The following is a 57671-nucleotide window of genomic DNA, read 5'->3' on the forward strand; positions in this document are numbered from 1 at the left end:
GCTTTTGGAAGTATGCCGGTTGCGCCATACGCCGATCATGACCTTTATCAACAAGCTGGACCGTGAGGGACGCGAACCCTTGACCTTCTCGACGACATCGAGAGCACCCTCAACATACAATGTGCGCCCATGACCTGGCCGGTTGGGATGGGCAAAAGATTTCGCGGCACCTACCACCTCTATAGCAAAGAGCTGACCTTTTTCGATCCCGAGGCTGACCGGGGTACCGGCCAGACCATTACCGTGAAGGGGCTGGACGACCCTCTTCTGGATGAGCTGCTTGGTTCTCAGGTGGAAGAGCTGCGCAACGATGTGGAACTTTTGGAAGGTGCAGCCCATCCCTTTGAGCAGGAGGCATATCTGGCCGGGCTGCAGACGCCGGTCTTTTTCGGCAGTGCCATCAACACGTTTGGTGTTCAACAGCTCCTGGATACTTTTATCGAGCACGCGCCACCACCGCAGCCGCGGGAAACTGAAACGAGAGAGGTCTTCCCCTACGAGGAGGCATTTTCCGGCTTTACTTTCAAGATCCAGGCAAACATGGACCGGCCCACCGGGACCGCATCGCATTTTTCCGCATCTGTTCCGGGAAATTCACCCGGGGCATGAAGGTCAGGCATATCCGCCTCGGCCGCGAGGTGCAGATTGCCAATGCCACGATCTTCATGGCCCAGGATCGCACCAATGTGGATGAGGCATATCCGGGCGATATCATCGGCATTCATAACCATGGTACCATCAAGATCGGGGATACCTTTACCCAAGGGGAGGACCTTAAATATACCGGTATTCCCAATTTCGCCCCAGAACACTTCCGCAAGGTGCGCCTGCTTGACCCGATGAAATCGAAGGCTCTGGAAAAAGGGCTGGTGCAGCTGGCGGAAGAAGGGACTACCCAGGTGTTTCGTCCTTTGATGGGAAGCGACTGGATTGTCGGCGCTGTGGGTTTGCTGCAGTTCGACGTGGTTATGCACCGGCTGGAGCATGAATACAAGGTCAAGGCCACCTATGAGCCGGTTTCCTATGTAACTGCCCGCTGGGTGACAGGTGATAAGAAGAAAATGGACGAATTTGAAAAGAAGGAAGCCATGAGTCTGTACCGGGACGGGGAGGGGAATCTGGCCTACCTGGCGGGGAGCCAGTGGCGGCTGGACAACACCATGGAAAACTGGAAAGATATCCAATTCCATGCAACCCGTGAGCATAGCTGACAAAAAAGCCCTCGACTGAGGCTTATATACCATGCAGCTTCGTAAAAGAAAGGTTATAGCGACATTCCCTTGTTTTCCCTTTCGATTTTATTCACGACACAATAAATCTGCCCTTCTTTCAAGCCGGGCTTGAAGCAGCCGTTACATGAAATACAGGTTGCCCTGGCTTCGTCACCCTTCTCCCATCGCCTTACCAGCTCTGGTTCACGGATAAACGGGCGCGACATGGAGATGTAGTCAGCTTCACCGCGGCGGACAATTCCCTCAATGACCTCGAAGGATCGGAGCCCACCTACGACCATGACCGGACAGGAGACTGCTTCCTTAATCCGGTAAGCCATTGGCAGGTTGTAGGCCTCCTGCTCGCGGGTGGAAATGCCCTGTCGAACAGGGGCCAAATCTCCCGAAGCGGGAGTGCCGCCGCTCACCTCGATGGCGTCAATTCCCTCCTGATCAAGAGCGCGGGCAGCAAAGAGCGCATCTTCAAGAGTCAACCCCCCGGCAAGGTTATCGTCGCCATTGAGCTTGACCAACACCGGAAATTCATTACCCACCCTTTACGCACACTGGCATAACATTCAAGGAGGAAGCGGCAGCGGTTCTCGATGGATCCCCCATAGGCATCAGTTCTCCGGTTGGTAAGGGGGGAGAGGAACTGGTTGATCAGATACCCATGGGCCGCATGCAGCTGAACTGCGTCGAAATCACACTCCTTGGCTCTTGCGGCGGCATCGCCAAAAAGCCGGACCATATTTCCTATCTCCTGCAGGGAAAGCTCTGCCGGCTCTTCCGGGAACTGGGGGGTCTGGAGCGTCGATGGGGCCACAGGTCTGGTGCCGATGACCTTGGCAGAGGTCTGCCCTCCGGCATGGACCATCTGCAGACAGATTTTCCCGCCGGCGCCATGGACCGCTGCAGTCAGATCACGCATGGGCGGGGCGAAAGAGTCGTCATGAATACCCATCTGACCGGGAAGTTGCTTGCCGTCAGGGCGTATGAAAGCATAGCCGGTGATGATAAGCCCTGCTCCTCCTCTGGCAAGATTGGCATAATAGGCAGCTAACCTTGCCGTAGGGCGCCCGTCCTCCTCACACATTCCTTCCCAGGTGGCGGAGCGGACGAAACGATTGTTCAGCGCCAGGCGGTTTATCCGCGTCTCGTCAAAAAGCTTTCTCATGCTGCCTCCGTTCAGAAAATCTCATAGTAGCCTTCAGTGCCCAACCGGTGGACTTTCATCAGATTGGTAGAGCCTTTTGCTTCTAAGGGCACTCCCATGGAGACAACGACCAGGTCACCTTTCCTGAAGCCTGTGGTCATCAGTGTTTCCTCGCCGACCTTTATCTGTTGCCTGGTGCCTCCCACAGAGCCTACAGGATAGCTTTTAACCCCCCAATAGAGGGCAAGCCGGCGCTGGATCTCCGGAAATGGTGTAAAGGCGATAATGGGCAGTTGCGGACGGAACTTTGAGATGAGGGCGGCAGTGTTTCCCGATTGGGTGAAAACAACCAAAGCCTTGGCCTTCAGTGTCGATGCGGCGTGACAGGAGGCCTCGGCGACGGCCTCAGGAACGTTGTCGCTATGTACCTGTTTTATGGCCGGAATACGCCATAGTTCAGCGTGTTCGATATCCAGGGCGATTTTGGCCATAGTCCGCACCGCCTCGATGGGATAAGCGCCGGAAGCAGTCTCTCCGGATAGCATGACGGCATCGGTCCCGTCAAGAATGGCATTGGCCACATCGGATGTTTCAGCGCGGGTGGGGCGGGCATGCACAATCATTGACTCCAGCATCTGTGTTGCTGTAATTACCGGCTTGCCCACCTCATTACAGGCGCGGATTATGCTTTTCTGCACCAGGGAACCCGCTCTGCACTCAGTTCGACACCAAGGTCCCCCCGTGCAACCATTACAGCATCCGTCACGGCAAGGATGCTGTTGAAGTTGCGCAGGGCTTCAGGCTTTTCTATCTTGGCAACCACCGGCGTATTGAGCCCCTTGCCACGGATTATCTCCTTGATACCCTCCACATCCGAGGCCTGTCGGACAAAGGAAAGGGCGACAAAATCAACCCCCATCTCAAGGCAGAATTCCAGGTCCGCCCGGTCCTTATCGGAAAGTGAAGGCGCAGAAACTGCCACCCCGGGAAGGTTGATACCCTTGAGATCTTTCAGCATCCCTCCTTCGATAATATTACAGTGAACGACGTTACCGGAGATTGAAACAACCTTCAGTTCAATCATGCCGTCATCAAGCAGTATTTTCGATCCCGGTTTCACATCATGGGGTAAGGCCTTGTAGATGGTGGATATCAGTCCGGGACGGCCGAGCACTTCATCGGTGGTAATGTCCAGTTTTTCACCCTTCACCAGGCGAATGGCACCATCGGCCATGCGGCCGGTCCTGATCTTCGGCCCCTGGAGATCGGCAAGAATGGCAATTGCCACCTTTTTCCTGTCCGAAAGAGCCCGGATGGTGGTGATGAGAGCTGTTTTTTCTTGCTGGGAGCCATGGGAAAAGTTGAGACGGAAAACATCGACACCAGCATCCATGAGGCGGGCTATGATCTTTTCAGAAGAACTGCTTGGCCCCAGAGTGGCAATTATCTTGGTCTTGCGGAAGGTTCTTTTCAATGGTGGAAACGCCCCTTTCTTCCCTTATGGGCAGCATTTGGCGATTTATGGCACTCGAAACAACGAAGCTCTTCCACTTTGCTCAATTCCAGCACCGAGGTGGGTTTTGAGGTGTCGGGCATGTTGTAGGCTTCGGTCTGGAAGTAGTCACGGTCTCGCTCGTCGGTGAGGGTGGGTGCGTGGTAAGCTACTTTCCAGTTGTTGGTAATGGAGACGGTGTGGCACTGGTCGCATCCTCCCGGTGGAGGTATGGTTCGCCAGGCGCCGAACATGGTGCAGCCGCAGCTGAAAAAGAAGGAAAGAAAGAGTAATCGACTAAAGATTTTACACATGAAGTGCTCCTTGACAGCGGGCCTGAAGCAGGGGCGGGCATTTTGCAGACATAATAACATAACGGGCCGTTAATACAACATCTGTAGAGTATATACGAGATGCTGATATTGGAAAGGCATGAGGGTTATGGCAACCATCGGGAATAAAAAAAACCCCGCCAGAGGCGGGGTTCTTGTATGGCTTATATGTATGTATGGGCACCAGACAAGTCAGATTTAATGTGAGAAAATCACATTTGGGAGATCGTTACTTCTTTTTGGAAGCAACTGCATCCTTAAGAGCTTTGCCAGGACGGAATTTGGGAACCTTGGCAGCAGCAATCTTGATCTCCTTGCCAGTCTGTGGGTTTCTACCGGTGCGGGCTTTTCTGCTTGCAACTTCGAAGCTGCCGAAGCCTACCAGAGTAACCCTGTCGCCTTTTTTCAGCGCGCCGCTAACAGTCGAGATGAAAGCGCCGACTGCTTTTTCAGCTGCACCCTTGGTCAGGCTTGCGGATTTTGCTACTGCCTCAACGAGTTCTGCTTTAGTCATGATAAACCCTCCTTTAGAGTAAGAATTGGAAATACTATAGTCATATATTTGCCGTTTGCAAGGGTTTATTTAAAAAAAAACATTTTTTTTTAAGAGGGTAGCAGTTTTAGGCAGCTCTATTTCCCCCTTTCAAGGTCCAGCAAAGGATGGCAAAGATCACTTTTTGCGAATGCCCGCCAAAAGAGCATTCGTGAAATATAGTTAAAAATCAATAACTTATGCAATGGAAAAAAATCTGTTGCCGCACGAGATAAAGAAAAAATTAATTAATTTCATCGCCTGCGTTGGTGGCATCCCCATCATATGATGTTGGCTCTGTTCCGGGGATAAAGCACTCGGTTACACTGCCTTCGCTTCCTTCCCTGGCCAATCGTCCGGTGCGCGGATTGATCAGGCAAAGGTAACGTTGCCGGGAACAGGAAAATTAGTAACCGATACTCCGGCCAGACCACGCTGCATGAACTCTGTCCAGATGGGGGCCGCTGCCTGGCCGCCTGAGCCGCCGGCGCCCAGGGACCGTTCCTGGTCATAGCCAACCCACACACCGGCTACCAACTGTGGCACATAGCCGATAAACCAGGCGTCCTTCATGTCATTGGTAGTCCCGGTTTTGCCTGCCACCGGCCGGCCAAGTGCCCTTGCCCTTTGACCGGTACCGCTGGTTACGACACTTTGCATGAGGTTGGTCATAATGTAGGCGGTTTCGGGAGAAATAACCGGGACTGCCGTCATGCTGCTGGCGGCAGAAATTGGTTTTTTACCATCTTCCGTGGTCAAATTGACTGCAGAGGTAGTTGAAGCGAAGACGGGCAGCGGGAGAGGTGTAGTTTCTTCCAGGATGTTTCCTTCACGGTCGACCACCTTGGTCACAAAATAAGGGGTGACCCTGAAGCCTCCGGAGGCAAATACGGCATAGGCGCTGGTGAGCTCCATTGGTGTAAGACTTGATGAACCAAGGGCGAGAGTCAGGTTGGCGGCGAGGGGGGAGCTGATTCCCAGTTTCTTGCCGTATTCTATGGCCGTGTTGACGCCGATGGATTCAAGTATCTTGACGCTGACGACATTGATGGAATTGGTCAGCGCCTCGCGCATGGTAACCGGACCGCGATAGATATTGTCGTAGTTCTTAGGCTTCCATGCCTGCTCCTTTCCGCTCTCATATTCTGCAGGCGAGTCGTCGATGAGGGTTGCCGGGCTCATCCCCTTGTCGATGGCTGCCGCATAGATGATCGGCTTGAAGGCGGAACCGGGATTGCGCTTTGCCTGCATGGCCCGGTTAAACTGGCTTTTCTTGAAATCGTATCCTCCTATCATGGCCCGCACTCCGCCGGTCTGGGGATCCATGGCGACAAGTGCCGCCTGGGCTTCCGGCTCCTGATCAAGGGCAAAGATGGCGCCGTTTTTATTCACGTCAGGCGTGACAACTGATACCTCGATGACACTTCCGGGATTAAGAGTCTTTCCCTTGCGCTCGGGTTTGCCGTAAGTCGCCAGCAGATTGAGCTTGCCTGCCCAGGCCATGTTTTTACGGTTAAGAATGCCGGTGCGGTCACCAACTCTGACGGTTACCTCACTTTTCCCTGGATTGACGGCCGTAACTACCCCCTGATAGGTAGCCCCCTCTTTTAAGGAGGGTAAATCAATACCTTCTTCCACATGTTTGCAGAAATTACCAATTTCAGCTTCAGAAAGGTATTTGATGGGACCGCGAAACCCTTGCCTTTTGTCAACTGCCTTGAGTCCGTTGACTACACCTTCATAGGCAGCCTTCTGCATCTCCGCATTCATGGTCGTATAGATTTTCAGACCTTCCTTATACAACCGGTCCTCTCCATATTTTTCTTCCAGCTGGATACGCACCTGCTCCAGGAAATAGGCCGATTGCTCGCTGTTCACCTTTTTCAGGGAGCGGATGAGGACCGGTGTGTTCTTGGCGTGATCGGCCTCCGCCTGGGTTATATAGCCCTCCTTGACCATTCGCTCAAGTACGTAGCTCTGCCGCTCCTTGGCTTTTTCCAGGTGCTTGATGGGTGAATAGGTGTTGGGGGCTTTGGGCAGCCCAGCCAGCATGGCCATTTCAGCCAGGTTCAGGTTTTCGACGTTCTTGGCGAAATAGGTTTCAGCTGCCAGCTGAACCCCGTAAGAGCCGGCGCCGAGATAGATCTGATTTAAATAGATATAGAGGATCTCGTCTTTGGACAGCCGCTCTTCCATGCGCTTGGCCAGGATTGCTTCCTTGAGCTTGCGGGAATATTTTTTCTCCGGCGTCAAAAGCATCGATTTGGCTACCTGCTGGGTGATGGTGGAAGCACCTTCCTTTTTGCGCATGGAAATCAAATTCTTGAAGGCGGCACGTACTATACCCAGATAATCTATTCCTTTGTGCTGGTAAAAGTTGGCATCTTCTGCGGCAACAAAGGCCTGAATGAGCTTTTTCGGCACCTTGTCCACCGGCACCACCGTCCTGCGCTCCAGGTAGAATTCGCCGACAAGGCTGCCATCGGCGCCGAAGACCTGGGAAACAATGGGGGGACGATAATCGGCCAATCGATCCACCTTGGGAAGGGTGCCTAAAAGAAAGAAGAAGTAGCCCATGAAAGAGAGGAAGGCCAAAAAGGCAATGACGCCGCTGGAAACGAGGGCGATTCTGAAAATGTTATTGCCGCCGCTTTTTTTGATTCTGCGGCCAGGATTCGCCTGGCCCTTGTAAAGCTCCATACAATTAGACTCCGCTGCCTTTGTTGTTAATCTGCTTCATGCTGCAGAATACTGCAGTTCAAAGAGCCAATTCAAGTTTATTATCCGGCGCCGATGAATAGCTAACATGAGATAAAATTAAATATTTTTCTGTAGCTGGCCACCTCACTCATTAGTTAAAATGCCATGGTGTATTGATTATCATGAGCATATTGAAAAAGGGGAAACTATGAAAAAAACATTGTTTGGCGTGTGCGCCTTGGGCGCGCTCATGTCAGGGGGGGCGATGGCGGCGGAGTTCCAGCCCATGGGCGCGCTCGGCATCGGCGGTGCAGGGGTTGCCAGGACGTTCGATTCCCATGCGCCCTACTGGAATCCGGCCGGGCTCGCTTTCAACGACAAGTCCTTTTCCAGCCGGATCGACGCCAGTGTCGGCCTGAAGGTCAACGATGGCTTGGCGGACAACGTGGATCGCTTGAGCGATCTCAACTTCGATACCTTCAGCAAGTACAATGCCGGTGCTACCAGCGCCCAGACGGTTACCGACACGATCGAGGCCCTTACCATCCTGGGAGACATCAAGGAGAAAAAGGGTACCCTGGCGGTTGACGGCAATGCGGTTGTCGGCTTCCAGATCAAGCATTTTGCCTTCGGTGCCTTCGGCACCATCGAAGGATTTGCCCAACCTTTGCCGGATACGACCAACATCGTACCGAACCAGGATAACACGAGCACGGCAATCACCGCCAACCAACTCTGGTCACCGGTTGCGGGAACTGCCGCTACCAACCCGTCGCATGTTTATTTCTCCGACACCCAGGTCCAGCAGATCCAGGCGGCACTCATAACGAACAATCAGCTGACCGCGGTGCAGGCCCAGGACATCATCAATGCTGCTGATGCACGTTTGGCAGGGTCGGGCATTTCTGCCGATGCGGCAACGACCAGCCTGGTCACCTTGGGACAGACCCTTGCCAGTCCGGGGACCAATACACTGGACAACAACGTGTCGTCCGTTCGGACCAAGAGCCTTGCCTATATCGAGTTTCCCCTGTCATACGGCCATGCCATACCGCTCGGCAGTTTCGGCACGCTGGGCATCGGCGCCACGGCCAAGGTTATCTCCGGCCGGGTTTACCAGTCGCAAACCTACCTGCTGAAAAGCGGCACCAAGGTAGAATCGAGCGACATCACCCGGGAGCTGACCAAGAACTTTAAAGATACAACCCAGTTCGGCATTGACCTGGGCGCGCTCTGGCGTCCAAAGGAATGGATCAACGTCGGCATTGTCGCCAAGAACCTGAATACTCCGGAATTCGATGCACCCGATGTCAAGGACAAGGATGGCAATGTCCTGGTGGGAAGTGGTGGCAAGGTCAAGCTGAAGCCCCAGGTGAGGATGGGGGTATCCTTCGATCCGTTGACCTGGCTCACGTTGGCTGCGGATGTGGATTTGACGAACAACGAAACGGTGCTTGAGTCGAACAATTACCGGAGCCGCAACATCGGCGGCGGCTTCGAGTGGCACTATTTTTCATGGTTCAAGCTGCGCGGCGGTATGTATAGCAATATTGCCGAAAAAGGCATCGGACCGACCGCCACGGCAGGCATCACCTTCGGTACCAAATGGATCAATCTGGACATCGACGGCGCCTATGGTTTGGACACGGCCAAATACAAGGATAAATCCTACCCGCAGGAAGCACGGGTTCAGGCCCAGATCAATTTCCTCTTTTAAGGGAGAACGGCATGAAAAAAATATGCATACTTGTAGTGATGGTCACTATGGCATGTCTCCTGGGAGGGTGCGGCTCGACCAGCAAGGTTGTCAAGGATATGGTGATCACTTCGGAGCCGTCGGGGGCGACGGTCTTTCTGGACGGGGATAAGGTTGGCGAGACTCCCTTGAAGGTGCAGACCTTCTTTACATGGAACAAGGAGGAGTTATATAATTCGTTGCTGCGGCGGGTCATTCAGGTCAAAAAAGAAGGTTTCGAATCCCAGATACGGGACATGTACCCCATCGACATGCCGAACCTCCATTTTCTTCTCAACAGGGAAAACGTGACAGGAGAGAAAAAGTAATGAAAATGCATGGCATCTGGTCCTTGATTTGTCTGCTGTTACTGGCCGGGTGCGGCACGTCCGGGCAGTTCGTCGTCAAGTCCGAGCCGGCCGGCGCGGAGATCTTCATCGACGGGCGACCGTTTGGCCGGACCCCGGCAACCTTGCAGGTCCCATTTGTGGAGAACAAGCAAATGGTAACGGAAAAGAAAATCATCTCCCTGAAAATGTCCGGCTATAAAGAGATGAAGGACGTGCTGACCTATCAGGGCAATACGAGCAAGACCCTGGATTTTAAACTGGAGCCGGGTTCCGGCGGTTGAAAGAAAGAGAACGACATGCACAAAAAGCTTGGTCTCGTTGCCAAGGCTTTTTTGTAACCTAAGGGGTATCGACTATGGGCAGATCCTGGTCCGTGATCATTTTCAGCAGTGCCATCATCCTTTTTCACAGTAGTGCTTTTGCTCTGGATATCAACCCTTTTTATACCCAGAACCAAAGTCCGCTGGTGCAGATTTTCGGCCTTCCTGCTGCCGGGAATGGGGCAGTCACCCCGGTCGGGCATCTGGATGCCACCGTCGCCCAGGACATGGCTTCAAATTACGCCAAGTCCGAAAACATTCCCAGCGGTGAAAGAATACTCCTTGACGGCGAGAGCGAACGGACAACCGTCGCCTTACGCTACGGAGCGGTAAAGGGGGTGGAGGTGGGACTGGATGTGCCGTTGATTGGCCATGGAGGCGGTATTTTCGACGGCTTCATCGAGGGGTGGCACGATTTTTTCGGTCTTCCCCAAGGGGGACGCAAGGAGGCGTCGCGCGGCCGCTTCTCTACAGCTACGAGAAGGACGGGGTGGAGCGGCTCAGGGTGGATGACTCGAATTTTGGCATCGGCGATGTGCGGCTGTCGGCGGCATATCAGATCTATGGGGAAGGCCCCGGTGCGGCGACGCTCCGCGCCAGCCTGAAAATCCCCACCGGCAGCAGTGGTAAACTCCATGGCAGCGGCAGCACCGATCTTGCCATCTGGCTAACCGGCAGCCGCGATAAAGCCCTGGAAAAATGGGGACACTGGACCATCTTCGGCGCTGCAGGGGGGATGGCCATGACCGACGGCAAGGTGCTGAAGGAACAGCAGAATAACCTGGTCGGTTTCGGTACGATCGGCATCGGCTGGAGTCCTGCCCCGGTCATCGCTTTCAAGACCCAGCTCTCCACCCATACTCCCTTCTATGGCGACAGCAGCCTTCCCGAGCTGGGGGACAGTGCCGTGCAGCTGATCATGGGGGGAACCATCGCCTTTTCCCCCACAACCTCCCTCGACATCGGCGTCTCCGAAGACCTGGCGGTCTATACCTCGCCTGATGTGGCTCTCCATTTGGCCCTTACCAGGAGATTTTAACTGCCGGACGCTTCCGCCTCTTCCGGCCGCCGCTCCTGGTTCAGATAGAGCCGCAGCGCCCGCCGTTCCGCCACCAGCTTGACCGTCAGGGGCATCACCACTGAGCTGAAAATAAGGACACAGCCCAGCGCTTCCCACACCCCCAACCGCTCCCCGAGCAGCGCAAACCCTCCCAGCATGCTCCAGACCGGGTCCAGCGTATAAATAAGACTGGCCCTGGTGGGTGTGGTGAAGCGCTGAAAGGTATTCTGAACGGTAAAACAGATGACGGTGGGAAACAGCGCACAGTAAAACAATGCACCGGCGGACACGGGCCCAATGTGAAACTCAGGCTGGGGGAGGATCAGAACCAGCAAGCCGCCGAGTATGGTGACGGTGATAAATTGGAACAGGGTGACGAGGTAGACGTCGTCATTGCTGCGGAGGACCTTGGACACGGAAATGATGTGAAGGGCGATGAAAAGGGCGCAGACAGTGGAGAAGATGTCTCCCCTGCTGAAGCCGCCGCCGGCAGCAAGGGCGATTATGCCGGATATGGCCAGGCAGAGGCCGGCAAAGGTCAGCCGGTCAATCTTGTCACGCCAGATGAGGTAACATAAAAGCGGCACGACCAGTACGAACAGATTGTTGAGAAAACCGGCTCTGGTGGCGCTGGTGCCGCTGACTCCGATGACAAAGGAGAGATTTGCGGCAGTAAGGGCTATCCCCACCATGACTCCCCGTTTGACAATGTCGCGGTTGATCTCCTTGAGCCTGGGAAGGCAGACCATGGCCATCATAACCGCAGCCAACAGAAAACGAAGGAAAAGAAAAGTGACGGGGGGATTTCCCTGAAACCGATCTTGTTGAAGACAAAGCTGCCACCCCAGAGGAAGGTGGTGAGAATCAGCCATGGCGTTGCCCGGCGGGTTTCACTATCCAATTTTGCGCTGAGTTCATTCATTTACAGCAATTTCCTTAAAAACATCCCAGTATAGGAGCCGGTCACCTTTGCCACTTCCTCTGGGGTGCCGGTGGCGACGATGTTGCCTCCCCGGTCCCCCCCTTCCGGGCCGATATCGATAATGTGGTCTGCTGTCTTGATCACATCCAGGTTATGCTCGATGATGACGATGGTGTTACCTCCTTCCACCAGCTTGTGGAGCACCTCCAGCAGCTTGTGGATGTCGGCGAAATGGAGGCCGGTGGTTGGTTCGTCCAGGATATAGATGGTCCTGCCGGTGGCACGCTTTGACAGCTCCTTGGCCAGTTTGACCCGCTGCGCTTCGCCCCCGGAAAGGGTGGTGGCGGCTTGGCCCAGCCTGATATAGCCAAGCCCCACTTCCTCCAGGGTCTTCAGCTTGTTCTTGATCCTGGGAATGTGCTCCATGAACTGCAGCGCCTGGGAGACGGTCATGTCCAGCACATCGGCAATGGATTTTCCCTTGTAGAGCACCTCCAGTGTCTCGCGGTTGTAGCGGGCACCCTTGCAGACCTCGCACTGTACGTAGACATCGGGAAGGAAGTGCATCTCGATCTTGATGATGCCGTCCCCGGAGCAGGCCTCACAGCGCCCCCCCTTGACGTTGAAGGAATAGCGCCCCGGCTTGTAACCCCTGACCTTTGATTCAGGCAGTTGGGCGAAGATGTCGCGGATATCGGCGAAAACCCCCGTGTAGGTGGCGGGATTGGAACGTGGCGTCCGGCCGATGGGGGACTGGTCAATGTTGATCACCTTGTCCAGGGCCTCAAGTCCCCGGATTTCCTTAACGGCCCCCGCCTTTTCGCGGCTCCGGTAGAGCCGTTGGCAGAGGACCTTGTACAGGGTGTCGATCACCAGGGTCGATTTGCCCGAGCCTGAGACACCGGTAACGCAGGTGAGAACACCCAGCGGTATGTCCACCTCCACCTCGTTCAGGTTATTCTCGCTGGCTCCGGTAATACTGAGGAATTTGGACGCCTTGCGCCGCTGTTTCGGCACCTCTATGACAAGTTTCCCGGACAGGTATTTGCCGGTCAAAGACTGCGGATTCTCCATGATCTCGGCCGGCGTTCCCTGGGCGACCACCCGTCCGCCGTGGATGCCCGCTCCAGGTCCCATATCGATCACATGATCGGCTTCCAGGATCGTCTCCTCATCATGCTCCACCACCAGCACCGTGTTGCCCAGGTCGCGCATGTGCTTCAAGGTTTGAAGCAGCCGGGCGTTGTCCCGCTGATGCAGGCCAATGGATGGTTCGTCCAGGATATAGAGAACCCCCACCAGACTGGAGCCGATCTGGGTGGCGAGCCTGATGCGCTGCCCTTCACCTCCGGAAAGCGTGCCGGAAGAGCGGTCCAGGGAGAGGTAATCTAGGCCGACGTTGACGAGGAAATGGAGTCGCTCCCGGATCTCCTTGAAGATACGACGGGCGATCTCCTCTTCCTTGGGACTCAGGTGCAGGTTGGCGAAGAATTCCAGGGCGTCCTTGATGGAAAGGGCGGTGACGTCGCAGATGTTGTGGCCGTCAATCCTGACGAACAGCGCTTCCTTCTTCAGCCGTGCTCCCTGGCAGGTGGGGCAGGGCATGACATTCATGTATTTTTCCAGTTCTTCCCGCACCAGGTCCGATTCGCTTTCCCGGTAGCGCCGCTCCAGGTTGTTCAGCACCCCCTCGAACTCCTTGTGGTAGGTATGCTTTCTCCCACCATCCTCCTCCCACCAGAATTCAACCTTTTCGCCCTTCGATCCATTAAGGATTATGTCCTGGGCCTTGGCGGACAACTTTCTGAAGGGGGTGCGGATGTCAAACTTGTAGCTTTGGCCAGGGCTTCCAGGGTCAGGTGGTACCAGCCGGAGAGCCTCTTTTCCCATGGTGCGATAGCCCCTTCCCGGATGGAAAGATCCGGATTTGGGATGACCAGTTCGGCATCGAAATACATGCGGGTACCGAGACCGGTACAGTCAGGGCAGGCGCCATACGGGTTGTTGAAGGAGAACATGCGCGGAGTCATCTCCGGATAGGAGATGCCACAGTCGATGCAGGCGAAGCTTTCTGAAAAAAGCATAACGTCTTGCCAGAAGGATTTTTCCTTCTTCGGCTTTTTCCCGGCAGGCTCTTCCGATTCAACGGGGGGGTACTCCTGAACGGCGACCTTGACTATTCCCTCCGCGTGATTGAGGGCCGTAGCAAGTGAATCGGCCAGCCGGCGCTGGATACCGTCCTTTATCACCAGCCGGTCGACGACGATGTCGATGTCATGCTTCTTGTTCTTGTCCAGGACGATCTCATCGGCAAGGTCATAGGGAACATTATCGATGATCACCCGGGCAAAACCGTCTTTGCTCAACTGGGACAGTTCTTTGCGGTACTCCCCTTTGCGGCCGCGGATCATGGGGGAGAGCAGATTGATCTTGGTGCCGGCAGGAAGCGTCATGATCTGGTCGACCATCTGGCTCACCGTCTGGGCAGCTATCTCCTTGCCGCAGTTGTAACAGTGGGGCTTGCCAACACGGGCAAAAAGCAGGCGCAGGTAGTCGTAGATTTCCGTGACCGTGCCGACGGTGGAGCGGGGATTCTTGCTGGTGGTTTTCTGTTCGATGGAGATGGCCGGGCTCAAGCCTTCGATGGATTCGACATCCGGTTTTTCCATCTGCTCCAGGAACTGCCGGGCATAGGCTGAAAGGGATTCAACATAGCGCCGCTGACCTTCTGCATAAATGGTGTCAAATGCCAGGGTCGACTTGCCGGAACCGGAGATGCCGGTAATGACAACGAGCTGGTCACGGGGGATTTCCACATCAATGCACTTGAGGTTATGCTCGCAAGCGCCTTGATAACGATCTTGTCAGTAGCCATTGTTTATGCTCCACAATCTATCACATCTTATTAATAATACCGCAGCAGTAATGAGTAACCACCAGTGCAGTACAAACGAAGGTGAAAAAAAAAAGCCCCGGATCGCTCCGGGGCTTTTGGTCGTTTGAAGATTGTTGTTTAACCTCTGACGACGTTCGCTGCCTGCAGACCTTTCGGGCCTTTCTGTACTTCGAATGTAACTGCTTCGCCTTCTGTCAGAGATTTGAAACCATCGCCCATGATCGCGGAGAAATGCACGAATACATCCTCACCATTATCCTGCTCGATAAAACCAAAACCCTTGCTGTCGTTGAACCATTTTACTGTACCATTTGCCATTCGTACTTTCTCCTACTGCTTTGTTAATTTTTATTCAGAGGGGTAAGACCTCTGAACGTCCGATGACATTACGGGTTTAGCAAGACCATGTCAAGCTTTTTTTATTCATGATCAAATGCCGGCAATCTCCCGGCCTGCTGCCAGCAATTCTCTGACGGTGCCGGGATCGTTGGACTCACTATAAAGCCGCAGAACAGGTTCTGTGCCGGATGGGCGGATCAGAAGCCAAGAGCCGTCGGCAAAAAGATATTTGAAGCCGTCCTTGAAATTTTCGGCGGCAACCGGTCTGGAGGCAATGGCTTTTATTCCGCCGGCCTTCAACTTGTCGATGAGGCGTTCCTTGGCAGCGTTGTCGATAGGTGCATCGATACGCTGGTAGTAGAAGTGGCCGATCTCATCCATGGTCTCATCCAGCAGCTGCCGCAGTCCCTTGCCGCTCATGGCCATTGCCTCCAGCAGCAGCAGCCCCATGAGAATGCCGTCACGTTCGGGTATATGTCCCTTGACACCGAGTCCGCCGGACTCTTCGCCCCCCATGAGGATGTCGTTTTCCAGCATCAGTTCGCAGATGTGCTTGAAACCGATGGGTGTCTCCTGGAGGGGCAGGCCGTACTTCTCTGCCAGCAGATCGATCATCCGGGTCGTGGAAACAGTCTTCACCACGCCGCCCCGGAGACCTTTCCGTTCATAGAGGTGGCGCAGGAGAACGGTAAATATCCGGTGGGATGAGAAAAACTCGCCGTTCTCATCAACGGCGCCGATGCGGTCCGCATCGCCGTCTAGGGCCAGGCCGACCCTGTAGAGACCGCTCTTCACCAAAAGCGAAAGTTCCTGCAGGTGTTCCTCGATGGGTTCCGGTGGCTGCCCGCCGAAAGAGGGATTATCCAGGGTGTGTATCTCGGCGATTCCCGGCAGGAGCTCGGGGATGAAGCCGGTTCCGGCTCCGTACATGGGATCGACAACCGCCTTTATTTCCGCCTTGCGGATGGCCTCCAGGTCGACATAGCGCGAAAGCTGCCGGAAATACGGTTCCCTGGCATTGACAAGGGTTACCTTGCCGCTGATGATTGCCTCTGCCAATGGTTGTGAAACAACAGCCCGGTTGTCGGCCCTATTGGCAGCTACCATCTCTTCCAGCACCTTGGTTGTGGAAGGGCGGGCCGAACCGCCGAAAGATTCCTTGATCTTGAAGCCATTATATATGGCGGGATTATGGCTGGCAGTGATCATGATCCCGGCACCGGCCTGCCGTTCATGCACAGCCCAGGACACTGCCGGGGTCGGGGCATAGCCGTCGGTCAACCACGTCGTAATGCCGTTGCCAGCCGCAATCTCTGCCACCCGCTCGGCAAACTCCCGTGATAGAAAACGCCTGTCATAGCCTATGACCAGCCCCTTGGCGGCCAGGTTTTCCCGGTGCAGGTAATCCATGGTGGTCTGAGCCACAAGTGAAAGATTGTCGAAGGTAAACTCCCTGGCAATTACTCCGCGCCAGCCGTCGGTTCCGAATTTTATCTGCAAATCTTCCTCCTCAATATCCACGATCATTACAGCTGCTTAACAGCCGGTTATTCTCGCCATCTGCATAGGATATGTCAATCTTTAACTTATCTTTTACAGATTAACAACTGTTGACCCGGCGGCAAGATTGGCTTATATAAAACCATGACCAAATTCCAAGGAGGTAAGATAAACATGCTGAGGAAACTTGCAGTCGCACTTCTCCTGGGGCTCTGCCTGTCGGCAACGGCTGGGGCGGCAGATACCAAAGGGAAAAATCCGGTGGTGGTAATGGAGACGAATCTGGGAACGGTAAAAATGGAGCTTTTCCAGAAGGAGGCTCCCATCAGTGTCAAGAACTTCCTGGATTACACCAACGAAGGATATTACAACGGCACGATCTTCCACCGGGTCATCCCCAATTTCATGGTCCAGGGGGGAGGGTTTACCGAGGGCTTAAAGCTGAAATCCGGCAAGGCGCCGATCAAGAATGAGGCCGGCAACGGCTTGAAAAATGACCGGGGCACCCTGGCCATGGCCCGCACCATGATGGTCGACTCAGCCACCTCCCAGTTTTTCATCAACGTGGTGAACAACGGCTTCCTCAATCACACGGACAATACTTCCCGTGGTTTTGGCTATGCCGTCTTCGGCAAGGTAATTGAGGGGATGGACGTGGTGGATAAGATAGCGGCAGCGAAAACCGGCACGCAGAAGGGTTTCGCCGACGTACCGGAAACAACGGTCGTCATAAAATCCATGAAGCTGGTCAAATAAAGAGATATAACAGCACCACAACTAAAAAGGGGCAGCCATTATCTGGCGGCCCCTTTTTTCTTTAGACCTGAACTGCAGTTTCATCCAGCAGCCACCTGATTTTCTCGCACAGTATTTTCATGGGTACAGGTTTTTGCAGATATTCCCTGATTCCGGCGTCCTTTGCCGATTCCCCGTTGATCAGCTCGCTGTAACCGGTGCAGAGAATTATGGGCAGGTCCGGCCGGAGGAGGAGTACCTCATGTGCCAGATCCTTGCCGCTCATGCCGGGCATCGCCATGTCTGTAACGAGCAGGCTGCAGGATGACGGGTTGTCCCTGATTCCTGCCAGTGCATGGACTCCATCACTGTAAAGCTCGACCATGTATCCTTGTTCGGTCAGGAACTCCCCTGCCATCTCCCTGATCTGCTGTTCATCATCGACAAAAACAATGAGTTCCCCATTGCCTGCACCGACCATCTTTTCATTGCCAGTCGGTTCAATCTTCACAGGACCGGCAACCAGCGGCAGGTAAACGCGAAAGGTTGAACCGGCCCCCGGTTCGCTGTAAACGGTTATCTTGCCCCCATGGGACTTGACAATGCCGTGAACGACGGCGAGACCCAGGCCGGAGCCCTTTCCTTTCCCCTTAGTGGAAAAATAGGGCTCGAAGATCTTTTGCCTGGTCTCTTCGTCCATGCCGCAACCGGTATCGCTTACCTCGATGACAGCATAATCCCCTTGGGGTATGCCCTGGCCAAGGGTCTGCAACGCATCCCTGAATTGGGATTTTTTCAAGGAAACAGCGAGGATGCCGCCATGTTCCGCCATGGCATGATAGGCATTGGCGCAGAGATTCATCACTACCTGGTGGATCTGGGTAGGATCTGCAAGGGCAACGGCGTCTACATCCAGTTGCTGCCTGATTTCAATGGTTGCGGGTATGGAGGAGCGGATAAGCTTGAGGGTCTCTTTGATGAGGGGACTCAATTGAAGCGGCTGCTGGCAGATTTCACTCTTACGGCTGAAGGTAAGGATCTGTTTCACCAGCTCCCTGGCACGGTCCGAAGCGATCATGATCTGCTGTAAATTGTCAGCCAGTTTTACATTGTCACCGCACCGCTTCCTGGCTATTTCCGTATAGCCGCAGATAACGGCCAGGATATTGTTGAAATCATGGGCAATGCCTCCGGCAAGCGTACCCATTGCGTCCAGTTTCTGGCTTTGCAGGAGCATGTGCTGAAGCTTTTTATTCTCTTCCTCAGCCTGCTTGCGCTGGGAAATGTCCACAAAGGTGACGACCGTTCCGATGATCTTACCATCCTTGATCTGTGGGTAGGACCAGTATTCAACGGGAAAGGATGTCCGGTCCGCTTTCCAGAACAGCTCATCGTCGGCATGGACCCTTTCACCATCAAGAAAGGTCTTATAGATGCGGCAGTCTTTGTCCGGGTAAGAGGAGCCGGATTGAGACGAGTGGTGAACATGCTTGTGCACATCTTTGCCGATGAGCTGCTGGGCGTTATCATAGCCGAGAAGCCTCAGGCTCGCCAGGTTGCAGAAGGTGCAGCAGCCTTGGGCATCTATACCGAAAATCCCCTCCCCGCTGAATCGAGGATCAGGCGAAGCTTTTCCTCGCTTTCTGCCAGACGTGCTTCAGCCTGCTCCCTTTCGCTGATCATCTGCACAAGTGCCTGATTTGATTCGTTCAGCTCGGCAATCACATTGGTCCGCTGCAGGTCCACAACACTCAGGTGTTCCGCCATTTGATTGAAAGAATGGCCCAGCTGGCCGATCTCATCATCGGAAGTTACAGTGACCGCTTCATCCAGGCCGGTTTCCTGTGCCTTATGGAAAGTATGTTCCAGGTTTTTGATGGGACGAATGATGATCCTTTCCAGGGAAAGCCACAATAGCCATGCAGCCGTAAGGAAAAAGACGATTATGACGGTTGCTGCTATGTAAAACAGCTTCTTCAATTCACTGTTGATGCGGTCTTCAGACATACCCACGTGGATTGTGCCGAGGGTACCGCTCAAAATAGGGGAAGTAATGTCGGAGATGTCATGCCCATCCATATTTATGCGGTGCAGCGATTTCTTGTCAGAGTGAGTGGCCTTTTTCAGGTCCGTGGGGAAGGCATCACCGAAGGTGTGGGCAATAACATGGCCTGTCCGGTCGGTTATGAAAAGATATGCCAGGTCCTTGTTGACTCCCTTTGCATCGGCAAGCATCAACCCCAGGGCGAGGAATTTTTGCGTCAGGATTGGCGTAGCGCTCTGGTCGCCGATGGTATGGGCAAGAAACCTTCCACGGTTGATCAGGTCGGAATGAAAGGAGTGTGACACATAGCGGTGCATGATAACGAGCAAGACTGACATGGAGCAGAGGCTCATGATGGCCAGGCGGTAGATAATCTTGGTGCGGAGGCTTAATGTTCTCATGGCGTGTTTATCTCGGTTTGCCGGGTTTTGGTTTATCTACCCAGAGCTTGATTTGGCGAACGGAATCATATGCCGAATCGTTGAGAGGGACAAAACGGTCTATCATCATTTTGCTAAGGATAACCTTGCCTTCCGGCGACTTGTGAGCATTGAGCATTACCTGGCGAAGCTTTTCCTTGATGGCCGGATCGAGCCCGGGCCGGACGACGAACGGAGGAGGTGCATAGGGTTTCGACTTGAAGATGATGCGGGTGTTTGCCGTTTGCTCTGGAAATTTCTGATTTTTGTATTCCCAGATGAGACTGTCTACCGCCGCACCGTCAACCAGACCTTCGGAAACAGCCTTGATTGATTTATCATGGGAACCGGAGTAGGAGATCTTACTGAAGAAACGCTCCGGCGTTGTCCCCATCCTGGCCAGGGTATATTCCGGTACGAGCTTTCCACTGTTGGAAAGGGGGTCGGTAAAGGCAAAGGATTTTCCCTTTAGGCCGTCAAGGCTTGTCACCTGACTCTTTGAGGGAACGATGAAATAGGAATAGTAAACCTTCTCCCCATAGGCCTGCGGCGCGGCGATGAATTCAAGACCGAATTTTTCCTTGCCGTCGACATAGGGACCGCTGCAGACAAAGGCCGCTTCAAGTTCGCCGGTTTCCAGTTTTCTGTTGATCTCCGCATAGTCCTCGGCATCCACATATTCAACCGGCTGATCGATTTGTCTGCCCAGGTATTCGAGAAATTCACGATAATAGGCCAGACCTTCCTTTGGGGTAATCATCCCCCGAGGGCGATGCGGATCCTGTTTCCCTGGGTTGGGTCCCGTTGCTGGACGACTTCGGTCTTGGAGGTGTTAATCGGAGTAGGGGAGTCTTGAGAGGTGCAGGCCGTGGTAAGAGAGACCAACAGAGACATTGCCAGTAATGGCAGTTGAAAACGTGACATGAGGTACCTCCAACTCCAACGGCAAGTGTTTTACAACAGGCGGTGCAGCTTTTAACTAACATATTGCATGCCGCTAATAGCGGGTTCATTAGTTACGGTCAAACAAGCTATGGAAAAACCTGGACCACCTTGCTTGCTACCGGCCACGTCGCGTGGCCAGCAGAACCAGATTCCCAACCGTAAAAAGGAGAGCCCCTGCCAGGGCAAAGCCGGCTCCCGGCTCCCGGTGTATCTCGATCAGGGCGATCCGCTGGGGAAAGAGCTGCACATCCTTGATATACAAGCCGAATTCCTTATAAAAGAAAGGGTGGTTTGGGCTGATGCCGCCGATGGCGTTGCCGCTGTTATCGCGGATTTCAGCCCGATAATCGGTAAGCATGCCCATGGCGCCCTGTTCACCACGTATGTTTGTGACAGCAACTCCTGTGCCATCGGGAAAGCCGATAATCTGACCGTCATTCACCTGTATAATACCTTTCAATCCACCGTAAGCACTAAAGAGGTGGGCGAGGACGATGAAAAGAAAGCCTGCATGCATTACCTGCGGTGCAATAAGTGAAAGAAAGTTGGTCCGTCCAAACTTGCCGCGCAACGACTCGATGCTGCACAGGAGAGTGTTTACGACAAGAACTGCAAGGAACGCCATGGTTAACCAGAGCCACCAGGACCAGGCAAGTGGAGCTCCTTTGAGCCAGGCAAAAAGGGCCATGTCATTGATGGAGCTGGATTCGGCGCCGCCACCGCTGAAGGAGCCGATGGCAAGCAGAACGATAACCCCGGCCATCAGCCAGATGCCAAGACTGAGCGAAGCCAGCTTTGCGTAAATTTTGGCGAACAATAGATGCCCCCGTTAGTATTAAATATCGGTAATAAGTTAAATTTATTGAGAAGAATTTTGGATGTTGCCCCAACGCCACATCCTGCGCCTGCTAGAAGCTATGGGAACTTTTCATCAGCATGCTGACCCCGAGGTAGGTAAAGATAGTAACGCCGAAGCCGATAATGGCAGCCCAGGCGACTGTTCGTTCCCATTTGGCGCCCTGCAGACGCAGATGCAGATAGAGGCTGTAGAAAAGCCAGAGTATGGAGGTCCACAACTCCTTTGGCGTCCACAGCCAGTATGTTCCCCAGGCGTAATAACCCCAGATGCCTCCTGAGACCATGGAGGCGGAGAAGAAACTGTAGCGACAAGCGCCGTTTTATATTGGAGGTCCAGCAGGGATTTTTCCCTGTAGCGCAGAAACATTCCAGCCAGCAGCGCCCCGATGCCGAACAGGGCATAGGCAAAGAAAGCCAGCGCCACATGCAATTCAAACCAGTAGGTGTTCAGAATCGGGGGCAGCGGCATGTTGAGGGTGGGGAATGGAAGCGCCATCAGGGCGAACAGCCCGGCCAGGCAGCCGGTGCCCCAGGAAAAAGTCGAGGAGGAGCGCAGATCCCTGGCATAGAGAAAGGGGATGGCCATGAGGCCGATGGAAGCAGAGAAAAAGGTCAAGGTATCCTGCGGGCCTATGAGCGGCAGCCTGCCAAGAGCGGCGCCCCTGAGACCGAGATAGATCAGCTGCAGGGTCAGCGCGGCAATGAAGACAGGCCTGCGGAAGGAGCCGAACAGGTAAAGGACGATAGCGGCAATGAGAAGCAATTTCATGGAGGTGCTCCAGTTGGTGCTGTTTTCATTCCCTCGTGCAATGGGAGCGCCATACCCCCTGCTCGCTTACTCGCTTCCCCCCTATGGAATAGGGGGGACTGAGGGGGGTCCTATTTGTAGTTCTTCCGCCGGAAGAGTCCGGTTTTCAGGGATGCGATCCGGTCGAGAAAGAGCATGCCGTCAAGGTGGTCCATCTCGTGCTGAATGGCTACCGCCTCGAAGCCGCTGGCCTCCACCTCCTGCTCGATGCCATTCCCATCGGTAAAGCGGACCGTAATTTCGGTGGCCCGTTCCACATCGCCGGTGTAGTCGGGGACGCTCATGCACCCTTCGCGCATGATGGCTGCGCCGCTGCGTTCGGTTATCACCGGATTGATCATCTGCAAAAGGCCGTGATTGTTGCCTTTGCCGTTTCTGCTGTTGGAGACATCCACGACGCAGACCCTGAGCGTTACGCCGATCTGCGGGGCGGCGACACCCACCGAGCCGGGACCGGCATGCATGCAATCGAGAAGATCCTGCAGAAGTCCCTTTATTTCCCCGTCTATGGCGCCAACAGGATGGCAGAGCTTCTTCAGAACCGGATGGGGGTAGATGAGAATTTTCTGAGCCGGCATAGTATTAAAGGGAAACCGGGGTGATGACCCGCACCTTGATTTCCACGTTCAGCTCCTTTTTCAGTTTTTCCAGCAACAGCTCCACGTTTTCCACCGACATGCCGGGTGGCAGGATGGCCTCCAGCATCAGCACGTAGACCGGTTCCTCTTTTGTGCCGATGAGGCGGGTGTTGAGATCGGTGATGTTGACCTGCCGGTCGGCCAGCTCCCGTGTCACCCGGTAGACGATGCCCGGCTGGTCCGAGCCATAGACCGAGACCAGGCAAAGCTCTCCTTCCTCCTTGACCGGGCAGACCTCATCCTCATGGAGGGTGCGTACATGGACATGGAGGCCGGTGCGGTCGAAGTGAGAGCGGAATTCGTCGCTCAGGCGCGCCCTGGTGAAGGGCTTCTCGTGGGAGACGATGAGGATGATGGCGAAATCCCCCCCAGCATGGTGCAGCTGGAGTCCTCCAGGTTGCAGCCCAGGCGGTAGAGAACTTCGGAGATGTCGGCGACGATACCGGGACGGTCCTTGCTGATGACGGTAACGGCGAAATGGGTCAGGTTGTCTTTGCGGCAATCGTTCATGGAAGCTCCTTTTATGAGCATCATTGTTTTATTTTTTAGATGAAGCCGCCGAATAAGGCATGGTCACCCTTGCTTCTGATGCGGCCGAAGCCCTGGTTGTCTACACCGCGCTCTCAAAAGTCGCCTTGAATCCTCTATCACATAACAGTCACGCTAAGCAAGTGTCTGCTTAACTGTTCACAAGACGTTATGCTTGTCGTCCCGTAGGGACAGATTGACGGTAGCCGGGGAATTCATTCCCCGGTTCACGGGAGCCCAATTCATTCCCCGACCATCATTCGGTTTATGAAATCGCACCTTTCCCACCGTCGCGAACGCGACGGATGAATGGGGGCGACGATCAACGATCCGTGGGATGAATCCCACGGCTACCGTCGCATGCCCCTGATGGGGCTTTAATCGCATGCGTCCCATAGGGACCGATTGACGGTAGCCGGGGAATTCATTCCCCGGTTCATGTGGGCGCAATCTATCCCCGGTTCATGGAGCGCAAATCCATTCCCCGGCCATCATTCGTGTTTATGAAATCGCACATTTCCCACCGTCGCGAACGCGACGGATGAATGGGGACGACGATCAAAGATCCGTGGGATGAATCCCGCGGCTACCGTCACACGCCCCTGATGGGGCTTTGAATATCATTATCCCCATACATACCGCGCATCATACTCAACGCCGTGTTTCTGGAGAAAATGCACATACTCCTCCTGAAACGATTTCGTACGGTGATGTTCACGTTGTCCTTCGATATAGCGTACGGTATCGGTAATCTGCGAAACACCGACGGTGAATGCACCATAACCATCCTGCCAGGCAAAAGCTGACATATCGTTGTCTGTCTCATGAATCCAGCGCGAAGATGCCCCCTTAAGCAACTGCACCGCCTTACTAACAGGCATGCTCGGCGGAACTGCCAGGAGCATGTGGATATGGTCATCATACCCGCCTACCTGTAAGGCTTTCATGCCGTTCGTTCGAGCTATGCCGCCAAGGTATTCCCAGATACGAGCTTCCTTTTGTCGGGCAATCCACGGTTCGCGGTTTTTTGTACTGAATACGATATGGTAATGCAAGGCTGTGTATGTATTGGCCATTTTGGTTGCCTTGTTCCCGCGTCGCAACGTGCCGATTATAGAAAAAACCGCCTGTCGCGTTGATGCGAGCAGGCGGTTGTCAAATCCTCGCTCTAAATCTTGTTGATAAACACTTCCCGTGGCCTGCTGGTGCCATCTGAGGGGCCGATGATACCTTCCTGCTCCATCTTTTCGATAATGCGGGCGGCCCGATTGTAGCCGATGCGCAACCGTCGCTGGACCATGGAGATCGATGCCTGCTTTGCCTCTGCCACCAGGGCGACGGCGGCATCGTACTGGGGATCGAGTTCTTCTTCGTCGCCACCGCTTTTCTCGTCACCGGACTTCATTTCCAGGATCGATTTTTCGTAGACCGGCTTGCCCTGCTTCTTGAGGAACTCCACCACCCGCTGCACCTCGGCATCCGAGACGAAGGCTCCGTGGCTGCGCTGCATCTTGGAGGTGCCGGGGGGGAGGAACAGCATATCGCCGGCGCCAAGGAGCGACTCGGCGCCGTTGCCGTCGAGGATGGTGCGGGAGTCGATCTTGCTTGACACCTGGAAGGAGATACGGGCGGGGAAGTTGGCCTTGATCAGACCGGTGATGACATCCACCGACGGGCGTTGGGTGGCGAGTATCAAATGGATGCCTGCGGCGCGGGCCATCTGGGCCAGGCGGGCGATGGATTCTTCGATTTCGCGACCGGCCACCATCATCAGGTCGGCCAGCTCGTCGACAATGACGACAATATACGGCAGGTGACCGTGGTCCAGCTCCTCGTCCTTGTCGAGGAAGGCCTGGATGGCCTCCTCTTCGTCAGCACCAAGCTCCTCCGCCTCTTCCACAACCACTGTCTCTTTGGCCAGGTTTTCCGCAAGCTCCTTTTCTTCCCGTTCCAGCTGCTTATTGTAGGAGTCGATATTGCGCACGCCCTTGTCGGACATGAGCCGGTAGCGACGTCCCATCTCCTCCACCGCCCATTTCAAGGCCAGGGACGCCTTCTTCGGGTTTGTTACCACCGGCAACAGCAGGTGGGGTATTCCCTCATAGACGGATAGCTCCAGCATCTTGGGATCGACCATGATGATGCGCACATCGTTGGGGGTCGAAGTATAAAGGAGGGAGAGAATCATGGTGTTGATGGCGACGGACTTGCCGGAGCCGGTAGCGCCGGCAACCAGCAGGTGGGGCATCTTGGCCAGATCGGTGACCAGTGGCGCGCCGGCGACATCCTTGCCCAGGGCAAGCGGCAGTTTCATCTTGCGCTGGTGGAACTCTTCGCTGTTGAAGATTTCCCTGAGGGAAACCATCTCCCGGTCCCGGTTGGGAAGTTCGATGCCAACGACTCCTTTGCCGGGGATCGGGGCGACGATGCGGATGGAGAGGGCCTGCAGCGCCATGGACAGGTCATCGGCCAGTCCGGCAATGCGACTCACCTTGATGCCGGGGCCCGGAGCGAATTCGTACATGGTGATGACCGGCCCGGGGCAGATTTCCACCACTTCCCCCTCGACGCCGAAATCCTTGAGCTTTTTCTCCAGCAGCCTGGCATTCATGGCCAGGGCCTCTTTATCCAGGCGCTTTTCCGTCACCTGGGGCATGTCCAGCAGGGATAGGGGCGGGGTCTGGTAGTTGCCGTCGCTCTTGACGAATTCAAAGGCTTCCTGCACGGCGGCGGCCTTTTTATCATCCTGTTTCTTTTCCTTTTTCGCCACCGGCGCCGGCACGCATAGGAGCAGGGGCCGTTTTTATCACGGGGGAGCCTGCCGGGGCGAGCTTGTTTTCCTTGTCCAGGATTTCCCTGTTCAGTGCTTTGCGCTGCCGATGACGTTCCCACTTGATTTTCATCGATTTCAGCCACCAATCGGCAAAGAGCATGAAGGAAAAGCGGGACAGGACCATGATCGATCCGGCCAACATCGGCAGGAGGATCAGGATTGCTCCCAGCTTGCCGAAGGCGCGTTTGAGGAAGTCGGCAGTCTTGAAGCCGATCCAGCCGCCGGTCTGCACCCTCTGGCCGAGAAATTCGGTGAATTCGAGATTGAAGGCGAAGAGGGCACTTAAGGCGATGAGGAGGATGAAAAAGGCGGCAAACTTGTAGGAGCGCCAGCGCACTTCCTTATAGCGCAGGATGCGGTAGGTGATGTAGAAGAGGGCAATGGGCATACCGTAAGCGGCAAGGCCGAAAAGCTGCAGACAGGCATCGGCCAGCTGGGCGCCGAAACGGCCCCCAAGGTTGTGGGTCTCGCCGACGGCAGAATAGCTGTTGAAGGAAAGATCGCTGCCATTGAAAGAGACGAGGGCAATGAACAGGAACAGCCCCATGGCCCCAAGGCCGATCCCTTTCATTTCGATGATCAGCTTTTCCTTTTTATCGATCTGTTGGTCCATAAACCTTCTACATTTTTGTTTACTGGTAGGGGCAACCCCGTGTGGTTGCCCGGTTTTAGTGCGGCGCCCCTACATCTCCAGAACAAGCGGCAATATTACGGGACGCCGCTCGATGGTCTTGTTGAAGAAGCGACGCAGGACCGGCGCACCTCCAGCTTGACCTCGCTCCAGTCGGCCCGTACCTCGGTGTTCACCAGCGCCAGGGTATCGACGACAACCTTTTTGGCTTCGTCCAGGTATTCCTGGCTTTCGTCCTCGAAAACGAAACCCCGGGAAACGATGTCGGGGCCATAGATGATCTCGCCGCTCCCCTGATTGATACCGATGATGACCACCACCATGCCGTCCTCGGAGAGATGCTTGCGGTCTTTCAGCACCACGTTCCCCACATCCCCGACCCCTTTGCCGTCGACAAAGACCCGGCCGGTTTCGATCCGATCGATAATGCAGCCTTCACCGTTACTGAAGGCGATAACGTCGCCGTTGACGGCGAGGATGCAGCGCTCCTTGGGCAGGCCGAGCCTCTGGGCCAGCTGGCCGTGCTTGACCAGGTGGCGGTATTCCCCATGGACGGGGATAAAGTAGCGGGGACGGACCAGGTTCTGCAGAAGCTTCAGCTCTTCCTGGCTGGCATGGCCGGAAACGTGCACTTCGGAAACTTTCTCGTGGTAAACCTCGCGCCGCGCCGGTAGAGGTGGTTGATCAGGTCGGAGATGGTTTTTTCGTTGCCCGGGATAAAACGGGAGGAGAGTATGACGGTGTCCCCTTCTTCAAGCTTGATCTGCTTGTGATCATCCATGGCAATCCTGGTCAGGGCGCTCATGGGTTCTCCCTGGCTGCCGGTGGTGATCATGCAGATCTGTTCCTTGGGCAGGCGGTTCATCTCCTTCAGGTCGATGAGCAGGTCGTCGGGGATGCGCAGATAACCCAGCTCCCGGGCAATTTGGACGTTGGCGATCATGGAGCGGCCGTTAAGGAGTATCTTGCGGCCACAGCGAGCTGCGGCTTCAACAACTTGCTGCACCCGATGAATATTGCTGGAAAAGGCGGCGACGATGACCCGCTGGGGGCAACGGGGAAAGATCTCGTCAAAGGCGTCGCCCACAAGCTTCTCCGACAGGGTGTAGCCTTCCCGCTCCACGTTGGTGGAATCGGCCATCAGGCCAGGACTCCAGCTTCTCCATAGCGGGAAAAGGTGGCCAAGTCGGTGAGCTCGCCATCCACCGGGGTCTGGTCCAGCTTGAAATCACCGGTATGAATGACAACCCCTTCCGGGGTAGCGATGGCCAGACCGCAGCCGTCGACTATGGAATGGGCGACGCGGATAAATTCGACGCTGAACACGCCCAGGTCGACCACATCCCGCGGGCGGACCACGCGCAGATCGACCTTGTTGTCCAGCTCGTATTCCTTGAGTTTTTCCTTGACGAAGCCCAGAGTCAGGGCGGTGCCGTAGATTGGGGGATTTATCTGGCGCAGGACGAAGGGAAGTGCGCCGATATGGTCTTCATGACCGTGGGTGAGAAGGATCGCCCGCACCTTTTCCGGACGGTCGGTAAGATAGGTGATGTCTGGAATGACGATGTCGATGCCGAGCATATCCGGCTCGGGAAACATCAGGCCACAGTCGACGATGACGATGTCATCACCGTATTCGAAAACGGCCATGTTGAGGCCGATCTCGCCGAGACCGCCGAGGGGAATGATTTTAAGGCCGATGCTGTCGCTAATGGGTGTTTCCATGTGGTTTCAGGCTTTCTACCAGCAGGCGGCAGATACCCTGTGAAGGCATGCTCCCTTACTGCTTTGAAGGTTGTTTTAGTAGTTGGTCTATTTTTATTTCGCAGCGGTTGATCCACTCACTGCCGGGAGCGGTCAATCCTCTTACTGCATAAAAGGAACTGCGCAGGGAACGATAGGCGATCAGCGCCCTGGGGATATTACCCCTTCCTTCGGCTTCCTGGCCGATGCTCCAGAGCTTTTCGGCGGCCTTGTCTACCAGGCTGCTTGCCGGCGTGTACATGTGAATGGCCGACTCGAAGCCGGCAATGGCGGCAACGGCATCGCCGGCGGCCAGTGCCTTCTCTCCCTTGGCGAATTGCACGTGCTGACGATAGAGGGTGTTGCCCCAGAGGAGGATGACAGCGATGACGGCGATGACGGCGATGTTGACCGCTATGGTTTTAGCTTTTTCCATTACACACCTTATCCCTGAAAAAATCCGGGTACTGCAACGAGCAGTGCCCCCAGGAGAGCGGATATCAGGCCGATAAGGGCCACCAGGGCCGCGAGGATGTCAAAGGGGAATCTCAGACGGTGGGCTGCCTGCAGGCCCCAGCCAATTGCGAGCAGCCCGGCGACAATTATTATCCAGTGAACAATCGGTGTCATATCACTCCAGCCCCGCGGCAATGGCCAGCCTTACCTGCTCCATCAACTGCGCCTGATCCTTGTCCTGACCCGTGGCAGTGGCCACCGGCCTGGCAAAACTGATCCGCAGGGTGCCGGGATAGAGCTCGATGCGGTTGCGGGGGTTGATCTTCATGCTGCCGTTGATGGTGAAGGGGAGGATCGGCACCCCTGCCTTGGCTGCCAGGAGAAATCCTCCACGCTTGAAGGGGAGCAGGTTACCGTCTTTGGTGCGCGTGCCTTCGGGAAAAACAACTACGCTGCTGCCGCTTCTGATGCGCTCAGCGGCGGCATTCATGCTTTTAAGGGCGCGCCGGCCGTCGCTCCTGTCCAGGGGAATGTAACCAGCCCGCCGCATGGCTTCGCCGAACAACGGTATGGCAAAAAGCTCCTTTTTGGCTATCCAGGAAAACCGCCTGGGAATGGCCAGAGAGAGGGCAAGGATATCGAAGTTGCCCTGGTGGTTGCCCATGAAAATCAGCGGTCCGTCGCCGGGGACATTTTCCAGCCCTTCAACTTCAATCTTTATCCCGGCAAGGCTTAAACCCCATCGACTCCAGAAGCGGGAGCATTTGTGAGCAAAGGCGCCGGTTGCGTCGAACAAGGTGCCGGCAATGGCGGTAATGCTGCACGATAAGGTGAACGGTACAAAGAACAGTAGGTATAGATAGGCGCGCAGCATAGACGAAAGACTCCGTGAATATCCGGGGTAAAGTACTGTTTTTTATCCGCAGAGTCAAATCAAATATCTTTTGCTGCAAGATACGTTTCCCTCAAGTTGCTGCTGTTTTTGTGAGGCCAGGGGAGGCATTGGGGCATCAGTTAAACAGGCCCAATCTCCGTAACCTGATTCAAGGGCTTGCCACTTTCCTGCCGCTCAGTGCGTCAACCGTAAAGCTGCTGATCCGGTTAAAGGAGCTGGAAGCATGCCATCTCCATCACCTTGTTTTCTATTGTGGCAGGCAAAAATGCATTGCCTAGCCAGGCATTATGGGTTAACATCATGGACGCTCATTCTGATCATAAATCAGTGAAATCAGTAACTTAAGTTCGGCAGGTCGCTGACTTGTCATTATCTGATAATTTTATTCGAAGGAGTTGCATATGGCCAGTTTGAACAAAGTGATGCTCATTGGAAATCTGGGCAAAGATCCCGAGGTGCGCTACACCGCTGCCGGTACTGCCGTGGCCAGTTTCTCCCTCGCTACCACCGATCGGTTCAAGAGCAAGAGTGGAGAATGGGAAGAAAAGACCGAATGGCACAACATCACCCTATGGACCGGTTGGCTGAAATTGCCGGTGAATACCTCTCCAAGGGAAAAACCGTTTACATCGAGGGCAGGCTGCAGACGAGAAAATGGCAGGACCGGGACGGCAAGGATCGCTACACCACGGAGATCGTCGGCGAGAAAATGCAGATGCTCTCCGGCAAGGGTGAAGGTGGCGGGAGCCGCCAGGGAGGCGGCGGCAGGCAGGCTCCTGCCGATGACTTCGGTGGGCCTGCTTATGAAGAGCCGGTTTTCAACCCCGATGACGATATTCCCTTTTAATCGTCAGGATTCCATAAAATGTAAAAAAGCTGCAGATCTTTCCGTCTGCGGCTTTTTTTGCCTGTTTATCTGCTTTTATAGGCGCAGTCAATCCTCAACCGCCGCAACACAGGCTGAACCAGCACCGAGAACTTGGGCTGGTTCAATTTGGTTCTTCCGGTCTGGGTGGGCAGCCATAGGTGCAGTATAACAAAGGCAGCAGGTGACTTCCCTGGGCATTCTCGATTAAATTTGTCTTAAATGGCGCTATTCCTCCCTTTATATCCATTCAAAATCACAAGTGTTTGCAGCCAACTGTAAAGAATATTTACACCCATGCCAGTATAAGCCGCTGATATTTTTATTGATTTATCCATAAATCTGCCGTAGAGGTGGTGAACCTTAATTAGAATCGAAAAGGCAAAAATCAGTGTCTCGTGCGGTTAGTTCTCTGCAGGAATTTCGAGGGATTTTGGTCCCGGCAAGGCGCGGCGACGCAGGCCTACAACGACAAGGTGCTGTCGGTAAAGGCTTGAAGGGGGGATAACGGGTTACATGTCAACGCAGAGCAAACCTAAAGAGATTATTTCCACCCTGTTACGGCACCCTCTGTTACGTTCCATTTGGATTGTCTGTTTAACCGTGGCAACACTGCTGCCGACTTACAGTACCGCATTCATTATGCCGCAGTTTGTTGACCAGTTGACGAGCAACATCGAAAGCGATGCCCGGCGGACGGCTCGAAATATTGCATCCCTATTGCCACTGACGACGGAACCCCTTGGGAGGCAGCATATCACGAGCAGTTTTCATGCTGATCTGCATCAGGCAATGTTGGACTTCGAGATAGCGGACATCAGGATTTTCAGCGCCAATGGGGAAGTAATCTTTTCGACCAGATCGAAGGACATGGGCAAGATGAACACCCTTGGCTATTTCCGGAACAGGGTGGCCAAGGGCGAAGTTTATTCAAAAATAAGGTCGAAGGAGGGGAGGTCGTCAGAAGGAGATTTTCTCACACGGGATGTGGCTGAAGTATACGTCCCTCTTATGTCCGGCAACGTATTCAGGGGTGCCTTCGAGATTTATTACGATGTTACCGATCGACATAAAGCCATGAAACAACTGTTGTTCAGGTCCTCTTTCATGCTCTATTTCATCGCCTTTCTGGTCCTGATCCTGTCGGGATCTGCCCTGTACAAGGCAAGCAGTGCCATAGTGCAGCGCGACAGAGCGGAAAGGCTACTCCAGGAAGCGAATCAGTGCCTAGAAGCGCGGGTGAGCGAACAGACACATGAGATCCTTGTCACACAACGGATTTCCATTGAAGCCCTGGCCAGCCTTGCCGAATTTTACGATCCGGAAACGGGAGAGCATCTGGCTCGTATCCAGGAGTACACGGCGCTTCTGGTTTCGTACCTGGAAGAAAGCTCGGCCTATTCCTTCTACATAAGGGAAAGGCCCGGTTATGTCGCAGATTTGGAGCTTGCCTCGCTGCTCCATGATGTGGGCAAAACGGCCATATCGAAGGATATTCTCCTGAAGGCTGCAAAGCTTGACCCACTTGAGTTCGAGCAGATAAAACAGCACACGGTAGTTGCGGGCGAAGTGCTGTTGAAGGCGAATAGCGTGTTTGTTGAAACTTTCAAAAAGGACAGCTACCTGGCTCTGGCCCGCGACATCGCAGTCCATCACCATGAGCGATGGGATGGCAAAGGTTACCCCCTTGGACTTGAAGGGGAAGCAATCCCCCTTTCGGCGCGAATCATCGCCCTGGTCGATGTCTACGACGCTCTAAGAACCAGAAGGCCTTATAAGAATGCCTGGTCTCACGAGGACACGGTCAAGGAGATCGCAAGACAAAAGGGCAGACAATTCGATCCCCACCTGGTCGATGCATTCCTGGCCATTGAGAAAGAATTCAACCTTGTTTCATCCCGTCACACGGTCGATGAGCCGCAGTATTTTGCAGAGTGTGCCATATCCTCTGCGCCGGGCGTGGCTGCACTCTGAAGGGTGAAAATAAAGAGGCGCGGCTGCAGCTTACCGAGATCCAATTGCAGAATCCCTTGCCGTGTTCTCAAATTTCCGGAAATCCGGCCTCGATTTCTCATCCTCTCCCTACAGTCCCTAGTGTCACGTGCGCTAATTCTTTCCTGATAATTTCGGGGTCTTTTGGCCCCCGGCTGTGTTGTGGCTCCTTGGCTTAAGCTCCTGCTAGGCCTGCGTCGCCGCGCCTTGCCGGGAACCAAAATCCCTCGAAATTCTTGCAGAGAACTAACCGCACGGGACACTAGCTGCATAAGTTGACCCCCCATGAATCGGCTCTATACTTTTTACAAGTGATGTTGTGCAAGGCTCAAGGCGGGTGAAGGAGGACCGATTGTTCAGCCGGCGTCCAGGTCCGACAAAAGGAGGCTGCATGGAAGAAAAAACTTCTTCAGCGCTCGTACCGACCGGCGTCCCCGGCCTTGACGACATCCTACGGAGGGGCCTGACTGAGGGGAAGATGTACCTCCTCTCCGGCAGCCCCGGGACAGGAAAAACAACCTTTTCGCTACAATTCATCACGGAAGGGATCTCCAGGGGGGAACGCTGCCTTTATATCACCGTCGGGAGCGCCGGAGAGGATTTTGTTGCCCTGGCAAAAGCCTGCAGCGTATTCCTCGATCCAGACCTTTTCAGCCTCCATTCTGTCCAGATCAGCGGGGATATCCTGGGTGGGCCGGAGCAGAGGATCTTTCACTCGGCGGAAGCGGAGCCGGCCGGCGCCATTAACGACCTACTGACTGAGATCAGACGGGTGCGACCGAAGCGTCTGGTTATCGATTCAATGTCGGACCTGCGGCTCCTTTCGGACGACCTGGTAGCTTACCGCCGCCTGGTGCTGGCCATGCGACGGGAGTTGGGCGCCGGAGACTGTACTGTCATCCTTACCAATAATATCGGTCAAAGCGAATTAGATGCGCACCTGGAGACCATCTGCCACGGGGTCATTCGTCTGGAGCAGGTGGTGCTCGGTTATGGCCCGGTAAGGAGGAGGCTTCTCGTCCTAAAAGAGAGAGGGAGAGCCTATCGAAGCGGCTGGCATGACTTCAAGATCGAAACGGCAGGTATTCGTGTCTTCCCAGCCTTGATCGCCGGGGAACATCGACAAAAAGCGCGAGGGGAACAGGTTGACAGTGGCAACAAAAATCTGGATCTCCTTTTTGACGGCGGATTGGACAGGGGAAGCACTACGGTGATCATAGGGGCTTCAGGGACCGGGAAAACGACGATTGCCAACCTGTATGCTGTAGCTGCAGCCAGAAGAGGCGAGCACGTGGCGGTGTATCTCTTCGACGAGACAGATGAGTCATACCGGGAACGCGCCGAGGGGCTCGGCTTGGGGGTGGACAGTCTCGTTAACAGGGGACTGATGACACTCCGCCAGATAAATGTGGCAGAATTCTCCAGGGGAGAATTTACTGCCATGCTTATCCGGGAAGTGGAGGAGAACGGTGCCCAGATCGTTGTTATCGATACGCTGAGCGGCTATGCCAGTGCCATGCCCGACGAAAAGTATCTGATCATCCAGCTTCACGAGCTGTTGACCTATCTGTGTCAAAAGGGGGTAACAACGATCCTCACCGTGGAGCAGCACGGCCTATTTGGCAGCCTGGCGACGGAAGTGGAGAATGTCAGTTATCTGGCGGACTCGATTCTGCTCATCCGCTTTTTTGAATTGCGTGGAGAAATCAGGCGTGCGATCTCAGTAGTCAAGAGGAGGAGAGGCAAACATGAGAAAACGATACGGGAACTGACCTTTTCCGCCGAAGGATCGTCATCGGCAATACCCTGCTTGAAATGCAGGGGGTATTGACAGGAGTCCCCATCCTTGGCGTATAGCAGCGGAGGCACAGACGGCGGCAAAAACGAGCAGGTGATTCTGCTCCTGGCGGAGAGCGGGATGCCGGGTCCATTCCACTGGTGCTGGACAGGGTCGGCGTGAGTTCAGTAGTGTGCGCAACAGCGGAAGAGATCGGCTCAGAAATAGACAGGGGGGTCGGAGCACTTCTTATGGAAGAGGAAATGCTCTCCCCGTCCATAAAAGAATGTCTGGTGCGGACACTGGACCATCAGCCCCCTGGTCGGAGTTGCCGATCATTGTCCTGCTGCGTCCTGGGCCGGAGACAGAGGTTTCCCGGGACGCGCTGTTCCTGCCGGGGGATGTCACCCTCGTCGAACGGCCTGTGCGCGTGAACACCCTGGTGGCAATCGTCCGCTCGGCTCTGCGAAGCCGCCGTCGCCAGTATCTGATGCGGGACCAGTTGCGGGCACTGGAGGAATCGGAAACTCGTTATCGTACCCTCTTTGATTCCATGGATGAAGGCTTCTGTATCATCGAGGTCGTATTCGATGGGAACGAAAAGCCAACGGACTATCGCTTCCTGGTGACCAATCCGGCATTCGAAAAACAGACGAGCCTCAGCAATGTTCAAGGGAAAAGGGTGCGCGAGCTTCTCCCTGAGCTGGAAGAGCATTGGTTTGAAATCTATTGCCGGGTCGCTTTGACGGGCGAGCCGGCTCGCTTTCAGCGCCGGGCAGAACAGCTGCAGCGCTGGTATGACGTGTACGCCTTTCGTTTCAAGCAACCGGAGAAGAGGCAGGTGGCAATCCTTTTCAACGACATCACGGAAAGCAAACGGGCGGAGGAAGAGCGAGAGCGTCTCGTTGCCGACCTGGAGCACTCGAATCGGGAACTGCAGCAATTTGCCCACGCCGCATCCCACGATCTCCAGGAGCCGTTGCGGATGGTATCGAGCTACATGCAGCTCCTGCAGAGAAAATATGGCGGCAAACTGGACGAGACGGCGGACACCTACATTCACTATGCCGTTGATGGTACCAGAAGAATGCAGAGCCTCATCGAAGGGCTGCTGAAATACTCCCGCATCGGCCGGGCCGACTTCGCCTGGGTAGATACCAATAAGAGCTTTGCAGATGCGACGGCCAATCTGGCCACTGCGATAGAAGAGAGCCAGGCAGAAGTTACCAGTACCAGGCTCCCTACCATCTGGGGCGATGCAACCCAGATGCTCCAGTTGATGCAAAACCTGATCAGCAATGGCCTCAAGTACAGGAAACCGGACGTGCATCCCCATGTTTTTGTCACGGCAGAACTGGGAGCGCAAGAATGGTTATTCTCCGTTCGGGACAACGGGATCGGCATAAAACAGGAGGATTTTGACAAAATTTTCCAGATATTTCAGCGGTTGCATACCCAAGAGGAATACTCCGGAACGGGAATCGGTCTGGCTTCCTGCAAAAAAATCATCGAACAGCATCAGGGCCGGATCTGGTTGGAGTCAACCCCTGGGGAAGGAACCACGTTTTCTTCACCATTCCGCAGAAAATATAATCAGCTCAGCCCCCGCTGCATTGCGTTTCCCCTGCCAAATACAATTAGTAAATATAAAAAAATGCTGATATAAACATTATCATGAAAAAGCAACCCCAACCGGCGAACAGCGGTAATGAACTAACCAAGTCTCCAGAAGAACCTCCGTCACGGCAAGAGAAACCCGCCTTTCCCATTGTCGGCATCGGTGCCTCCGCTGGCGGGCTGGAGGCGTTGGAGCAGTTCCTGGTGCATGTTCCAGAAAATAGCGGCATGGCCTTCGTCATCGTCCAGCATCTGGACCCGACCCACAAGGGGGTCCTGCCCGAGCTGCTCCAGCACACTACCGGGATGGAAGTTTTCCAGGTCGTGGACCGGATGCGGGTCAAGACGAACTGCGTCTATGTGATCCCCCCCAACAAGGACATGTCCATGCTGCGCGGTGTGCTGCACCTGTTCGAGCCGACAGCGCCTAGGGGACTCCGTCTCCCTATCGACTTCTTCCTCCGTTCCCTGGCCGAGGACTGGCAGGAGCTTAGCATCGGTGTCATCCTCTCCGGCATGGGCTCGGATGGCACGATGGGCCTGCGGGCTATCAAGGAAAAGGCGGGGTTGACGCTGGTGCAGGAGCCTGCTTCAGCCAGGTTCGACAGCATGCCCATGAGTGCCATAGATGCCGGGCTGGCCGACATCATAGCCCCGGCGGAGGAGTTGCCCGGAAAGATCTTCGCCTATCTCAGGCACCTCCTCATCATCGGCAAGCCGGAGCGCCCACTGGAGGAGAAGGACCAGAGCGCCCTGGAGAAAGTCCTGATACTTTTGCGGGACAGGACCGGCCACGACTTCTCCATGTACAAGAAGAACACCGTATACCGCAGGATCGAGCGGCGCATGGGCATCCATCAGATCGACCGGATCGCTGCTTACGTCCGTTATCTCCAGGAGAATTCCCAGGAGGTGGAACTGCTATTCAAGGAGCTTTTGATTGGTGTGACCAGCTTTTTTCGTGACCCGGCGGCATGGGAACAGCTGCAGGGCGTGGCCCTTCCGGCGATTTTGGCGGGGCGCCCGGCCGGTTGTGTGCTGCGGGCCTGGTCGGCAGGCTGCTCGACGGGGGAGGAGGCGTATTCCCTGGCCATAGCTTCAAAGAGGTGATGGAACCGGTCAACCCGGCGGGGAAGTTCACCCTGCAGATCTTTGCCACCGATCTGGACCCCGATGCCATCGACAAGGCCCGCCAGGGGCTTTATCCGGCTAACATCGCTGCGGACATCTCTCCCGAGAGATTGCATCGTTTTTTTATCAAGGAAGAGAACGGCTACCGGGTCGGCAAGGAGATCAGGGAGATGGTGACCTTCGCCACGCAAAACGTCATCATGGACCCACCTTTCACCAAGCTGGATATCCTCATTTGCCGCAACCTTTTGATTTATCTGACGCCGGAACTGCAGAAAAAGCTCATGCCGCTCTTTCACTACAGCCTGAACCCCGGCGGCGTCCTGTTTTTAGGGAGTGCAGAGACTGCCGGCACCTTTGCCGAACTGTTCGCACCGCTGAACATCAAGTCGAGACTCTTCCTGAGACGCGAATCGGTCTCGCCTTGCGAACCGCTAGCGTTTCCAGTCTCGTTTGCCCCCGCTCAGCAGGGGTTTTCAAAGGAGCAACCGATGTTGAAGCCTTCAGACCTCCAGTCGCTCGCGGACCAGGTGTTGCTGCAGCACTTTACCCCGCCAGCCGTACTGGTAAACGATAAGGGGGATATTCTTTACATCAGCGGGAAGACGGGCAGATATCTTGAGCCGGCGGCCGGCAAGGCCAACTGGAATATTTTTGCCATGGCCCGTGAAGGGCTTCGTCTGGACCTGTCCAGCGCTTTTCAGAAGGCGATCCGGCAAAAAAGGCGATCACTGCCAAGGGCCTCAAGGTGGGAACCAACGGCAGCACCCAGACCATTGATCTCACGGTCCAGGCGATCGAAGAGCCGGAGGCGCTGCGGGGAATGGTGATGGTCGTTTTTAACGATGTGGCAACTCTCCGGGGCAAAAAGCCGAGCTTCAATCCAGGGCTGGCCGCCAACGTCAGGGTTCTTGAACTGGAGCAGGAACTCCAGCATTGCCGCGAGGAACTCCAGACCACTCGCGAGGAGATGCAATCCTCACAGGAGGAGCTCAGATCCACCAATGAGGAGCTGCAGTCTGCCAACGAGGAACTGATTACCTCCCGGGAAGAGATGCAGTCCATGAACGAAGAACTGCAGACGGTTAACGCCGAGCAACAGTCGAAAATGGACGAGCTTTCACGGGTGAACGACGATATGAGGAACCTCCTCAACAGCACCGAGATTATCACCGTGTTCCTGGATAAGGAACTCCATATCCGGCGCTTCACCACCGGTGTGGACAAAATCTTCAAGCTGATTCCGGGGGATGTGGGGCGGCCACTTTCCGACATCGTCAGCGACCTTCTATATTCCCGGATAACCGAGGACGCACGGGAAGTGCTGCGGACACTGGCCTTTTCGGAAAAGCAGATCACCGCCACCGACGGGCGCTGGTTTTCGGTGCGCATCATGCCCTACCGTACCATGGAGGACGTAATCGACGGCGTGGTGATCACCTTTGCGGACATTACCGTGGCCAAGACCCTGGAGGCCGAACTGCGCGAGGAGGTTTCAGTGCTGAGGGCCAAAAGCTCTAAATAAATACGAAACGAATGATTTGTTACCGGCAGTCTTCAGCCTTCAGCCTTATAACCTGCATCAAGGGGGCAACAATGGGAGCCGATAAAGAGCAGAGGCTGTTAACAGAAGCCGCAAAATTGCGCAGCCATGCTGAAGAGCGATTGCAGGCGAGAACGGCGGAATTGCATCCACCCCGAAGCAAGGAAGAGATGCAGAGGCTGGTCCATGAGCTTGAGGTCCACCAGATCGAACTGGAAATGCAGAATGCAGAGCTCCGCCAGGCCAGGGATGAGGTGGAGACGGTTTTGGAAAAGTACACCGACCTTTACGATTTCGCCCCGGTCGGCTACTTTACCCTTGACCCTGAAGGGACTATCCATGCGGTGAACCTGACTGGCGCCAGCCTTTTGGGGGTTGAGCGATCCCGACTGCTCGGCCGTCGGTTCGGGGTTTTTGTTCCGATTAACGCCCGTTCGTTCTTCTCTGAATTGCTCGGCAAGGTGTTTGCGAGCCAGGGCAAGATGTCCCGTGAGGTGACACTTACGAGAGAGGAAAATCCTCCGCTCTTTGTGCAGATCGAGGCCGTGGCCGACATGTCGCGTAAGGAGTGCCGCGTTGCGGTCATCGATATTACAGAGCGCAGAATAGCAGAAGATGCGCTCACCGAAAAACGACGGGAGCTCGAAGAGCTCAACAGATCTCTGGAGGTACGCATTGTCAAGGCTGTGGATGAAGTGCGCCGGAAGGACGAAATGTTGATCCTGCAGGACCGACTGGCAGTTATGGGCGAGATGATCAACAATATCGCCCACCAGTGGCGCCAGCCGCTGAATTCGCTGGGACTCCTCACCCAACAATTGCCGATCTTCTATGATTCGGGCAAACTCAGCAGGGAGTTTTTAGTAGAAAATACCGTAAAGGGCATGGAGTTGATCCAGCACATGTCACGCACTATCGATGACTTCAGGAACTTCTTCAGGTCCGACAAGGAAAAGGTTACTTTCAGCATTAATCAGCTGACCGCGCGTACGCTCTCCCTCGTCGAAAAGAGCTTCAAGGACCAGAAGATCGGCATTGCTCTAATCTTGGAAGGTGACCCGATTCTTACCGGTTATCCCAATGAGTATGCCCAGGTACTCCTGAATATCTTTATGAATGCCCGTGACGCACTGCTTGATCGCAACGTTGACGATGCCCTGATCTCGATCCACGCGTTTGCGGAAGGAGGCAAGACGGTCGTGACCATCACCGATAACGCCGGGGGTGTCGCCGAGGAGATCAAGGGCAAATTGTTTGATCCATACTTTACCACCAAGGGGCCGGATAAAGGGACGGGGATCGGCCTTTTCATGTCGAAGACCATCATCGAGAAAAACATGGGAGGTCGACTGACGGTGCGCAATACGGGAAATGGCGCGGAGTTCAGGATCGAAGTCTGACCTGGCCGTGTTGCCGCGACAGGGCCAACCGGATGTTTCTGATTGGATTTGACGGGCAAAGGAAGCCCACTATTCTCAGTACTCCTTGAGGTTACTGAACTCACCCCAGGCAAGGTAGGTTTTCGGCGATTCGACGAAGGCGTATATGTTCTCGACGATGCTCAGATGTTTTCGCTCCTCGTCGGCGATCATGAGCAGCATCTCGCGGGTTCCCTCGTCCTTCGCCTGTGCGGCCTGTTCTTCGTAAAACTTAACGCCCTTCTCTTCTTCCTTCACCACGTGTTTGTAAGCGTCGGGGTCTTCCCTCAGTTCGGCCATGAGGTCACGTTTGGCCAGGAGGGGCTGGAAGATGCACGCCGCCTCCTGCAAATCCATGAACTGGGCCTTTTGGGGGTCGATGCTCCCTTTCATCTCCACCAGGGCATCGTGGTGTTCCTGCTCGCTGCCGCCAGCATGGTAAAAAGATTCTTCAACTCGGAAACGGGCGTGGCCGCCGCCAGTTTTTCATAGTTAATCCTGGCTTCCTCTTCCATCTTGATTGCACAATCGAAGATATTCATGACGATCTCCCTTTCGGCTTGTCGATTTTCCGCGGCTATCCCTGCCTGCCTGACAAACTGCAGCGGGAAACAGCTTCACCAGCTGCCGTGCCCGCTCACCGCAAGCCACAGCCAGCGCACCAGCCAGAATCCCAGGAAGCCGATGCCGATAACCGTGCCCACCAGCAACAGGGTGAGGAAGGCCACAAAGAGACGGCTGGTCACCACTGTCTGGTGTGGTCTTTCAATGTAGTGTTCCAGGAGCCGTACATTGCGCTGATTTGCCTTCCAGCCTAAATCGAAAAGGTCGCCGACACCGGGCACTACGCCAATGATGGCGTCCACGGCAACATTGAAACCCATCTTCATCAGGACCGATTTAGGAGCGCCGAGACGGGCGGCCACAGCAACGATATAACTGGAAAGCAGGGCGCCTATGGCATCGCCGAACCAGGGTAGCAGCCCGATGAGAGGATCGATGCCCACCCTGGCGTTCAGTCCCGGAACAGGAATGGAACTGTCCGTCAGCCAAGCCAGCCGTTCCAGCCGTTTTCTGAGCCTTTCCTTCTCAATGAGGTTCATTCTCCGCTCCCTTCAGCTGCCAGCCCATTTACGTACCTCTCAGGATACAGAATAGTGTACCGTTGTATTAGCGTTGGTCAATAATGGCCGTGCTCCCCGGCAAATGCCCGCTCCCGCCGAGCCCCCTTATGAGCCTCACATTTATTTGTATCCCTTGCATACCGCAAAGACGGTCGTCAGTAAAAATTCACCTTCCTTTCCAGGAGAATCTCTTTTCCATGTATTGAAGTATCTGCCCCTTGTATTATAATTAGCTTGTTTTAATTTATTATGGGCGGTCAAGTGGTGGATTAGTATGGAGAGGTTTATTAAATTCTGAAAAGGAGAATGTATGAGCAGCATTGACGGATGCGGTTTTCGAAGATCGGCCGGCAGCTTCCTTCTCTTTATGGCCTTGTGCCTTTTGGCAGGATGCGGTGGGGGAGGCGGGGGGACTACCGGGACAGCCAACAACAACAGTACCGTAACACCAAGTAATGAAAGTGTCGGAACACCAGGCAATGGAAGTACGGGAACAACTAATGACAGTACAGGGCCAACCAGTAACGGAGGTACCGGGACAACCGGTAATGACAGTACAAATGTCAGTGTTCAGGCAAGTGGCAGCACCTTGTATCAGGCCAACTGCCAGGGCTGCCACCAGCCACTGGCTTCTTCTACCAAGTTGAACAAGACGGCGGCGGAGATTCAGGCAGCCATTACCGCCAATACCGGCGGCATGGGAAGTCTGGCCACACTCAGCGCCGGCGAGATCCAGTCCATTGCCGATGCTTTGAAAACAACCGAAGCTATTCCGAGCTTCAACACCACCAATAGCGATGTCTTTCAACTTAACGGCTCTGCAGTGTTGAGCAACAACAACATCAGGCTTACCCCCAACGAGCAATACACCGCCGGCAGTGCTTTTCTGGCGAATCCGTTCACCTTGGGCAGCAACTTTGTCTTTAATGCCTATTTCAACTTTACCCTCGGAGCAGGCGGACGCAGCAATCGGCATGCCGATGGGTTCGTCTTTGCACTGCAAACCGTCTCAAGCAAAGCGGGTGCGACTGGGGGGAATCTGGGTTTCGGCGGGATCAAACCTTCCTTCGGGGTGGAATTCGATACCTTCAAAAACGATGGAAACAATGACCCCGACAACAACCATGTGGCAATAGTGACGAACGGAAGCGTGCAGCATGCTGCATTTGCCCCGGTGACCCCCTCAGTAACCATGAGTGATGGAGGGACATACCATGTTTGGATCGATTATGATGGCGCCACTGTGGAAGTGCACATGAACACAACCAACGACCGCAGCACCTCAAGCCTGCTTCTTGCCAAGGCCATAGATCTGAAGAGCATTTTCTCAACTCAGTATGTGTACTTCGGCTTTACGGGCGCCACCGGGATTGATAGCCAGACCCAGGACGTGGGTGCTTTTTATCTCACTTCAAATTATCAGACGGGAGGGTTTTCACCCGCACCATAGGCACTGGTATCCAGATACTGTGGGGCAGGTGAATTCATACTCCCTGCCCCCTTTATGGTTACCGTCTACCTGGAAAACTACCCCTTTAAAAACCCATCCTTTCTCCGTCCAGCCCCCTTCCGGCACTGCCGCCGTCATCTCGCATCTGCACATTCCAAGGTACCGGAAATACTATTTGATTGATTAAATTAAAAATATCCTATATTTAAATGTCAAGGGGCACTTGAAGAAATTTCCGAGCATGGCAAATGAGGTCCGTCGGTCGTTCCAGGATCAGAAACAGAGGTGGAAAGGTGAGGGTTGCAATGTACAGAAATGCCGCAGTGGCCGTTGGCCTGGTTCTCATGGCCGCCATGCTGCGTCTCCTGTTTCTGGATGAGCTGGGATCATCCTACCCTTTTGTCATTTTTTATCCTGCCGTTCTGCTGGCGGGGCTTTACGGAGGACTATCGGCCGGATTGCCGGCCACAGTATTCTCTGCCGTGTTGACCTGCTACCTTTGGGTAGATCCACGGAGGCCCCTGCCCCCGGCATATGCCGGACTGGGGAAGGATGATTGTTTTCCTTGCCTGGGGGATAGTTATTTCAGTTATCACTGAGCTCGTTCACCGTCGCCTGGCGCGCACACGCCAGCTGAAGTCCCAGGCTGAAGCCGCCCTGGCCGAGGCAAACAGCAAGCTGATGTTGGAACGGGACATTCTGCAGGCGGTGATGAATGGCGCGGGTAACTCACACCTGGCTTATCTGGACCGGGAGTTCAACTTCGTTTGCGTCAACGAGACCTATGCCCGGACCTGCGGCTACAGCCCAAAGGCGATGATCGGCAAGAACCATTTCGATCTTTACCCCCACGTGGAAAACGAAACGATCTTCGCCCGGGTTCGGGACACGGGTGAGGCGGTGCAATATCTGGATAAGCCTTTTGAATTTTCTGACAAGCCGGAACGGGGGATGACCTACTGGGATTGGGCATTGACTCCGGTCAGGGGCGTGGCCGGCAATGTGACCGGGCTGATCTTCTCCTTGTTTGAAACAACCCTTCGCAAACGAACTGAAGAGGTGCTGCGCGAGAGCGAGGAGCGCTTCCGGATCGCTTTCGAGGATAGTGCCGTGGCCATGACGATGACAACACTTGACGGCAGGATACAGAAGGTTAATCAGGCCTTTTCCAAAATGCTGGGATACAGTGAAAGTGAGCTGACCGGTCAAAGGTTCACAGAACTGACTCATTCCGACGATCTGCCTGAAAATCTCGTTGGGGTAAGAAGGCTGCTCCAAGGTGAAATAGCATCATTCCGCATGGACAAAAGATATCTGACAAGGGATGGCCGTATCGTCTGGGGCGATATGAGCACAAACTGCGTCATGGATCCTCAGGGCGTGCCGCTCTATCTTCTTACCAACATCCAGGATATTACCTCCCGCAAAGGGGCCGAGGTCAAACTGCAGGAAATGAACGAGCTTCTGGAGAAGCGGGTCATTGAACGGACCGAAGAGCTGCGGGAGAAAGATCTTCTCCTCGTGCAACAGAACCGTCTGGCTGCCATGGGGGAGATGATCAACAACATCGCCCATCAGTGGCGGCAACCGCTCAACGCTCTGGGGCTCAATGTGCAGCAGCTCAGGCTGTTTCACGAATCGGGGCAGTTGAGAAAGGATTTGCTTTATGGGGCGATAGATAATGCCATGATGCTGGTCAGGCACATGTCGGGAACCATCGATGATTTCCGGGATTTTTTCAAGCCGGACAGTGAACGGGTGGAATTTTCGGTCAAGGATGTAGTTGCCGGTGCCATAAAACTGGTCGATGCTTCTTTCAGAAGCAATGAAATCGCCATAGTAGTGAATTGTCCCGATAACCCGGTGGTGTTCGGTTACCCGAATCAATACGCCCAGGTCATCCTCAACCTGCTGGGGAATGCCAGGGACGCCTTTGACACTTGCAGGCGCAGTAATGCGAGGATCGTATTTAACCTTGGCCGCCGTGGGAATAGGTCTGTCTTGACTGTAACGGACAATGCGGGCGGCATTCCCGACGCAATCATCGACAGGGTATTTGAACCTCATTTCTCTACCAAGGGCCAAAGGGGACAGGAATCGGTTTGTTCATGGCAAAAAACATCATCGAGAGAAACATGCATGGCAGCCTCAGCGTGGTCAACGCTGGAGAGGGCGCAGAATTCAGAATCGAGGTCTGAAATGAAAACTTCAACAGGGCCGGAGCCTGATCTCAGGAAGAATCCATGTGGCCACTGCCGTCTGGAGCGCCGTGTACGGGGAGGGTAAAGGAGAATGTCGATCCTTCTCCGAAGGTCGACTCCACCCAGATCGCTCCCCCGTGCCGCTCGACGATTTTCTGGCACAGAGCCAGACCAATGCCGGTCCCCGGATACTCCTCCCTGGTGTGAAGCCGCTGAAAAATCTGAAAAATTTTGTCAAAATGGTTCGGATCGATGCCGATGCCGTTATCACTTACTGAAAAAAGCCACTCCTCCCCTTGCCTTTCCGCAGATACGTGAACCGTAGGGTGTCGTTCAGGCTTGCGGTATTTCAACCCATTGCTGATCAGGTTCTGCAGGAGCTGTTGTAACTGGAGTTCGTCCCCGATGACTGTCGGCAAATGGGCCGTTGTTACTTCCGCGCCGCTTTCTTCTATGACACCGGCCAGATTGGCTACCGCTGCGGCAAAGACCCCATTGATATCCACCCGTGTGAATTCGGCGCCGCGGGAAAGGCGCGAGTAGGATAGAAGGCCTTCGATAAGTCGCTGCATGCGTATCCCGCCATCGACAGCAAAGCCGATATACATATCCGCTTTTTCATCAAGTTGTCCATGGTACTTCTGTTTAAGCAGCTGAAGGTAGCTGATGACCATGCGGAGCGGTTCCTGCAGGTCGTGGGAAGCCACGTAGGCAAATTGTTCCAACTCCTTGTTGAGAGTGGTCAGATCGGCCGTTCGTTCAGTTACTGCACGTTCAAGCTGATCGTGGTGAGCCCTGAGATCAGCTTCGGCCCGGTGTTTTGCTTCGACCTCTGCAGAGAGTCGATCGTTGAGTCCTTCCACCCTTTCTTTTGCCTGCTTCAGGCGCTCGATCATCCCTGTATTTTCAAATCTGAGCAGCAGGGATGTCCTGTTCACCCTGTAGTTGTGCATGGATATCCGCCAGAGCAGGACGCCGAACAGGACCAGCATTGTTCCCATGGCACAGTGGAAAGCATCTTTGATGAGGAAGAAATGGATGGCCAGCGGTGTCAGGGCAGGGATGCTGAAAACGGCGTAGCCTTCCTTGATCATGCTGAAGGTTGAAGACGCTCCCGCGGCCATGCCACCGAGAACAAAAGCAATGAAGACCTGGTGGGCAAGGGTTATTTCACCAAAGGGGAAGAAACCGATCCACCCCCAGGCGACGCCGGCGATGAAAAGGCTGACAATGAACCTCTTTCTCCAGGTTTCCGCAAAATTCCAGTGCTGCTTGACGTTGCGAAACCACAGGACCAGTCCCAATCTGAGGGCGGTAACGCTCAATAGCGTTGCCCCCCAGAGAACGAGCAGTCGGAACTCCATGACGTCCTTCATGATGAAAAAAACGATCACCGAGTTAAAAAAGGTGGCAATGAATCCTATGGGGGCCAAGGCATAAATCTGCTTTACCTGTTCAGCGAGAATCTCCTCCCGGTAAGGGTTGTGGTCGGCTGTAAGCATTTCATCCGGATGATCTTGACCTGATGTCATGTGCTCTCTCGGGTGACACTGGAATGCATCATGAAGTGATTGCTTCTGCCGCAGGTAGTTTCCTGAACCTCTCTTTATATGCTAAGCTGACAAAACTGGAGCAAAGGCACCCTAAACACTTTTACACATTATTACAGGAAGAACATGACAGAACAAAAGCAGACGGTCGTGGTTACCTGCCTTGTCAGGAATTCAGCGGCAGAAATTCTCCTGATCCGGCATTTTCGCCGAGGCTGGGAGCTTCCCCAGGGCAGGGTCGAGGCAGGGGAGGCCCTGACAGCAGCAGTTCACCGGGAGGTCCTGGAGGAAACCGGAACCCTGATCGAGCTGGGACCCCTGGCAGCGGTGTGGACAAAAGTCTGCGCCCCACCGGCGACCATCTTCGGCTTTACCGGCATTTACCGCAGTGGAGAGCTTGTTCCCAGCGAGGAGACCCCGGAGGTCCGATGGTTTTCACCGAACGAGGCCCTTGACCTGGTGACCCATCAGGTCAATCGCGACCGACTGCAAACCTTGCTCTACCATTCCGGCGGAGTCATTCAGCGTGCCTATCAGGCACGCCCCTTCACAATTCTGGAACCAACCGACTCGGATAAACTTGCACTTGCTAAAATACTCCCAGCGCACACTTGACCAGGCTCCGATACCGGTTTCCAGAGGCGTGTCGACCAATAGGACAAAAGCGTCGCCTATCATCTGCTTTTCCCCTTGATTGACGACAGGGGCAGGGGATGGATAATTCTTTGGGAAGGAAAAGGGGCAGAGTTCTCAAAACGCTGCCCCTCCCTTTTATTGCCCGGAACCGTTGCCGGAACTCCCGGTTCCTGTACCGGTGCCAAAGGTGCCGCTGCCGGTTGTGCCACCTGTACCGGTGCCAAAAGTCCCACCTGTGCCGGTATCGCTGCCGAAAGTACCACCTGTTCCCGTTCCTGTATTTCCGCCGCTTCCGGTGCCGAAGGTACCGCCGGTGCCGGAGCCTGTGGTTCCGTCAGTACCTGTGCCAAAGGAACCGGTGCCGGTAGTACTGCCGGCGCCGAAACTTCCACCGGTACCTGTGCCTGTTCCGAGGGTGCTACCTGTACCGGTGCCCGATGTTCTCCCTGTGTCGGTGTCTGTTCCTGAACTACCACCCGTTCCTGTCCCCATGCTTCCGCCGCTGCCGAAAGTACCGCTGGTACCGGTCCCTGTCATTCCGTCTGTCCCCGTTCCGAATGTGCCACCGGGGCCGGTAGTGCCGGTACCAGAAGTTCCACCTGTACCGGTACCGAAGGTGCTGCCGGTCCCCGTGCCGGTCGTGCCGCCAGTACCGGTGCCGAAGGTACTGCCACCAGTGCCTGTTCCGAAGGTCCCGCCAGTACCGCTTCCTGTCGTGCTGCCGGTACCGGCGCCGAATGTTCCACTTGTACCGGTATCACCGAAGCTTCCGCTCGTACCTGTACCGCCGCCACTGCCGGTCCCCAAGCTTCCTCCCGTACCTGTTCCGGCGCCGAAGCCTCCTGTTCCGGTGCCGCCGGTCCCGAAACTGCCTCCTGAGCCAGTACCGGTAGATCCTCCTGTGCCTGAGCCGAAGCCTCCGGTGGAAAACCCCCCTGTGCCGCTTCCCATGCCGCCTATGCCTGTTCCGGCGCTGCCGGGCGAGCCTGAGCCGAAGCCGCCACTGCTGCCACTGCTGCTTCCAGCCTGTGCAAGCAGGACCTTACTGTCAGAGTTGCAGCTCACCGGCTGGCAGAATCTGCATACGCCAAAGCTGTCAACGAAACCAGGGCGGCTGCGGTCAATATCAAGCGCCTTACGGTCACCATAGTTTTACCTCCTTCAGTAGTAGTCGCCATCTCACATAAAGTTTAACCCGTCCATGATCTTATTCAAAGAATCTAATCTTGAAAAAATCCGCATACACAGACCCACAGGAAACTTTTGCTGCTTGACCGTTTACCATGATTGGGTACTCTTTAAAGATTAAAGACAATCAATTCGGCGGCGGTGGGATCATCTACGGTCTGGTGCTCCCGATGCCATATGGAGATTCGGGGTACCAAGCAGGCAACTTCAGCCCAGGCAGTATTTCCGGGACTTTCAGCGTCAGGTATTTTTTCTGATCAAGGAATTGAAGGGGCAGCGGGTGGCGCTGGCTGCCCCGGCCGATTCATGACGGGTTCAGGGGGTTTGCATCAGGCGGTAGATAATGGCGGCAATGAGAGTCAGAATGATCATGACGACGAAAACGTTGAGGAAGCTCTCCTGGTGAATCCGGTCGATGGGGCCTCCAGTCGGTGGCGGATGCGCCTTGCGATGGCTGGGAGTGGGCAGCGTTGCCGCTACCATCAGGGCGACGAGAACTCCGACAACGATGAAAACGGTGAAGGACACACCCCACATTGCCGGTCCCACCGGTTGGATCCATAGCCCCCCGGCCCAGGTGGCGAGAAAGATGATGAAGAAAAGGCCGATCAGGTCGGCATAGGCAAATTGCTTGAATCCTCTGCCAGGATGAGTGTGAGAATAAAGGCGATGATGAGCGCGAGACCGATTCCTGCGAAGAACATAAATACCTCCTTCTGCCGGAAAAAAGGCTGCAAAAGTGCTCTCACTTTGATTTTAGCAGCGACGGGCGGCAAGTCAAGGCGATGCCTGGCGGTGCGGCCTGTGAGGGCTCCGGATGAATTACCCGGCCAGTCATGAACCGGGCGCAGCATTTGAAAGGTGTCGAGTCAGCGGTATAATTGGCCTTGTTACTCTTCTTCCGCCGAGGCGCCTATGTCCTACCAGCCAATAGAAAACTACGGCATGATCGGCAACATGCGCACGGTCGCACTGGTTGGCATCAACGGCTCCATCGACTGGTACTGCCATCCCCACTTCGATTCTCCCAGCATCTTCGGTGCACTGCTGGACGACAACTGCGGGGGGCGTTTCCGCATTTCCCCCGTTGCCGAAAGAGTGAAATATAAGCAATTTTACTGGCCCTCCACCAATATCCTTATTACCCGTTTTCTCATGACCGACGGCATCGCCGAGATCGAGGACTTCATGCCCGTTGGGCCGGCCCTTGATTCCCCATGGTACCACTACATCTATCGCCGGGTGCGCTGCGTCAGGGGGGCGATGCGCTTTTCGGTCCTCTGCTGTCCGGCTTTCGATTATGGGAGAAAGCCCCATCAGGTGGCCATTGAACCTAATGGAGCCATCTTCAGGGCGGATGATTCCAGCTTTGCCCTTTCGACAGAGGTGCCGCTCCGGGTGGATGAGAAGGGGGGCGTGGGCCGGCGAGTTTCAGTTGCAAGAGGGGGAATCGCGGGTTTTTCTCTTCAAGAACGTGGACGCGGTGCAGTGCCCCTGCCCGCCGCCGGAGCAGGAGGCTGAGGAACTTTTCCAGAGTACGGTGAAATACTGGCAGAAATGGCTTTCCTCCTGCACCTACCATGGCCGCTGGCGGGAACAGGTGCAGCGGTCGGCCCTGGCGCTGAAACTGTTGACCTTTGAGCCGACCGGGGCCATCATCGCTGCCCCCACCACCAGTCTGCCCGAGGTGATAGGAGGAAGCCGCAACTGGGATTACCGCTATACCTGGCTCAGGGATGCCGCCTTTACCGTCTATGGCTTTCTGCGCATCGGCTTCGTCGCCGAGGCAGCAGCATTCGTCGACTGGCTGGAGAGTTGCGCCGCCCAGCATTTCGTGCCGGGACAATCACTGCCGGTAGTCCTGACCGTTGGTGGCGACTGCCTGCCACCAGAGCAGACCCTGGACCACTGGGAGGGCTACCGGCAGTCGGGTCCGGTCAGGATCGGCAATGCGGCAGTTTCCCAGTTTCAGAGCGACATCCACGGCGAAGTGATGGATGCCCTGTACCTGTACAACAAGTATGTCAGTCCCATCTCCTACGATGTCTGGGTGAAGATCCGCGAGCGGCTCAACTGGATCTGCGACAACTGGCGCCGGCCCGATGAAGGGATCTGGGAGATGCGCAACAGGCGGGAACACTTCATCTATTCCAAGGTCATGAACTGGGTCGCCTTGATCGGGGCCTACGACTGGCGGAAAAGCGGTCATTCCCCGCCCAGCGTAAAAAGTGGCTGGAGGAACGGGACCGCATTTACGAAGAGGTGATGAGCCAGGGGTGGAATGTGAAGCGACGGGCTTTTACCCAGTTTTACGGCAGCGACGATCTGGATGCCTCGCTGTTGATCATGCCGCTGGTGTTTTTTCTGGCTCCCACCGATCCCCGCATGCTGGGCACCATTGAAGCTATACTGGAGTATCCTAAGCATGGCGGCCTTGCCAGCGACAGCCTGGTCTACCGCTATCCCCCGGAGAGCCGCATTGACGGTTTTCCGGGGGAAGAGGGGACCTTCAACATGTGCTCATTCTGGCTGGTGGAGGCTCTGACCCGGGCCGGACGGGCCCATCCGGACAAACTGAATCAGGCGAGACTTTTGTTCGAGCGCATGCTCGGCTATGCCAACCATCTGGGCCTTTATGGGGAGCAGACCGGCTCCCAGGGGGAGGCCCTCGGCAATTTTCCCCAGGCCTTCACCCATCTTGCCTTGATCAGTGCGGCCTTTAACCTGGATCGCACCTTGAGCAGCAGATTCTGAGATGATGAAAGCCTGTTTCCTTTTTACAACCACTTGAATTTTCCCATTTTATGGAGTACTGCTAAACTGGCGAGGTAGATATGCAGAGACGTCTGCAGCAGAGGAACCGCTCCGCATCCGCGACATGAACATCGATGATTTCCCCGAGGTTTTCCACATCGGCGAGGAGGTTTTTACCGCCGAGTATTCCCAAAGCCTCTACCGCACCTGGGACGAGTACGAAATCACCACCCTCTTCAATTCCGACTCGGAACTCTGCCTGGTTGCCGAGGTGGGTGACAGGATTTGCGGTTTTGCCCTGGGGACCACGGTAAAGAAGCATCACTCTCCGTGGAAATACGGCTACCTGGTCTGGCTCGGGGTGAGCAGGAACATCCAGAAAGGAAGGGTCGGCACCAGCCTCTTTGCCGAAATGAAGCGGCGGATGAAGGACCAGGGGGTGCGCATGCTCCTTATCGATACTTCGGCCGACAACCTGCCGGCAATCCGTTTCTTCGAGAAGCACGGCTTTTCCGATATACAGGAGCATGTCTACATGTCCCTCAACCTGACCCGCAAGGCGAAAAGGAAGCCGGGAAAAAAAACATGACCGACCGCACTCAGCGAGTATGGCAGGCTATCGACCCGGGGCGGCTGCGCCGGACCTTCATCGAGATGGTGAATATCTATTCCCCGTCCGGCAAGGAAGAAGACATCCAGCTTTATCTGGAAGGCTTTTCTCCACGGCCGGTTTTGCCGTCCGCCGCCAGGAGGTTGACGAGGATCGTTACAACCTCTGTCTCACCATGGGAACCGGTGAACCTCAACTCTACCTGGTGGCCCATGTGGATACGGTGCCGGCCTGGGATCTGGAGGACTTTGGCGCCAGAGAAGAGGGTAGGATAATTTACGGCCTGGGGAGCGCCGACATGAAGGGGGGCTGCGCCGCCATGATCGAGGCATGGTTGGCTATGGCCAGTGCCCTGAAACCTGAGGAGCGTCCGCCCGTCGGGCTGCTCCTGACGGTGGGCGAGGAGGAGAATGGAGACGGCAGCGCCGCTTTTCTGGAAAACTACCATCCACCATGGGCAGTGATCGGCGAGCCGACAGGCCTTATCGCCTGCTTTGCCCATTACGGGTATATGGAGGCGGGCTTTGTCACCCGTGGCGTGCGCAGCCATTCCTCTCTGCCGGAGCTGGGGCACAATGCGTGGAATCCATGCTGCGCGTTCTGATGCACCTGGGAAGAGATCCCCTTTTTGACCGCGCCCAATCGGATATCGTATATTCAATTCGAGAAATGAGCTCCTCACGTGCCGGCTTTGTCGTGCCGGACCGTTGCGAGACCTGGATCGACCTGCACCTACCGCCTGCCCAGAACCCGGTGGTGGTTCAGGAGGCGATCCGTCGCATTGCCGCAGGCGCCGAGCTGGCAATTCCAGGGCTTGACCTGGATGTTACCTTTGATTTTGCCTCGGCCGGTTATGCCCTGGACATGAACAGCCACCTGGCGAAAACACTGGAGAACATCTACCCGGAGCTCGGCTTGAAATTGCGCCTGGATGCTTTTCGCTCCCATTCCGACGGCAACCTCTTTTTTGCCGCAGGCGCCAAACCGCTCATCCTCGGCCCCGGCGCCCTGGAGACCGCCCACACCTCGGACGAACAGGTGATATTCGATGAAGTTGCAGCCGCCGCCAGGATCTATGCCGCTCTCTGTATCGGCGCCGGTTGATCCGACCGGACATTACCAACAGGAAAGGGGGTTCCATGAACATCAGAAAGAAGATTCTTGACTATGAGTTCGAAGAGGTGCTGGATGTGAAGACCCGCGAGCTGATTCGCATCGGCTGTGCGGTGGCGGTGGGGTGTCGGACTTGATTGAAGAAACACTTCGCGGTCGCGAAGGAAGCAGGAGCAACGCGGGCTGAACTGAAAGAAGCCATTGCCTATGGCATCATCGCCCCCTCCGGGCGGGCGAAGAATTTTGCATGTCCATGGCGGAGGAACTGGAGCTGTAATTGTCGCCGAATTTTGCCGTTTTTACCGAGCAGCTGTTCAAGAAGAGACCGACCAAACGGGTATCCATCCGCCGCAACGTCCTGAACCTTTCCCTGCCGGTGCTTCTTTCCTCCCTCTTCCAGCGTTTGGTCTCCATTGTGGATATCTTCATAGTCGGCGGGCTGGGGGCTGCCGCCATTGCCGCAACGGGGCTCGGCCAGCTGCTGATCTTCGTTGTCATGACCGTATTCTGGGGGCTCGCCACCGGCGCCACCGTGGTAATCGCCCATTTGTGGGGGGGAGGCCGCCGTGCCGAGGCCAGGCGGGCTGCCTTTGCCGCCTGCCTCGCCTGTGCCGGCATGGCGATCGTCGCCTCGTTCCTCGGCTGGTATTTCGGCGAAGAACTGGCCAGATTCCTCGGGGCCAAGGAAGATGTCCTGAACTTTGCCGCCGGTTACGTGAAGCTGGTCTTTCTCTACTTCGCCTTCACCGCCGGGCTGAATATCCTTTCCGCTATCATGCACGGCGCCGGCAACACCAGGACCCCCATGGAGGGTATCATCCTCGTCAACATCCTCCATGTCCTCATTGCCTATCCGCTGGTTTATGGTAAATTCGGCTTTCCGCAGCTGGGAGTAACCGGCGCTGCTTACGCCATCAATATCTCTGAGCTGTGTGGTTTTCTCTACCTCCTGGTCCAGGCCTTGCGCAAGAACTACATCAAGATCGGCAAGCCGGATCTTCCCCTGTTCCGCAGGGTCTGGCAGGTGGGCTACCCGGTGGCGCTGGAGAGGATTGCCCAGCAGTCCGGACAGCTCTTCTATTCCAAGTTCATCATCAGTTACGGCACCGCCGCCTATGCTGCCCACCAGATCGGCCTTTCCATCGAATCGCTCTCCTTCATGCCGGGGGCGGGGATGGGCATCGCCGCATCGACACTGATGGGGCAGGCACTGCGCCCGCAAGATCAGCAGGGCACGGATCAGCCATAATGAAGCCTTGCGCCTGGCCATTATTGTCATGGCTTCATGGCTCCCTGTTCTTTTTCATGCCCCATCTGCTCATCGGCCTCTTTACCAATGACCCGGAGGTAATCGAGAAGGGCTGTGTCTTTCTCCGGCTGGTAGCCTTCGCCCAGGTGCCGCTCGCCATTTCTTTCGTCTACGCCGGAAGCCTGCGCGGTACCGGCGATACCCACTATGTCTTCCTCGTCACTCTCATTGCCATGTGGGGGATCAGGGTCCTCTTATCGTACATAGCCGCCGTTCCGCTCCACCTTTCCCTTTATATGGTCTGGGGGGTCTTTCTCCTGGACTGGCTGTTCCGCGCAACCGCCTTTGCCTGGCGCTATAAGCAGCGCGACCTGCACCAGATCGTACTTTGATGGTCCACCGAAAATAGAACTATTCCATACCGAGTGATTTACAAAGAATTCTTGATGGGGAAAAAGCGGGGAAGGACGCCGTCGGCAATGTGCTGAATTCACGCTGTGGTTCTTGAACGCTACGGGCACTAGGAACCCACTGCGGTAGCTGTCCTTTGGGCGTACCAACTTAATTTTGCAAAGGAATACTTCGCTTGACGAAGCATGTTGATAGGAGTATGTAATTAAAGTTATTCAATTTTACGTGAGAGGGACTGATGAATGCGGACTGATGGCTGATAGAGTCCCTTTTTCAAAATGATAGGCTGCTCTGCGGGAGACCTTAATCTGTTTTAGCGAAAGGAAAAATAAAACGCCCCGCTTTGCAACGAGGCGTTTTGGACGGGCGCTCTCAGGGAGCGTAGCCGGCGCAACGGAAGTTCCGTTCTTATTGTTGTAAAAAGGAACAACCGTTTCCTAAGTACACTGAGGATTATTTAACCTTGTAATGACATTTTGTCAAGGAGGAATTATGGACAAGTGTAAGTATATTCTGGGGCTGGACATTGGGACAAACTCAATAGGTTGGGCACTATTAAAGGCTGAAAAACAAGGAGTGAGGCTGGTGCCGGTTGGGATTGAGCGCGCTGGCGTTCGAATATTCGAAGCAGGGGTTGCAGGGAGCATTGAGCAAGGGCGGACAGAATCACATGCACAGTCAAGGCGTGAGGCACGTATGCTGCGACGCGGAGTCTTTCGCGATGGTCAACGGCTCAGGCGTGCATTCCGCCTGCTTCAGAAGGCGAAACTGTTGCCCGGCGATCCGAATTGTCCTTCCGAGCGGGATCGAATAATCAAGAAACTTGATGCCGAATTGCGCGAGAAGTGGGAACCAAAGCTCATAGACGAAGAGATGGATACGGCGCTGGTCAAAGTTGCTGTGCACCATAATCTACCGTATTTTCTCCGGGCGCGGGGGCTGGATGAAAAACTTGAACCATACGAAATTGGCCGTGCTTCTATCAGCTTGCCCAGCGGCGTGGGTTCAAGAGCGCTAGAAAGAATATCAAAGGAAAAGATGACGGTGAAAATGATCCGAATACGATAGAAAAGGCAGCCAAAGGATTGCAGGAGGAGATGACCAAGGTGAATGCCCGCACCATGGGCGAGTACTTTGCTAGATACAATCCTTTTGATGATTCAGGCCAGAAAATCAGGAGTCTCTACACCTTGCGCGCCATGTACGAGCAGGAATTTGAATTGCTTTGGGTGGCACAGGCAAAGCATTACCCGGATATCCTTACCCATTCGTTTCGACAAACCCTGCTTTACGATTCTTATGGTGTTTTCTGGCAACGCCCCCTCAAGTCCCAGGACCATCTTGTCGGCGACTGCACCTTGGAGGCAGGAGAAAAGCGAGCTCCCTGGGTATTGCTGGATGCCCAGCGGTTCCGTTACCTGCAGAAGCTGAACGACACCAAAGTTATTCCACCTGATGGCGGCACACCGCATGCGCTTTCGCCAGAGCAACATGCGCTTCTAGCTGCAGAGCTGGATCGGGAAGCGGCTTTGACCATGACCAGGGCCAAGGAACTGCTCGGACTGTCCAACCGCTACCGGTTCAATATGGGTGAAGGGGGTGAAACTCGTTTCGTCGGCAACCGGACAGCAGCGAGGTTTAGTGAAATTTTGGGCGACCGCTGGCCGCAGTTACCTTCCGACCAGCAGGCACGTTTGGTTGCTGATTATCTGAAATCTAAAGATTTGCCAAGTCCCATGCAACGGTCGATTACTGAACATGGCCTAGATGATAAAACAGCGAAGAAGCTGGCTGCAATCAAGCTGGAGCTGGGTTATTGTAATTTTTCACGCAAGGCACTGAAGAAACTGTTGCCGCATCTGCGGGAAGGTTTCAATCTTCACGATTCGATTGTAAATGCCTGCTACGAAAGGCCGCGACCAGCGCCGCTCGATCTGCTGCCGCCTCTCATGGACAACGAAAAAATTACTTACCCGCCGCTCTTGCAGGCATATGGCGCGCTCCGCAAAGACATCCGCAACCCGGTTGTACAGCGGGCATTGACGGAGCTTCGCAAGGTGATCAACGCCATTGTCAGACGCTACGGAAAACCGTCAGTTGTGCGGATCGAACTCGCGAGAGACATGAAAAAGAACGACGAACAGCGGCGTGAAATCTGGAAGCGCAACCGGGAGCAGGAATCGCGTCGCGACAAGGCGGCCGCCGAACTGCTGAAGGAGTGTAACATTGCCAACCCGACCCGGAGCGACATTGAAAAAGTGCTGCTATGGCAGGAGTGTGGGGGGGCGACGGCGCTTTGCCCGTACACAGGCAAGCCGATGACGCTTACCGAGCTGTTCGGCACGCACCCCAAGTTCGACATTGAGCATATCATTCCGTTCAGCATCAGCCTTGACGACTCGTTCCTTAACAAGACCCTCTGCGACGCTGACTATAACCGTCGTGTCAAGGCAAACAAAATTCCGTTCCAGCTGCCGAGCGTTGACGAAATGATTGCCCGTATTGAACGCTGGCCGAAGAGTGATACCCGCGAGTTGAAACTTGAACGGTTCAAGATGGAAGATACGGCCGACATTGAAGGTTTCATCAATTCCCAGTTGAACGACACCCGCTACGCCAGCCGTCTGGCAATGGATTACGTCAGCATGCTCTACGGTGGCAAGGTGGATGCTACCGGGCGAACCTGCGTGCAGGTGGGCAAGGGGCAGATAACCCACCACATCCGCAATGTCTGGCGTCTCAACACAATCCTGAATGATGGCGGACAGAAGAGCCGCGACGATCACCGCCACCACGCAGTTGACGCTGTCGCTATCGCCCTTACCGAACCGAAGACCATCAAGAACCTGAGTGACATTGCCAAACGGGCCAAGGATCGAGGTGAACGCTGGTTTGGCCGGGAAAAGCCGCTTTTTCCGTGGCAGAGTTTCATGCATGATGTTGTTGCGTCGATTCATGGTATGA

The 57671-nt window shown here is 55.0% G+C and carries 47 protein-coding genes and 13 pseudogenes (2 of these 60 cut by a window edge); 28 read left to right on the top strand and 32 right to left on the bottom strand.

All coding sequences use genetic code 11. The annotated features are described in order from the left end of the window. A pseudogene (locus JCM15764_RS11810) lies at positions 1 to 1211 on the top strand (peptide chain release factor 3); it begins 371 nt to the left of the window's first position. Between the two features lie 53 nt (positions 1212 to 1264). On the opposite strand, the pseudogene JCM15764_RS27535 reads toward JCM15764_RS11810, so the two are convergent. From JCM15764_RS27535 to JCM15764_RS11835, 6 genes and pseudogenes are all read right to left on the bottom strand, one after another. Further along, a pseudogene (locus JCM15764_RS27535) lies at positions 1265 to 2388 on the bottom strand (NADH:flavin oxidoreductase). An 11-nt stretch (positions 2389 to 2399) separates the two neighbouring features. Then, positions 2400 to 2912, bottom strand: coding sequence for a pyruvate kinase alpha/beta domain-containing protein (locus JCM15764_RS29775; protein WP_439645296.1), 513 nt, complete (start codon positions 2910 to 2912; stop codon positions 2400 to 2402). 12 nt (positions 2913 to 2924) lie between these two features. Then, positions 2925 to 3841, bottom strand: a pseudogene (gene pyk / locus JCM15764_RS29780) (pyruvate kinase); the annotation flags it as partial. Then, on the bottom strand, positions 3838 to 4173 hold the full coding sequence (locus JCM15764_RS11825; RefSeq protein WP_012648880.1) for a hypothetical protein: 336 nt from the start codon (positions 4171 to 4173) through the stop codon (positions 3838 to 3840). The pseudogene pyk and the gene JCM15764_RS11825, both read right to left, overlap by 4 nt. Before the next feature lie 247 nt (positions 4174 to 4420). Then, entirely contained in the window at positions 4421 to 4705 is a 285-nt protein-coding gene (gene hbs / locus JCM15764_RS11830; RefSeq protein WP_011941176.1) for a non-specific DNA-binding protein Hbs, read from the bottom strand. A gap of 262 nt (positions 4706 to 4967) precedes the next feature. Next, positions 4968 to 7423: pseudogene (locus JCM15764_RS11835) on the bottom strand (penicillin-binding protein 1A). Positions 7424 to 7631: 208 nt separating this feature from the next. Here JCM15764_RS11835 and traF point away from each other — a divergent pair. The 4 genes and pseudogenes from traF to JCM15764_RS23285 all read left to right on the top strand — a co-directional run bounded on the left by traF (position 7632) and on the right by JCM15764_RS23285 (position 10867). Further along, a complete protein-coding gene (traF, locus tag JCM15764_RS11840) occupies positions 7632 to 9140 on the top strand; it encodes a conjugal transfer protein TraF (protein WP_054695898.1) in 1509 nt (502 codons plus the stop codon). An 11-nt stretch (positions 9141 to 9151) separates the two neighbouring features. Further along, complete coding sequence (locus JCM15764_RS11845; RefSeq protein ID WP_054695901.1) at positions 9152 to 9487, top strand: PEGA domain-containing protein; 336 nt, start codon at positions 9152 to 9154, stop codon at positions 9485 to 9487. After that, the gene (locus JCM15764_RS11850; protein ID WP_054695904.1) at positions 9487 to 9789 is read left to right on the top strand and encodes a PEGA domain-containing protein; all 303 of its coding nucleotides are present in this window, start codon (positions 9487 to 9489) and stop codon (positions 9787 to 9789) included. The genes JCM15764_RS11845 and JCM15764_RS11850 overlap by 1 nt, the downstream gene beginning before the upstream one ends. A 74-nt stretch (positions 9790 to 9863) precedes the next feature. After that, positions 9864 to 10867: pseudogene (locus JCM15764_RS23285) on the top strand (DUF3187 family protein). Here JCM15764_RS23285 and JCM15764_RS11865 read toward each other — a convergent pair. The 5 genes and pseudogenes from JCM15764_RS11865 to JCM15764_RS11880 all read right to left on the bottom strand — a co-directional run bounded on the left by JCM15764_RS11865 (position 10864) and on the right by JCM15764_RS11880 (position 16545). Further along, entirely contained in the window at positions 10864 to 11646 is a 783-nt protein-coding gene (locus JCM15764_RS11865; protein ID WP_369412303.1) for a DMT family transporter, read from the bottom strand. The pseudogene JCM15764_RS23285 and the gene JCM15764_RS11865 sit on opposite strands and share 4 nt — an antisense overlap. Beyond that, positions 11643 to 11810, bottom strand: coding sequence for a hypothetical protein (locus JCM15764_RS28320; protein ID WP_369412304.1), 168 nt, complete (start codon positions 11808 to 11810; stop codon positions 11643 to 11645). The genes JCM15764_RS11865 and JCM15764_RS28320 overlap by 4 nt, the downstream gene beginning before the upstream one ends. Then, positions 11811 to 14479, bottom strand: a pseudogene (gene uvrA / locus JCM15764_RS11870) (excinuclease ABC subunit UvrA). 344 nt (positions 14480 to 14823) lie between these two features. Then, the gene (locus JCM15764_RS11875; protein WP_012648874.1) at positions 14824 to 15024 is read right to left on the bottom strand and encodes a cold-shock protein; all 201 of its coding nucleotides are present in this window, start codon (positions 15022 to 15024) and stop codon (positions 14824 to 14826) included. A gap of 111 nt (positions 15025 to 15135) precedes the next feature. Continuing rightward, positions 15136 to 16545, bottom strand: coding sequence for a phosphoglucomutase/phosphomannomutase family protein (locus tag JCM15764_RS11880; RefSeq protein WP_054695987.1), 1410 nt, complete (start codon positions 16543 to 16545; stop codon positions 15136 to 15138). Between the two features lie 174 nt (positions 16546 to 16719). Between JCM15764_RS11880 and JCM15764_RS11885 the strand changes: the two genes are divergently transcribed. Then, the gene (locus JCM15764_RS11885; protein ID WP_054695913.1) at positions 16720 to 17301 is read left to right on the top strand and encodes a peptidylprolyl isomerase; all 582 of its coding nucleotides are present in this window, start codon (positions 16720 to 16722) and stop codon (positions 17299 to 17301) included. 61 nt (positions 17302 to 17362) lie between these two features. On the opposite strand, the gene JCM15764_RS11890 is transcribed toward JCM15764_RS11885, so the two are convergent. The 6 genes from JCM15764_RS11890 to ccsA form a co-directional block, all read right to left on the bottom strand. Next, positions 17363 to 18877, bottom strand: coding sequence for a hybrid sensor histidine kinase/response regulator (locus JCM15764_RS11890; protein WP_369412306.1), 1515 nt, complete (start codon positions 18875 to 18877; stop codon positions 17363 to 17365). Beyond that, on the bottom strand, positions 18865 to 19725 hold the full coding sequence (locus JCM15764_RS11895; RefSeq protein ID WP_054695919.1) for a HAMP domain-containing protein: 861 nt from the start codon (positions 19723 to 19725) through the stop codon (positions 18865 to 18867). Before JCM15764_RS11895 ends, JCM15764_RS11890 begins: the two co-directional genes overlap by 13 nt. A gap of 7 nt (positions 19726 to 19732) precedes the next feature. Beyond that, on the bottom strand, positions 19733 to 20503 hold the full coding sequence (locus tag JCM15764_RS11900; RefSeq protein WP_243688844.1) for a substrate-binding domain-containing protein: 771 nt from the start codon (positions 20501 to 20503) through the stop codon (positions 19733 to 19735). After that, positions 20500 to 20667 carry a hypothetical protein gene (locus tag JCM15764_RS23290; protein ID WP_243688845.1) on the bottom strand — a complete coding sequence of 56 codons (168 nt, stop codon included), beginning with the start codon at positions 20665 to 20667 and terminating at the stop codon, positions 20500 to 20502. The genes JCM15764_RS11900 and JCM15764_RS23290 overlap by 4 nt, the downstream gene beginning before the upstream one ends. Before the next feature lie 136 nt (positions 20668 to 20803). Then, positions 20804 to 21505, bottom strand: a complete 702-nt coding sequence (locus JCM15764_RS11905; RefSeq protein ID WP_243688846.1) for a cytochrome C biogenesis protein ResB — start codon at positions 21503 to 21505, stop codon at positions 20804 to 20806. Positions 21506 to 21596: 91 nt separating this feature from the next. Continuing rightward, the gene (gene ccsA / locus JCM15764_RS23295) at positions 21597 to 21830 is read right to left on the bottom strand and encodes a cytochrome c biogenesis protein CcsA (protein ID WP_243688847.1); all 234 of its coding nucleotides are present in this window, start codon (positions 21828 to 21830) and stop codon (positions 21597 to 21599) included. Between the two features lie 41 nt (positions 21831 to 21871). Here ccsA and JCM15764_RS23300 point away from each other — a divergent pair, with 41 nt between their 5' ends. After that, positions 21872 to 22417, top strand: coding sequence for a hypothetical protein (locus JCM15764_RS23300; RefSeq protein WP_243688848.1), 546 nt, complete (start codon positions 21872 to 21874; stop codon positions 22415 to 22417). Positions 22418 to 22425: 8 nt separating this feature from the next. Here JCM15764_RS23300 and def read toward each other — a convergent pair whose 3' ends face one another. The 8 genes and pseudogenes from def to JCM15764_RS11950 all read right to left on the bottom strand — a co-directional run bounded on the left by def (position 22426) and on the right by JCM15764_RS11950 (position 30057). After that, on the bottom strand, positions 22426 to 22932 hold the full coding sequence (gene def / locus JCM15764_RS11915; RefSeq protein ID WP_054695922.1) for a peptide deformylase: 507 nt from the start codon (positions 22930 to 22932) through the stop codon (positions 22426 to 22428). A gap of 4 nt (positions 22933 to 22936) precedes the next feature. Beyond that, a pseudogene (locus JCM15764_RS28325) lies at positions 22937 to 23502 on the bottom strand (glycine cleavage system transcriptional repressor). Positions 23503 to 24143: 641 nt separating this feature from the next. Beyond that, entirely contained in the window at positions 24144 to 24596 is a 453-nt protein-coding gene (gene tnpA, locus JCM15764_RS11925) for an IS200/IS605 family transposase (protein WP_054695925.1), read from the bottom strand. 92 nt (positions 24597 to 24688) lie between these two features. Beyond that, positions 24689 to 26966: pseudogene (locus JCM15764_RS11930) on the bottom strand (DNA translocase FtsK). 69 nt (positions 26967 to 27035) lie between these two features. Beyond that, positions 27036 to 28709 (bottom strand): annotated as a pseudogene (locus JCM15764_RS11935) (ribonuclease J). 55 nt (positions 28710 to 28764) lie between these two features. Next, a complete protein-coding gene (locus JCM15764_RS11940) occupies positions 28765 to 29163 on the bottom strand; it encodes a hypothetical protein (protein WP_054695926.1) in 399 nt (132 codons plus the stop codon). An 8-nt stretch (positions 29164 to 29171) separates the two neighbouring features. Then, a complete protein-coding gene (locus tag JCM15764_RS11945; RefSeq protein ID WP_054695928.1) occupies positions 29172 to 29357 on the bottom strand; it encodes a hypothetical protein in 186 nt (61 codons plus the stop codon). 1 nt (position 29358) lies between these two features. Next, positions 29359 to 30057, bottom strand: coding sequence for a lysophospholipid acyltransferase family protein (locus JCM15764_RS11950; RefSeq protein WP_054695931.1), 699 nt, complete (start codon positions 30055 to 30057; stop codon positions 29359 to 29361). A gap of 422 nt (positions 30058 to 30479) precedes the next feature. On the opposite strand from JCM15764_RS11950, the pseudogene JCM15764_RS11955 reads away from it, so the two are divergent. From JCM15764_RS11955 to JCM15764_RS11980, 8 genes and pseudogenes are all read left to right on the top strand, one after another. Beyond that, positions 30480 to 30925 (top strand): annotated as a pseudogene (locus JCM15764_RS11955) (single-stranded DNA-binding protein). 534 nt (positions 30926 to 31459) lie between these two features. Then, positions 31460 to 32917, top strand: coding sequence for an HD-GYP domain-containing protein (locus JCM15764_RS11960; RefSeq protein ID WP_054695934.1), 1458 nt, complete (start codon positions 31460 to 31462; stop codon positions 32915 to 32917). 409 nt (positions 32918 to 33326) lie between these two features. Next, complete coding sequence (locus JCM15764_RS11965; RefSeq protein ID WP_054695937.1) at positions 33327 to 34766, top strand: ATPase domain-containing protein; 1440 nt, start codon at positions 33327 to 33329, stop codon at positions 34764 to 34766. Between the two features lie 232 nt (positions 34767 to 34998). Next, complete coding sequence (locus tag JCM15764_RS11970; protein WP_054695941.1) at positions 34999 to 36378, top strand: sensor histidine kinase; 1380 nt, start codon at positions 34999 to 35001, stop codon at positions 36376 to 36378. Between the two features lie 8 nt (positions 36379 to 36386). Further along, complete coding sequence (locus JCM15764_RS29785) at positions 36387 to 37439, top strand: chemotaxis protein CheB (RefSeq protein ID WP_279384416.1); 1053 nt, start codon at positions 36387 to 36389, stop codon at positions 37437 to 37439. Continuing rightward, positions 37439 to 38290, top strand: a complete 852-nt coding sequence (locus tag JCM15764_RS29790) for a CheR family methyltransferase (protein WP_279384417.1) — start codon at positions 37439 to 37441, stop codon at positions 38288 to 38290. Before JCM15764_RS29785 ends, JCM15764_RS29790 begins: the two co-directional genes overlap by 1 nt. Continuing rightward, positions 38209 to 38985 carry a PAS domain-containing protein gene (locus JCM15764_RS29795; protein ID WP_243688849.1) on the top strand — a complete coding sequence of 259 codons (777 nt, stop codon included), beginning with the start codon at positions 38209 to 38211 and terminating at the stop codon, positions 38983 to 38985. Before JCM15764_RS29790 ends, JCM15764_RS29795 begins: the two co-directional genes overlap by 82 nt. Positions 38986 to 39056: 71 nt before the next feature. Continuing rightward, the gene (locus JCM15764_RS11980) at positions 39057 to 40403 is read left to right on the top strand and encodes a sensor histidine kinase (protein WP_243688850.1); all 1347 of its coding nucleotides are present in this window, start codon (positions 39057 to 39059) and stop codon (positions 40401 to 40403) included. Positions 40404 to 40478: 75 nt separating this feature from the next. On the opposite strand, the gene JCM15764_RS11985 is transcribed toward JCM15764_RS11980, so the two are convergent. The 3 genes from JCM15764_RS11985 to JCM15764_RS11990 all read right to left on the bottom strand — a co-directional run bounded on the left by JCM15764_RS11985 (position 40479) and on the right by JCM15764_RS11990 (position 41524). Further along, positions 40479 to 40820: a ferritin family protein gene (locus JCM15764_RS11985; protein WP_243688851.1), complete on the bottom strand. Its 342-nt coding sequence runs from the start codon at positions 40818 to 40820 to the stop codon at positions 40479 to 40481. Beyond that, entirely contained in the window at positions 40811 to 40963 is a 153-nt protein-coding gene (locus JCM15764_RS23310; protein ID WP_243688852.1) for a ferritin family protein, read from the bottom strand. Before JCM15764_RS23310 ends, JCM15764_RS11985 begins: the two co-directional genes overlap by 10 nt. A gap of 75 nt (positions 40964 to 41038) precedes the next feature. Beyond that, positions 41039 to 41524 carry a DUF4112 domain-containing protein gene (locus JCM15764_RS11990; protein ID WP_054695944.1) on the bottom strand — a complete coding sequence of 162 codons (486 nt, stop codon included), beginning with the start codon at positions 41522 to 41524 and terminating at the stop codon, positions 41039 to 41041. Between the two features lie 331 nt (positions 41525 to 41855). Between JCM15764_RS11990 and JCM15764_RS11995 the strand changes: the two genes are divergently transcribed. The 3 genes from JCM15764_RS11995 to JCM15764_RS12005 all read left to right on the top strand — a co-directional run bounded on the left by JCM15764_RS11995 (position 41856) and on the right by JCM15764_RS12005 (position 45281). Beyond that, positions 41856 to 42995 (top strand): lectin-like domain-containing protein, encoded by a 1140-nt coding sequence (locus JCM15764_RS11995; protein WP_054695946.1) that lies wholly within the window; start codon positions 41856 to 41858, stop codon positions 42993 to 42995. Between the two features lie 305 nt (positions 42996 to 43300). Further along, on the top strand, positions 43301 to 43594 hold the full coding sequence (locus tag JCM15764_RS12000) for a DUF4118 domain-containing protein (RefSeq protein ID WP_243688853.1): 294 nt from the start codon (positions 43301 to 43303) through the stop codon (positions 43592 to 43594). Beyond that, positions 43548 to 45281 carry a PAS domain-containing sensor histidine kinase gene (locus tag JCM15764_RS12005; RefSeq protein ID WP_054695952.1) on the top strand — a complete coding sequence of 578 codons (1734 nt, stop codon included), beginning with the start codon at positions 43548 to 43550 and terminating at the stop codon, positions 45279 to 45281. The genes JCM15764_RS12000 and JCM15764_RS12005 overlap by 47 nt, the downstream gene beginning before the upstream one ends. Here the strand turns inward: JCM15764_RS12005 and JCM15764_RS12010 are convergent. Continuing rightward, positions 45226 to 46728 carry a sensor histidine kinase gene (locus JCM15764_RS12010; RefSeq protein WP_243688854.1) on the bottom strand — a complete coding sequence of 501 codons (1503 nt, stop codon included), beginning with the start codon at positions 46726 to 46728 and terminating at the stop codon, positions 45226 to 45228. The two genes, JCM15764_RS12005 and JCM15764_RS12010, sit on opposite strands and share 56 nt — an antisense overlap. 144 nt (positions 46729 to 46872) lie before the next feature. On the opposite strand from JCM15764_RS12010, the gene JCM15764_RS12015 reads away from it, so the two are divergent. Beyond that, entirely contained in the window at positions 46873 to 47361 is a 489-nt protein-coding gene (locus JCM15764_RS12015) for an NUDIX hydrolase (RefSeq protein WP_054695957.1), read from the top strand. Positions 47362 to 47517: 156 nt separating this feature from the next. Here the strand turns inward: JCM15764_RS12015 and JCM15764_RS12020 are convergent, their stop codons facing one another. The 3 genes from JCM15764_RS12020 to JCM15764_RS12030 form a co-directional block, all read right to left on the bottom strand. Next, the gene (locus JCM15764_RS12020) at positions 47518 to 48447 is read right to left on the bottom strand and encodes a hypothetical protein (protein ID WP_054695959.1); all 930 of its coding nucleotides are present in this window, start codon (positions 48445 to 48447) and stop codon (positions 47518 to 47520) included. Between the two features lie 438 nt (positions 48448 to 48885). Continuing rightward, positions 48886 to 49119: a hypothetical protein gene (locus JCM15764_RS12025; protein ID WP_243688855.1), complete on the bottom strand. Its 234-nt coding sequence runs from the start codon at positions 49117 to 49119 to the stop codon at positions 48886 to 48888. A gap of 59 nt (positions 49120 to 49178) precedes the next feature. After that, positions 49179 to 49424 carry a hypothetical protein gene (locus tag JCM15764_RS12030; protein WP_054695965.1) on the bottom strand — a complete coding sequence of 82 codons (246 nt, stop codon included), beginning with the start codon at positions 49422 to 49424 and terminating at the stop codon, positions 49179 to 49181. Between the two features lie 61 nt (positions 49425 to 49485). On the opposite strand from JCM15764_RS12030, the gene JCM15764_RS29800 reads away from it, so the two are divergent. The 9 genes and pseudogenes from JCM15764_RS29800 to cas9 all read left to right on the top strand — a co-directional run. Next, positions 49486 to 50091: a trehalase-like domain-containing protein gene (locus JCM15764_RS29800; RefSeq protein ID WP_243688856.1), complete on the top strand. Its 606-nt coding sequence runs from the start codon at positions 49486 to 49488 to the stop codon at positions 50089 to 50091. Then, positions 49973 to 51324: pseudogene (locus JCM15764_RS12035) on the top strand (glycoside hydrolase family 15 protein). The gene JCM15764_RS29800 and the pseudogene JCM15764_RS12035 overlap by 119 nt, the downstream one beginning before the upstream one ends. Before the next feature lie 124 nt (positions 51325 to 51448). After that, entirely contained in the window at positions 51449 to 51913 is a 465-nt protein-coding gene (locus JCM15764_RS12040) for a GNAT family N-acetyltransferase (protein ID WP_054695968.1), read from the top strand. 19 nt (positions 51914 to 51932) lie between these two features. Beyond that, positions 51933 to 52538 carry a M20/M25/M40 family metallo-hydrolase gene (locus JCM15764_RS29805; protein WP_243688857.1) on the top strand — a complete coding sequence of 202 codons (606 nt, stop codon included), beginning with the start codon at positions 51933 to 51935 and terminating at the stop codon, positions 52536 to 52538. Further along, positions 52523 to 53038 (top strand): M20/M25/M40 family metallo-hydrolase, encoded by a 516-nt coding sequence (locus JCM15764_RS29810; RefSeq protein ID WP_243688858.1) that lies wholly within the window; start codon positions 52523 to 52525, stop codon positions 53036 to 53038. Before JCM15764_RS29805 ends, JCM15764_RS29810 begins: the two co-directional genes overlap by 16 nt. A 35-nt stretch (positions 53039 to 53073) precedes the next feature. Next, positions 53074 to 53324 (top strand): annotated as a pseudogene (locus JCM15764_RS26740) (GSU3128 family (seleno)protein). Further along, positions 53325 to 54688: pseudogene (locus tag JCM15764_RS12050) on the top strand (MATE family efflux transporter). Between the two features lie 511 nt (positions 54689 to 55199). Beyond that, the gene (locus tag JCM15764_RS12055; protein ID WP_054695971.1) at positions 55200 to 55775 is read left to right on the top strand and encodes a hypothetical protein; all 576 of its coding nucleotides are present in this window, start codon (positions 55200 to 55202) and stop codon (positions 55773 to 55775) included. Beyond that, a protein-coding gene (cas9, locus tag JCM15764_RS12060) for a type II CRISPR RNA-guided endonuclease Cas9 (RefSeq protein WP_243688865.1) crosses the window boundary here: on the top strand, positions 55733 to 57671 show its 5' portion. Its footprint extends 788 nt past the window's final position; 1939 of the gene's 2727 nt are visible here — the first part of the coding sequence; its start codon is at positions 55733 to 55735; the stop codon falls past the right edge of the window. Before JCM15764_RS12055 ends, cas9 begins: the two co-directional genes overlap by 43 nt.

The sequence above is a fragment of the Geotalea toluenoxydans JCM 15764 genome (genome assembly GCF_001311985.1).
GTDB classification, from domain to species: domain Bacteria; phylum Desulfobacterota; class Desulfuromonadia; order Geobacterales; family Geobacteraceae; genus Geotalea; species Geotalea toluenoxydans.

Excerpts from the sequence above, each read along its gene's own strand:
- JCM15764_RS11900 (WP_243688844.1), bottom strand. The coding sequence starts at position 20,503 with ATGATTACCCCAAAGGAAGGTCTGGCCTATTATCGTGAATTTCTCGAA.
- JCM15764_RS12055 (WP_054695971.1), top strand. The coding sequence starts at position 55,200 with ATGGACAAGTGTAAGTATATTCTGGGGCTGGACATTGGGACAAACTCA.
- hbs (WP_011941176.1), bottom strand. The coding sequence starts at position 4,705 with ATGACTAAAGCAGAACTCGTTGAGGCAGTAGCAAAATCCGCAAGCCTG.
- def (WP_054695922.1), bottom strand. The coding sequence starts at position 22,932 with ATGCCGGCTCAGAAAATTCTCATCTACCCCCATCCGGTTCTGAAGAAG.
- JCM15764_RS11965 (WP_054695937.1), top strand. The coding sequence starts at position 33,327 with ATGGAAGAAAAAACTTCTTCAGCGCTCGTACCGACCGGCGTCCCCGGC.
- JCM15764_RS23290 (WP_243688845.1), bottom strand. The coding sequence starts at position 20,667 with ATGTCACGTTTTCAACTGCCATTACTGGCAATGTCTCTGTTGGTCTCT.
- JCM15764_RS12040 (WP_054695968.1), top strand. The coding sequence starts at position 51,449 with ATGAACATCGATGATTTCCCCGAGGTTTTCCACATCGGCGAGGAGGTT.
- JCM15764_RS12030 (WP_054695965.1), bottom strand. The coding sequence starts at position 49,424 with ATGCTGCGCCCGGTTCATGACTGGCCGGGTAATTCATCCGGAGCCCTC.
- JCM15764_RS29790 (WP_279384417.1), top strand. The coding sequence starts at position 37,439 with ATGGAACCGGTCAACCCGGCGGGGAAGTTCACCCTGCAGATCTTTGCC.
- traF (WP_054695898.1), top strand. The coding sequence starts at position 7,632 with ATGAAAAAAACATTGTTTGGCGTGTGCGCCTTGGGCGCGCTCATGTCA.
- ccsA (WP_243688847.1), bottom strand. The coding sequence starts at position 21,830 with ATGGTCTCAGGAGGCATCTGGGGTTATTACGCCTGGGGAACATACTGG.
- JCM15764_RS11825 (WP_012648880.1), bottom strand. The coding sequence starts at position 4,173 with ATGTGTAAAATCTTTAGTCGATTACTCTTTCTTTCCTTCTTTTTCAGC.
- JCM15764_RS11865 (WP_369412303.1), bottom strand. The coding sequence starts at position 11,646 with ATGATGGCCATGGTCTGCCTTCCCAGGCTCAAGGAGATCAACCGCGAC.
- tnpA (WP_054695925.1), bottom strand. The coding sequence starts at position 24,596 with ATGGCCAATACATACACAGCCTTGCATTACCATATCGTATTCAGTACA.
- JCM15764_RS29800 (WP_243688856.1), top strand. The coding sequence starts at position 49,486 with ATGTCCTACCAGCCAATAGAAAACTACGGCATGATCGGCAACATGCGC.
- JCM15764_RS11990 (WP_054695944.1), bottom strand. The coding sequence starts at position 41,524 with ATGAACCTCATTGAGAAGGAAAGGCTCAGAAAACGGCTGGAACGGCTG.
- JCM15764_RS11885 (WP_054695913.1), top strand. The coding sequence starts at position 16,720 with ATGCTGAGGAAACTTGCAGTCGCACTTCTCCTGGGGCTCTGCCTGTCG.
- JCM15764_RS11945 (WP_054695928.1), bottom strand. The coding sequence starts at position 29,357 with ATGACACCGATTGTTCACTGGATAATAATTGTCGCCGGGCTGCTCGCA.
- JCM15764_RS11845 (WP_054695901.1), top strand. The coding sequence starts at position 9,152 with ATGAAAAAAATATGCATACTTGTAGTGATGGTCACTATGGCATGTCTC.
- JCM15764_RS11995 (WP_054695946.1), top strand. The coding sequence starts at position 41,856 with ATGAGCAGCATTGACGGATGCGGTTTTCGAAGATCGGCCGGCAGCTTC.
- JCM15764_RS11970 (WP_054695941.1), top strand. The coding sequence starts at position 34,999 with ATGTCTGGTGCGGACACTGGACCATCAGCCCCCTGGTCGGAGTTGCCG.
- JCM15764_RS12010 (WP_243688854.1), bottom strand. The coding sequence starts at position 46,728 with ATGACATCAGGTCAAGATCATCCGGATGAAATGCTTACAGCCGACCAC.
- JCM15764_RS12000 (WP_243688853.1), top strand. The coding sequence starts at position 43,301 with ATGTACAGAAATGCCGCAGTGGCCGTTGGCCTGGTTCTCATGGCCGCC.
- JCM15764_RS23310 (WP_243688852.1), bottom strand. The coding sequence starts at position 40,963 with ATGAATATCTTCGATTGTGCAATCAAGATGGAAGAGGAAGCCAGGATT.
- JCM15764_RS12005 (WP_054695952.1), top strand. The coding sequence starts at position 43,548 with ATGATTGTTTTCCTTGCCTGGGGGATAGTTATTTCAGTTATCACTGAG.
- JCM15764_RS11850 (WP_054695904.1), top strand. The coding sequence starts at position 9,487 with ATGAAAATGCATGGCATCTGGTCCTTGATTTGTCTGCTGTTACTGGCC.
- JCM15764_RS12015 (WP_054695957.1), top strand. The coding sequence starts at position 46,873 with ATGACAGAACAAAAGCAGACGGTCGTGGTTACCTGCCTTGTCAGGAAT.
- JCM15764_RS29810 (WP_243688858.1), top strand. The coding sequence starts at position 52,523 with ATGCTGCGCGTTCTGATGCACCTGGGAAGAGATCCCCTTTTTGACCGC.
- JCM15764_RS29785 (WP_279384416.1), top strand. The coding sequence starts at position 36,387 with ATGAAAAAGCAACCCCAACCGGCGAACAGCGGTAATGAACTAACCAAG.
- JCM15764_RS11940 (WP_054695926.1), bottom strand. The coding sequence starts at position 29,163 with ATGGAAAAAGCTAAAACCATAGCGGTCAACATCGCCGTCATCGCCGTC.
- JCM15764_RS11950 (WP_054695931.1), bottom strand. The coding sequence starts at position 30,057 with ATGCTGCGCGCCTATCTATACCTACTGTTCTTTGTACCGTTCACCTTA.
- JCM15764_RS11980 (WP_243688850.1), top strand. The coding sequence starts at position 39,057 with ATGGGAGCCGATAAAGAGCAGAGGCTGTTAACAGAAGCCGCAAAATTG.
- JCM15764_RS11875 (WP_012648874.1), bottom strand. The coding sequence starts at position 15,024 with ATGGCAAATGGTACAGTAAAATGGTTCAACGACAGCAAGGGTTTTGGT.
- JCM15764_RS11960 (WP_054695934.1), top strand. The coding sequence starts at position 31,460 with ATGTCAACGCAGAGCAAACCTAAAGAGATTATTTCCACCCTGTTACGG.
- JCM15764_RS28320 (WP_369412304.1), bottom strand. The coding sequence starts at position 11,810 with ATGAATGAACTCAGCGCAAAATTGGATAGTGAAACCCGCCGGGCAACG.
- JCM15764_RS11895 (WP_054695919.1), bottom strand. The coding sequence starts at position 19,725 with ATGAGAACATTAAGCCTCCGCACCAAGATTATCTACCGCCTGGCCATC.
- JCM15764_RS29805 (WP_243688857.1), top strand. The coding sequence starts at position 51,933 with ATGGCAGGCTATCGACCCGGGGCGGCTGCGCCGGACCTTCATCGAGAT.
- JCM15764_RS29775 (WP_439645296.1), bottom strand. The coding sequence starts at position 2,912 with ATGCTATCCGGAGAGACTGCTTCCGGCGCTTATCCCATCGAGGCGGTG.